The organism is Streptomyces sp. NPDC058741, from assembly GCF_042746715.1.
GTDB lineage: Bacteria > Actinomycetota > Actinomycetes > Streptomycetales > Streptomycetaceae > Streptomyces.
In genome coordinates this window covers 56,065-111,861 of the sequence record NZ_JBHYQH010000017.1, presented here as the reverse complement: position 1 = coordinate 111,861, position 55,797 = coordinate 56,065, and the positions used below count along the sequence as shown (strand labels likewise).

The following is a 55,797-nucleotide window of genomic DNA, read 5'->3' as shown; positions in this document are numbered from 1 at the left end:
TCGCACACCCCACACCGAGGCCCTCGCCCGGGTGGGCGTCCGGCAGCTGCGAAGGGGAGGCGGGGCGACGGGAGCTCGGGAGCCCTCCACGGCACCGGCTGCACGATCCCCGGCCAGGCACGGGCGTACCGCAACCAGGGGCCCGGTCCGGGGCCCGGCCTTCCGGACGCCGCACGCGGGACGCCGGACGCCGGACGTGGCCGACGGGTGCGAGCGGCCGGGCGAGGCCGTGGTGGTCAACCCGCCCGGCGCGGGCTGAGTTCCCCGTCCTGAATCAGCGTGCGGATGGCGTCGGGTGCCGGAGCCGACCGGGTTCACCTGGGCCCTGCCGGGGCGTCCACCGGGGCCGCCGTCGCAGTGGCCCGGGCCCGCCCGGTGCGGGTCAGTCCCCTCGGGACTCTTCCTGCGCGCGGGTGTTCGGGGTGACGGCCTCCCCGGCCTCGCCCCGGTGGCGCCGCTCGGCGGCGTCGGGGACGCGGGTCTCGGCGTCCTCGACCTCGCGGAAGACCTCCTCGAGCGCCGTCTCGGGCCGCTTGCCGTTGTCGGTCTCCTCGTCCCGGGCGTGCTTCCTGTCGTGGGACACGGGGGCTCCTTTCTGTGTGCTCTTCCGTGGGCTTGCCGCATGCTCTTCGCAGGGCCGTGATGCGGATGCCGCGCCGGTCAGCTGCCGGCGGTCGCAATGCGCAGCGGTACGGGTCCGGGAGTGCCCGCGTCCCCGCTGCGGCGGGTCATCTCCGCCCACCAGGACGGGCCGTCCTCGATGTGGCGCAGCAGTACGCCCTCGCGGATCGCCCAGGGGCAGACGGTCAGCGACTTGATGCCGGTCAGCTTCATCGCGGTGTGCCCGACCACCGCGCCGGCCAGGCTCTGGGCGGCCCGTGGCGCGGAGATGCCGGGCAGGCGCGCGCGCTCCGCGGCGGGCAGGGCGGCCAGTCGCGTGATCGCCTCGCGCAGGTCCGCGCGTCGCATCTCGCGGTCCACGAACGGGCCGCGGCGTCCGGGCGCCGCGCCGCACAGGCGGCCCAGTTGCTGGAAGGTGCGGGAGGTGGCGACCGCGGTGCGCGGTCCCTCCCAGCGGATCCGGCCCGCGACGTCCCGCAGCTGGTGGCGGACCTTGCGCCGCAGCGCCCGCAGCTGCTCGGGTGACGGAGGGTCCGCGTCCTCGAAGAACTCGTGGGTGAGCCGCCGCGCACCCAGCGGCAGGGAGGCCACGAAATCGGGCAGCCGGCCGCGTCCGAAGGCGACGTCGAGCGTGCCCCCGCCGATGTCGAGCAGGGCGAGCGGCCCCGACCGCCAGCCCATCCAGCGGCGCGCCCCGAGGAAGGTCAGCTCGGCCTCCACCTCGCCCGGCAGGGTGCACAGGTCCACGCCCGTACGGGTGCGGACGGCGTGCAGTACCTCCTGGTGGTTCGGCGCGTTGCGCACCACCGCGGTCGCGAACGCCGGCGGTCCGGCCGCACCCCACCGGGCCGCGGTCCTGCCGGCCTCCGCGACCGCGTGCACCAGTTGCTCGACGGCTAGCTCGGGAACGGCTCCCCCCGGTGGGACCTGCTCGGACAGCCTGAGGCGCCACTTGGCGGTGTGCACGGGGAGCGGTACCCCGTCCGCAGCGTCCGCGACCACGAGCCTGACCGTGTTCGATCCCACGTCCACCACGCTGATTCGCATGCTGCGGTGGGTACCCAGTTCGGCCCGGGAGCAACGGTCCGGTGCGCCGTCTACGGCGAAGACGCGCCATCGGCCGGCACCGCGGCCGTCGCACCGCAGTGGACGTCCCGCGTAAGGAAGCCCGCTGTACGGGCTTGTATGTCTTGACCGGAATATAACCGCTGGGGCATATTGGACGCATGTCCGACCCCGCCCTCTGGACCGCGCTCGCCGACCCCCACCGGCGGGCCATCCTCGCGCTGCTCCTGGAGCGGCCCCGGTCCGTCGGCGAGATCGTCGAGGCGTGCGGGCTGAGCCAGCCGAGCACCTCCAAGCATCTGAAAGTGCTGCGCGAGGCAGGCCTGGTCCGGGTACGGCAGGACGCGCAGCGCCGCGTCCACGCCCTCGACCCCGCCCCGATCGCCGCCCTCGACGCCTGGCTCGCCCCCTACCGCGAGCTCTGGAACGAGAGCCTCGACGCGCTGGGCCGCCGCCTCGACGAGACGTCGGACCTCCCCGAGACACCCCCCGCACCGAAGGGCTGATCCCCATGGCCGCCGAACCCACCGGCACCTACCTGACCCTGGACGACGGCCGCCCCGCCGTCCGCTTCAGCCGCCTCTACGACCACCCCGTCGAGCGCGTCTGGCGGTTCGTCACCGACGCCGGCGAACTGCGGCACTGGTTCCCGTCCCACGCCGAGATCGAGCTGCGCCCCGGCGGCACGGTCACGTTCAGCGGCGACCCGCACCTGGAGGACTCCACGGGGCGCGTCCTCGCCGTCCACCCGCCGCGGCACCTGTCGTTCGAGTGGGGCGGGGACGAGGTGCACTTCGACCTGGAGGAGACCGAGGGCCGGCGTACCCGCTTCACCCTCACCAACGTCCTGGCCACCGAGAACACCGCCGCCCGCAACAGCGCGGGCTGGGAGGTGTGCCTGGTCGCGCTGGACGCCCGGGCGCGCGGCGAGCGGTCCGCCGGCCCGCACGCCGGGGCCGACGCACCCTGGCCGGACCTCTACGACGCCTACGTCGCCGCCGGGGTCCCCTCCGGCGCCCCGGTGCCCGGGCGGGACTGAGCGGTCAGGCCATCTGGCGCCGCACCAGTTCGTGCAGCCGCCCGCCGGTGTCTGCGAGCAGCTGCGCGGGCGGCCCCTGCTGGATGACCTTGCCGTCCTCCATCACCACGACCCGGTCGGCGTCCATCACGGTCGACAGCCGGTGCGCGATGACGACGCGGGTGGCGTTGAGGGCCTTGGTGCTCTCGATGACCGTGCGCTGCGTCTCGTTGTCGAGGGCGCTGGTGGCCTCGTCGAAGAAGAGGACGCGCGGCCGGCGGATCAGCGCCTGCGCGATCATCAGCCGCTGGCGCTGGCCCCCGGAGACGGCCCCGCTGCCCGAGACGATGGTGTGCAGGCCCATCGGCATCCGCTTGATGTCCTCGGCGAGCCCGGCCATCTCCGCGGCCGCCATCGCCTCCTCCGGCGTGTACGGCTCGGTGCCGCAGATGACGTCCAGGATCGAGCCGGTGAACGGCTGCGCGTGCTGCAGCACCACCCCGCACTGGCGGCGCACCGCCGACTGGTCGAGTGCCGCCAGGTCCTGGCCGTCGTACAGCACGCTGCCCGACACCGGCCGGTCGAAGCCGATCAGCAGGCGCAGCAGCGTCGACTTGCCGCAGCCGCTCGGGCCGACGATGGCGACGAACTCGCCCGGCCGCACCTCGAACGACACGTCGTCCAGGACCAGCGGACCGTCGTCCGCGTAGCGGAAGGACACCCGCCGCGCCTCGATCGCCCCGGTCAGCGGACCCAGCCGGGTGCTCGCCGCACGCACCTCGGGCGTCGCGTCCAGCACCGGCCTGATCTCCTCGAACAGCGGCAGCGCCGCCACGGCCGAGACGAACGCGCCCGTCAGCTGGGTGACGGAGGTCAGCAGCATCGTCACCGAGGTGTTGAAGGTGAGGAACGCCGCCGCCGACATCGTGCCCCGGGCCGGACCGGCCAGCAGCATGAACATCAGCAGCGTGCACAGCGGCAGGTACACCGCGCCCAGTACCGAGGTGATGTTCTTGATGCGCCCCACCTTCTGCTGGAGCTCCCGGCTGCGCGCGAACTCCGAGGCCCACGCGGCGTAGGCGTAGTTCTCGGCGGCCGCCACCCGCAGCTTCGGCAGGCCGCGCAGCGTCTGGAAGGCCTGGTTGTTCAGCTTGTTGGAGAGCACCACCAGCCGCCGCTGCCAGCGCACCTGCCACAGCCCGAGCCCCAGGAACACCCCCGCGATGACGACGAGCATGGCGATCGCGGCCATCGCCATCGGCACGCTGAACCACAGCAGCAGACCCAGGTTCATCGCCCCGACCGTCACCGACTGGGCGACCGTCGGGCCGACCCCCGCCAGCAGCCGGCGGATCGCGCTGATGCCCATGGCCGCGCTGGCCAGCTCGCCGGTGGAGCGCTCGGTGAAGAACTTCGTCGGCAGCCGCAGCAGCCGGTCCCACACGGCGGGCTGCAACGTGGCCTCGATCCGGCCCTCCAGCCGCAGGATCGTCAGGTTCTGCAGCAGCATGAAGGCCGCCGCCACCCCACTGCTGAGCATCACCGCCAGACACACCTGCACGATCAGGTCCGTCTGCGCCTTCGGCACGAACTCGCCGAGCACCTTGCCGGTGGCGATCGGCACCAGCGCGCCGATCGCCACCGTGACCAGACCGCTGAGCAGCAGGCCCGTGAGGTCGCCGCGCATGCCCCGCACGCAGAACCGCAGCAGCCTCAGCGGGCTCAGCCCCCGCTCGGGCAGCGGACGGTAGAACATCACCGCGCGCGGTTCGAACTCGTCGGCGTTGGCCTTCTCGACCGGCGTCTCCCGCCCGGTGGAGGGGTGGACCGCGACATAGCCGCCGCGCCGCCACAGCAGCGCCACCGGCGCACCCGACAGGGCCCGGTGACCGACCAGCGGCCCCACGTCGTCCCGCCACCAGCGGCCGTCCAGCCGTACGGCCCGGGTGCGGACGCGCGAGGCCAGGGCGATCTGCTCGACCGGGTCGAGGCGGTCGCCGCCGGTGCCCTTCTGGGTGGGCTCGGTGAGGCTGATGCCGGCCACCTGCCCCACCAGCCTGCACGCCTCGTACGTGGCGTCGGCGTCGGCCGCGGTGGCGCGCTTGGAGGACCGCGTGCCGATCGAGGCGAGCAGGGTCCGGTCGGCCTGGGCGCGCACCGCCTCGCCGGCCTTGATGCCCTCGGCCGTGCGCGTCTCGTGGGTGCGCTCCAGCTGCTCGATCCAGCGGTCGAGCGTGGTCAGCAGCCGGTACTGCTGGTCGACCACGGACTGCCACAGTGCCGGGTCCATCAGCAGGTCGGCCGCGGCCTCGGCGCCGTACAGCGAGCCGTACTGCACGCTGCCCGGCGGCACCTGCATCCAGAACACGTCGTCGTCCGTGGGCGCCGCGGCCCGCTCGGTGGCCATCGGCGCCTGGAAGAGGATGGACAGGCTGCGGCCCACGCCCAGGGCGAGCGCGTACTCCAGGGGGCTCGTCGCCGGGGGCACGTACTGGGGATTGCCGTACTGGTCGTAGGACCAGGTGGCCGAGTCGGCGGGCTGGTACAGCTCGCGCACGCCGATGCGGTGCACCACGCAGTCGCGCAGTGGGCGGGCCACCAGGGTGTGCTGCGCTCCCGCCACCGGGCCGAGCACCAGCGAGCCCGCCTCCAGGCGGCCCAGGTGGTGCCAGTGGCCCTGCCGGCCGGCGTCGACCGCGAACAGGTCGACCGCCCCCGACGCCACCAGCCACAGCACCTGCGGACCCTCCAGGTCCAGGCGGTTGAACCCGGCGCAGTCGATGCGCGAGCCCAGCTGCCCGAAGGCGCCGAGCACCAGGTCGCCGTGTCCTTCGTGAACGGCCGTCATCTCACCGCTCCCTGACCAGTGCAGCGTAGGCGCCGCCGCGCGCCACCAGGTCCTCGTGCCGTCCCCGCTCGACGACCGTGCCGTGCTGCAGGACGACGATCTCGTCGCTGTCGCGCACGGTGCTGAGCCGGTGCGCGATCACCACGCAGGCGCAGCCGCGCCGGCGCAGGTTGTCCATCACGACCAGCTCGGTCTCCGCGTCCAGCGCGCTGGTCACCTCGTCGAGCACCAGGATGCTCGGCCGGCGCACCAGTGCCCGCGCGATCTCCAGGCGCTGGCGCTGCCCGCCGGAGAAGTTGCGGCCGTCCTGCTCGACCCGGCTGTGGATGCCGCCCGGACGGCGCGTGATCACGTCGTACAGGGCCGCGTCGCGCAGCGCGTCCTCCACGGCGTCGTCCGGGACGGACGGGTCCCACAGCGCCACGTTGTCGCGGACCGTGCCCTCGAAGAGGAACACGTCCTGGTCGACGAAGGAGACGGAGGCTGCCAGCGCCCCGCGCGGGATGTCCTCGATGCGCTGCCCGTCGACGCGGATCACGCCCTCCCAGGGCGCGTACAGGCCGGAGATCAGCCGCGACACCGTCGACTTGCCGCTGCCCGAGCCGCCGACCAGCGCGACCTGCTGCCCCGGGCCGACCGTCAGGTCGAAGCCGGAGAGCAGGGGCTTGTCGAGCGGGCTGTAGCCGAACGTGATGTTCTCCAGCTCCACGTGGCCCTGCAGGCGGCGCGTGGACTCGCCGGCGCCGGGGCGGCCGTAGAGCGGGTCCGCCTTGAAGTTCTCCACGTCCTTCAGCCGGGCCACGTCGGCCGCGAAGTCCTGGATGCGGCCCGCGACGCCGTTCAGCCGGGTCAACGGGGCCGTGAAACGGGTGACCAGGGCCTGGAAGGCCACCAGCAGACCCACCGAGATGTGCCCCTCGACCGCGCGCATACCGCCGATCCACAGGATCAGCGCGCTGTTGAGGGTGGCGAGTGTCGGCGCGACCACACCCAGCCAGGCGCTCGGCACACCGAGCCGCTGCTGCTCCTCCAGGGTGGTGGCGTGCTGCCCGGCCCACTTGCGGAAGTAGCCGTCCTCGCCGCCGGTCGCCTTCATCGTCTCGATGAGCTGCAGGCCGGTGTAGGCGGTGTTGGTGAGCCGGGCCGTGTCGGCGCGCAGCTTCGCCGTGCGGGTGGCCCGCAGCCGGACGACGACCCGCATGGCGACGACGTTCAGCAGGGCCACGCCGATGCCGACGAACGTCAGTTGCGGGTCGTAGGTGTACAGCAGCACCGCGTACAGCACGACCACGACCGCGTCCACGCCCGCCGCCGCGAGGTCGCGGGAGAGGGTCTCGGCGACGGCGTCGTTGGACTGCAGCCGCTGCACCAGGTCGGCCGGGTTGCGCTGGGAGAAGAACGTGACGGGCAACCGCAGCAGATGCCGCAGGAAGCGGGCGCTGGACAGAGTGGAGGAGATGATCCGCCCGTGCAGCAGGTTGGCCTGCTGCAGCCAGGTCAGGAGCACGGTCAGCAGCACGCACGCCGCCATCGACGCGAACAGCACGCCCAGCAGCGAGGTCCGGTTGCCGATCAGGAACTCGTCGATGTAGGTGCGGCTGAGCGCGGGCACCGCCGCGCCGACCGCCACCAGCAGCAGACTCGCCAGGACGGCGGCCGGCATGGTGCCCGCGGTGCCGCGCAGCCGGGCGGGCATCGCGCCCAGCACACCGGGCTTGCGGCCGCCCCGGGTGAAGTCCTCGCCGGGCTCCATCACCAGCACGACACCGGTGAAGCTGCCGTCGAAGTCCTCCATGGAGACGAAACGGCGTCCCTTGCCGGGGTCGTTGATGTAGACGCCGCGGCGGCCGAAGCGGCGGCCCATGCCGTCGTAGACGACGTAGTGGTTGAACTCCCAGAACAGGATGGCCGGCGACGTCACCTCCGCGAGGGCCGCCAGGTCCATCTGCATGCCCTTGGCGGTCAGGCCGTAACTGCGGGCCGCTTTCAGGAGGTTGCTGGCACGTGAGCCGTCGCGGGAGACACCGCAGGCGATGCGCAGCTCCTCCAGCGGGACGTGCCTGCCGTAGTGGCCGAGCACCATCGCCAGCGAGGCGGCGCCGCACTCGACGGCCTCCATCTGCAGCACGGTGGGTGTACGGACGGTCTTCGCCCTCGCCGTGGGCACCTTGCGCTTCGGCGGCGCGGCGCGGCGCCTGCCCCGGGTCCCCGGTGCGGTGGCGCTCATGGCAGCAGCCAGTCGACGGGACGCTGGTCGGCCAGCCGGATCGACCCGGAGGCCAGGGTCATGGAAGACAGTTCGAACGGCGGTCCGTCGGCCGACGACCACCGGTAACCGCTCCTCGTGGCGGACGACTTGTCCAGCCGGACCGTCACGGCCACCGGCCTGCCCTTCCGCGTGAACTGCTCGCCCAGCTGGCTGTCCCCGAGGAACGCGCCGATCTGCTGGGGCGACTGGGCCGAGCGGTCCACCGACTTCACATGGCCGCGCAGCACGCCGTACTCCTGGGTCGGCACGGACTGCACGGTCAGGTCGACGGGTGCGCCGTCCGGGATCGAGGCGGCGTTCTCCGCGGGGACGTACACCGTCGCGTACAGCGGATCCCGGGCGCGGGCGACCTTCTCCACGGCGGCGACGTTCGCGCCGGTCCGGATGATCTGCCCGACGGTCGCGGCGAGCGCGGAGACCCGGCCCGCGTCGAGGGTGCGCACGACGGTCTCGCCCTCGGGGGTACGGACCTTGAGCACGGGGGAGTTCGCGGGCAGCCGCCGGCCCTGCTCGGCGAGGACCGCCGTGACCTGGCCCGCGACGGGGCTCTGCAGGACGTAACTGCCCTGCCCGTGCGTGAGGACGGCCGGTGCGCTGACGGTGGAGGCCACCGAGCCGGTCACCGCCCACACCGAGGCGGCCGCCATCGCGACCACCGTCACGGAGAGCACGAGCCAGCCCTGCGGGCGGGCGAAACGCACCGGGAGGTCGAGCTCCTCCGGTGACTGGAGCTTGGCGAGGGCCTGTTGGCGGAACTGCAAGGAACTTCCCTCACCCGTAGAAGAGGTTCGTGACGCCGTGGCGGAGGGTGTCGCCGTGGCGGAGGGGGTCATGGCACCCGAAGATCCCGGAACCGCCGGCTGCGGCTCCGGGAGTCAACGGCGACAGGGCCGGATCAGAGACCGGCGACCAGGTGAGTGACCGGGGCCGTGTTCAGGCCGGTGACACCCTCGACGGTGCCGACGGCGGTGTTCGCCAGGCCGGAAACCGGAGCGATGCCGTCCACCGTGTCGGTGACGGTGTTCACGGCGTTCACGGCCAGACCACCGGAGACGGCGTCGAGCTCGGCGTCGGCGATCTCGGCGGTCTCGACCCGGGGGGTGGAGTTCATGATGGAACTTCCCTTCGCATGGATATCTCACAAGGGGGGAGCGGCCCCCTCTGGGGACAGATGACGGCCGCGCCACGAGTGCCGGGCATGCGTCTCCACATGCCCTGGGGCGGCCCCCGCGGTGCGATGGATCAAAGCACGCCGCGGACGGGCGATTCCAATCAACCACCCGTCTCACCAGGCAACTTGCGCCGCAGCGGTACCGATCCGTGCAGGCCTGTGCACGGCTTGGCGGCGAGTTCTTCACATGCGCCACGGCATCGGCGCATGCGGGCCCTTGCCAGTCCCGGCATCGAATCCGGCATCCCGCATCAAAGACGTGACCGGCGCGACCGGGGCGCGGGCAACTCTTCTTCCGGTGACCGCCTTGGGTATCCGATGTGCAGATTCACTGAAGCCGGGATTCGACTCGCCGTTCGCAACAGATCGTTTTCGCTCGCATACGGAGCGTTCGCTTTCAGTCGCCGATGAGGGCCCCCGGGTGCTGAAGGGCCGTCATCCGGCCATGGGCCCCTACGTCCCCGTCCCGCTGCGTCCTCGCGTCCCGTGCTGTGACCAGGGCCGCCGCGGGCCGCGCTCTCGGTATGCGGGCAGGGGGAGTTGGCCGGTTGCGCCGCGCGACGGGATCACGTGCAAACGGAATTGAACGCCCCACGCCACCCGTGCGTACCAACAGCCATCCAGGCGCCCCCCAGAAGCTGCCGAACGGCGGCACACACTCCGTCTCCAGGAGGAGAGAAGTTTGAGTCACAAGCGAATTCCGAAGCGCAAGGCCGCGATAGCGGCGGGCGGTGTGGTGGCGCTCGGCGCGGCCGCGATCCTGCTCCCCAACGCCAACGCGTCGCAGGACGGTTCGTCCGACGACACGGCGGCAGCGCCGAAGACCCTCAAGGCGGGCGACGCGTCGGATCTCGCCTCGCAGCTCTCCGGGCTCCTCGGTGAGTCGTTCGGCGGCTCCTACTACGACAGCGGCAACAAGCAGCTCGTCGTCAACGTCGTACCCGGCGACAACAACAAGGTGATCGTGCAGGCGAAGGCGGCCGGCGCGAAAGTGCGCGAGGTCGACAACAGCTGGTCCGAGCTCCAGGACGGGGCCTCCACGCTGAAGTCCGAGGCGACCATCGCCGGCACCTCGTGGTCGATCGACCCGCGCACCAACAAGCTCCTGGTGACCGCCGACAGCACGGTGACCGGCGCCAAGTGGGACACACTGGAATCCACCGTCAGGAGCCTCGGCTCCGGCATGGCCACCCTCAGGAAGTCCTCCGGCACCTTCAAGCCGTTCGTCTCCGGCGGCGACGCCATCTTCGCGGGCGGCTCGCGCTGCTCCCTCGGCTTCAACGTCACGGCGGCCGACGGCGCCCCGGCGTTCCTGACGGCCGGCCACTGCACCCTCGGCGGCAACGAGTGGTCGGACACCCAGGGGGGACAGCCGATCGCCACCGTCGACCGGTCGACCTTCCCCGGCAACGGCGACTTCGCACTCGTGAAGTACGACGACCCCGCGACCCAGGCGCCCAGCGAGGTCAACACCGGCGGCCAGACGGTCCAGATCACCCAGGCCGGCGAGGCGACCGTCGGTCAGCAGGTCTTCCGCATGGGCAGCACCACCGGCCTTGACGACGGCCAGGTGCTGGGCCTCGACGCCACGGTGAACTACCCGGAGGGCACGGTCACCGGTCTCATCCAGACCGACGTCTGCGCCGAGCCCGGCGACAGCGGCGGCTCGCTGTTCACCCAGGACGGTCTTGCGATCGGCCTGACCTCCGGCGGCAGCGGCGACTGCACCGCCGGCGGCGAGACGTTCTTCCAGCCGGTCACCACCGCCCTGGAAGCCGTCGGAGCCACGCTCGGTGACGGCGGTGCCGTGGGCGGCGGCGCCGGTGCGGGCGAGGAGGCCCCCGGCAACGGCCAAGGCGCCGGAAACGGCCAAGGCGCCGGAAACGGTCAGGGCGTGGGTAACGGTCAAGGCGCCGGAAACAGTCAGGGCGTGGGCAACGGCCAGGGTGCCGGTGCCGGTGGGGAGGCCGGCGCGGGTGCCGGTCAGGAGCAGGCCGGAGGCGAGGAAGCGGGCGCCGGTGCCGGTCAGGACGCGGGTCAGGGCGCGCAGGACCACTCGGAGCTGACCGAGTCGCGCTGACCCCCCACACGTCGGCGGTCGGCCCGACGACGCCGGCCCGCTCCCGCCCCCTTCCTGCCGGGAGCGGGCCGGCCTTGCGCAGGGGAGGACCGGTCGCCTCTCCGCCCGTCCGGCGCATTCCCGCCCTCCGGACGGCCGGGACCCGCCCTATCCGAGTGCCCTGATCAGCAGCAGGGCGATGTCGTCGAGTCGTTCCTCGCCGTCGACGCGGTACGGCCGACGGCGGACGAGACCGTCGGCGAGTTCCTCCAGCGGCCGGTCACCGGCCTCGCCCAGGCGCAGGCACAGCTGGGCGAGGGACTCCTCGAAGTCCGTGCCGGGGGACTCGACCAGACCGTCGGTGTAGAGGACGAGCAGCGAACCGGGCGGGAGGCCGACCTCCGTCGTCGGGTACACCGCCGAGGTGTCGATGCCCAGCAGCGGCCCGCCGGCCAGGTCGAGGACCCGCACCCGCCCGTCGGGGCGCCTCAGCAGCGGCGGCGGATGACCGGCCCGGGACATCACGGCCCGCCCGTGCACCGGATCGAGCCGCAGGTACAGGCAGCTGGCGAACAGCTCGGCTCCCAGGTCGAGCAGCAGCCGGTTGGTGCTGCGCATGACCTCCTCCGGCGCCTGCCCCACGGTCGTGTACGCCCGGACCGCGGTGCGGACCTGCCCCATCAGCCCGGCCGCGGTGACGTTGTGGCCCTGCACGTCCCCGATCACGGCAGCCGCCGTCCCCTGCGTGGTGCCCACCAGGTCGTAGAAGTCGCCGCCGATGTCCATGCCCTGAGTGGCCGGCACATAGCGGCCGGTCGCCTCGATGCCCGGCAGCGAGGGCAGCGAGTGCGGCAGCAGCGCCTCCTGCAGGCCGTGCGCGAGCCGGTGCTTGGCGTCGTAGAGCAGCGCACGTTCCAGCGCCTGGGCGATCAAACCGGCCAGGCTGGTCATGATCGCCCGCTCCTCCGTCGGGAAGGGGTGCGGTTCGGCGTAGGCGAGCACACAGGTCCCCACCGGCCGTCCCTGGGCGATCAGCGGCAGATACGCCCAGGCCGCGAATCCGTCGGCGGAGTCCGTGCGCGGCGGGTAGAGCCGCTCCAGCTGCTCCCGTGACTCGAAGAACGCGGGCACGCCCGTGCGCAGTACCTGCGTGCCGGGGGTCGGCTCGGTCAGCGGCAGCCCCTCGAACCGCTCCATCACGCAGGTGTCCCGGTACCCGCGGTGCCCGAGCACCCGCAGCCGGTTGGCGCGCGAACCCAGCACCACCAGTGCCTCGCTTCCCAAGGCCGGGGCGATCTCGTCCGCCACCAGCTGCACCACGTCCTGGACCCCGACCGCCTCGGTGAGCGCTCCGGCCAGGTTCAGCACCTGGGAGATCGTGACCAGCCGGGACGGCGCCCCGGGGGGCGGCGGTGCGGCCCGGTTCATCTCCGACACGGCGCGGGAGCGGGTGATGCGCACGCTCAGACCCGTCGTGCTCGGGTACAGCCGGAAGGACAGCCACGCGCCGGGCGGGCGCAGCGCCACGAACGAGGTGGAGTGCTGGCTCAGCAGCGCGGCCCGGTAACGGTCCTCGTACACGGGGTCGTTCAGCCAGGGCACCGACGCCCACAGCTGGGTGCCGAGGAGGCGGCTGACCGGGACGTTCAGCAGCTCGGCCGCCGCCGCGTTGACGAAGCCGATCCGTCCGTGCAGATCCAGCGACACCAGCCCGTAGGGCAGGCGGCTCACCATGCGGGCCGCCTCGACCGCGCCGAGCGTGGCCGCCATGCCGCCGGCCAGGGGCGCGGCCACCAGGTCGGTCTCGGGGTGCTGCGGGATGCTCAGCTCGGCGGCCCGGTGCAGCCGGACGGCCAGCCGGCCGCAGGCGGCCGTCAGATGCTCGCGCTCGTGGCCGGACAGTTCGGGGGGATGCGAGCCGGGCCAGGTCACGAAGACGGCGCCGTAGACCGTGGACTCGGTGGCGATCGGCACCGCGGCCAGGGCGAACGGGTAGGGCAGCACCACGGCGATGCGGGGATAGCGGCGGGCCATCTCCTCCTCCCCGCCGACCCACACAAGCCGCCGCTCGCGCGCCGCCTCGGCGACCGGGATCGGCGCGCTCAGCGCGACCCGCTCCCAGGGCGCCGCGAACGTCCGGGGCAGCCCGGCCATCACCGCCATCTCCAGTACGGGCCGGTCGGGGGCCAGCAGGTACACCGCGCCCGAATGGCCGTGCACCTCGTCCATCAGCGAGGCCAGTGCCAGGGACAGCACCGGACGGCCGACCGGAGTCCTGGCGGCCACCGGCGTCTGCGCGGACGACTGCCCGTCGGACACGCCGACCACCTCCTCGCACGGCCGCGCGACCGGGTCCAGAACAAATCTCCCCCTTGACGGCCGGACGCGCACCAGGAGCGGACGGGAAAATTCCGCTATTACCGTCGGTCACACCGGCCCGGCACGCAGAGGATGCGCCGACGTACCCCGGCGACCCACTCCCATGCCTCCACAGTGGGAGCGCGGCCAGGTGCCCGGGCGCCACCTGTGCGCCCCCGCGCACCCCGATGGCCGGTTCTCCGTGCCCACGCAGGGTCACGATCACGAACAATGGGCACGCGCTCAGCAGGACGACTGGGGCGTACTTCGAGCCGTGGGGGTGGCAGTGATCCGGGTCCTTCTGGTGCACGACGAGTTACTGGTGCGGTCGGTACTGGCGCAGTGGCTGCGCACGGAGCCCGATCTGGCGGTGCACGACGCGTCGTGGCACGGCGCGCCCGGTCTGGTCCGTTCGGTCCGGCCGGACGTGTGCGCGGCGGACCTGGAGAGCGCCGACTCCTACGGCGTCCCGCCGCTGGGCGAGCTGTGCCGGACGGGTTCTGCCCTGCGCACCCGCCTGCTCGTGCTCGCCACCGCCAACCGGCCCGGACTGCTGAAACGGGCCGTGGAGGCGGGAGCCCTCGGATACGTGGACAAGGAGGGCTCGCCGCAGAACCTGCTGCGCGGCATACGCCGGGTCGCCGAAGGGGAACGTTTCGTCAACGACTCCCTCGGTTTCGGATTCCTCAAGGCGGCCGAGATGCCGCTGACCCGCAGGGAACTGAGCGTGTTATCCCTCGCCGCCGAGGGCGCCTCCATCGCGGAGATCGCCGGCAGCCTGCACCTGTCCCACGGGACGGTGCGCAACTACATGGCGGCCATCACCCGCAAGACCGGGGCCCGCAACCGCGTCGACGCGATCCGCATCTCGCAGGGCCAGGGCTGGCTCTGACCACCGCCCGGACGGGCCGGCCGCCCAGCCGCCCACCAGATCCCGGTAGAGCGCGGAGGACCGCACGAGCACCTCGTGGCTGCCGCGGACCGTGCCCCGGCCGTCCATCACCAGCACCTGTCCGGCCCGGCGGGCCGAGCTGATGCGGTGGGCGACGACCACCAGCGTCCCGCCCGGCCGCCCGGCGAACGCCCGTTCCGCCCGCTCCTCCGTCCCCGGGTCCAGATGGCAGGTGGCCTCGTCGAGCAGCGCGAGCGGGGCGTGCGACAGATACGCCCGGGTCAGCGCGATCAGCTGCCGCTCACCGGCCGACAGGGACGCCGGGTCGACCCGGGCGCCCAGCCCGCCGAGCCGAGCGGCCAGCGGGGCGAGCCCGACCGCCTCGGCGGCGGCGCGCATCTCCTCCTCGGGCACCGGGTCCGGACGCAGATAGGCGAGGTTCTCGGCCAGGCTGCCGCCGAAGACGTACGCCTCCTGCGGGATGAGCACCCGCCCGGCGGCGGCCTCCGGCCCCGGCACGGGGTGGCCCCCCACCGTGATCGTGCCCCGGTCCGGTGCGAGGAGCCCGGCGACGAGGGCGGTGAGCGTGGACTTGCCGGCGCCGCTCGGACCGACGACGGCCAGGTGCGAGCCGGGTGGCAGGGCGAGGTCGAGGTCCTCCAGGACGGGCGTGCCGGCGGCGCCGTAGGCGAAGGTCACGCAGGAGAGGGTGAGGGCCATAGGCGCCTCCCCGGGTGCGGGCGGGGGGCCCGGTCGCCGCGCGGGGGTGCCGGTGTCCCGCGGAGGGGCCAGCCTGCGCAGCACCACCGTCAGGCGCGAGCCGCTCGTGCCCAGCCCGTGGACCAGGTTGCGCAGGGCGGGCAGCAGGGACTGCGTGACATAGGCGAGGGCCCCGACGAGCGCGCCCGTCGTGACGCCGTGGGACAGCAGCCACGGGGCGGTGGCCAGCAGCAGCACGAGGGGCACCTGCCCGCCGACCGCCAGCGACGCCACGCGCAGGACGCCCCAGCGGGCCAGGGCGCGGGCCGCGCGCAGTTCCTCCTCGACCCGCTCGCCGGTGCCGGCGGCGATCTGCTCCTCAGCGCCCGTCGCCGTGATGTCCCGCAGGCCCGGGCAGACCGCGCCCAGGTGACCGGCCAGGGCCTCGTCGGCGACCAGGAACGCCTCCTGCCGCCGGGCGAGGGGCCGCAGCGTCGCCGCGAACAGCGCCACACCCGCGGCCAGGGGCGGTCCGACGACGAGGAGCAGGGGCGGGGCGAGCGCGAACAGCCCGGCCAGGGCGCCGGCCGCGGTGAACAGGAAGGAGCGGGAGACCATGACCAGTCCGGCGAAGGTGTCCCGGGCGATCTCCACCTGCTGGGTGAGGCGCGACAGGGACCCGGCGTCGCCGGTCCGCACGCCCCGGGCGACCACCCGCTCCACGAGCCGGTCCCTGAGCGGTTCGACCAGCGCGGCGACGGCGGCGTAGACCCCCGCGGTGCCGTACGCGCCGAGCAGCACGCCGAGTCCGGTCACCGCCAGCCAGACCAGACCGACGTCCGGGCGTCCGCGCAGGAACCCCGCGTCCAGGGCGCGGGCGGGGCCGTATCCGACGAGGAACGTCTGCCCGGTCTCCAGTACGGACCAGGCGGCGAGCCGCAGCACGACCCGCCGCCGGGCCAGCAGGAAGCGGACGCCCCGGGCGGGCAGGGCCGCCCGGAGTCCGGTGCCGGTGCTGTCCGGGGTGTTGTCGGGGGCTGCTTGCTTGTCTGTGCTGGTGCTGTTCGGGGTGTTGTCGGGGGCTGCTTGCTTGACTGTGCTGGTGCTGTTCGGGGTGTTGTCGGGGGCTGCTCGCTTGACTGAGCCCGTGCCGTCCGGTGCGCCGCTGGGGGCTGCCCCCTTCACCGGGCCCGTACCGTCCGTCATGCCTCCGCCCTCGCTTCGGCTCCCGTTCCCGCCACGGCCCGGTCCTCCGCCTCCGACTTGGGATGCGCCTGCGCCACGGCAGGGTCCTCCGCCTCCGCGAACACCGCCCGGTACTCCGGGATCCGCCACAGTTCCTCGTGGCGCCCCACCGCCCGCACCCGTCCCGCGTCGAGCCAGGCCACCGTGTCGGCGCGGGCGGCCGTCGCGCTGCGGTGGGCGACCAGCAGACGGGTGCTGCCGGGGCCCTCGCCGAGCAGGGCGTCGGTGATGCGGCGTTCGGTCACCGTGTCGAGGCCGGAGAGGGCGTCGTCGAGGATCAGCAGCCGGCCCCGGTGCGCGAACGCCCGGGCCAGGCCCAGCCGCTGGGACTCGCCGCCGGAGTGCGGGGCGTCGGCGACGTGGGTGTCGTATCCGTCCGGCAGACGGCGGACGAAGTCGTCGGCGAGGGCCGTGCGGGCCGCCTCGCGGATGCGGCCGGGGGAGGGGGAGGGCAGGCCGAGGCCGATGGCCCGGGCGACCGTGCCGCCGAGGAGGGCCGGGCGGGCGAAGGCGTAGCCGACGGCGCGGCGCAGGCCGTCGTGGGACAGGGCGCGCAGCGGCACCCCGTCGAGGAGGACCTCGCCCGCGTCCGGATCGGCCAGCCGGCCCGCGAGCGCCGCCAGCAGGGACTTGCCCGTGCCGGAGCGCCCGACCAAGGCCAGGACCGTGCCGCCGGGGACGACGAGGTCGACTCCGTCGAGCACCGTCCGGCGGCCGCGCCGGGCCGTCACGCCGCGCAGCTCCAGCCGTCCCGGCCCGTCGGGCAGCCCACGGGTGCCGAACGCCGTGGCGGGCTCGGTCGCGACCTCGCCCAGGCGCCGGGCCGCCGCCCGGGCCTGGGCCAGGCCCGCGAGCCGGCCCACCAGGACGCCGACGCCCGTGGCGAGCACCGCGTACCGAGAGGCGGCGAGGACGTCCCCCACCGACAGCCGGTCCCGGGTGAGCAGCACACCGGCCACGGCGACGACCCCGAGGTGCAGCAGCGGGGCCACGGCGACCGCGCGGGCGGCGGCCCGTCCCTGCACCCGCCACATGCGGTGCCCCGCGCGGGACAGGTCGGGCAGCGGGCGCAGGACGCGGAGTGTCTCCCGGTCCTCCGTTCCCGCCGCCCGGACGGTGCGGAAGCCTTCGACGGCCTCCGCCAGCGCGGCCGCGATACGGCCCTGCGCCTGCTGGTAGCGCGTCGCGCAGCGCGCGGTGTCCCGGGCGACGGCCCGCAGGAGCAAGGTCAGGACGGGGGCTCCGGCGAGGAAGACGGCCGCGAGCCACCAGTGGATCAGGCCGAGGGCCACCACACCCCCCGCGGGCCCGGCGAGTGCGGCCACCAGGGCCGCGCGGGCAGCGGGCGCGGTCCCCGCCTCGGCGGCGTTGCCGACCAGGCGGGCGACGAGGTCGCCGGCGCCGAAGCGGTCGGCGGCGCGCGGCCCGGTCCCCAGGACGTGCCGGGCCAGCCGCCGGCGCAGCCACGCCGCGCTGCGGGCGTCGACGGTGCCGGTCAGTACGGATTGGGCCGCGTCGAGCAGCGCGAGCAGTACGACGAGGCCGGCGCAGTACAGCACCCAGCGGGTCGCCGGTGCCGGTGCGAGAAGCAGGTCCAGAGCCCGGCCCAGTGCAGCGGGCAGCAGCAGCCCCGCACCGGTCGCGGCGGTGCCCGCCACAGCCAGGGCCGTACAGCGGCCCCCGCTGTGCCGGGTGGCCGTACGCAGCAGCACGCGGGCGTGCCCGGCCGCCGGGTCGTCGTCGGCGCGCCTGGTCATACGGGCCTTTCGTGGGGCGGAAGGACCCCGGGCGGCCCCTCCGTAAGGAGTGGGCCGCCCGGAGCCGTACGTGGACCTCAGGTCAGAGACAGAGCGTGATGCTCGCGGCGCTGAGGCAGGAGAGCAGGCTCAGCGTGCTGTTCCCGCCGCCGTGCGTCCGCTCCTCGGTCTCGATGGTCTGCAGGTCGAGAAGTGCCATGGTGAGTCCTTCCGTGGGTTGTCCGTCCGTGGTCGTCCGTGGGGACGGGGTGGTGTCACGACTCCGCGGGATCGCGGAACCGCGTCAGGTGGGCCGCCTCGCGGGCGGCGGGAGGAACGGCAGGTGGGCCCCGGTGGCCGGGTCGAGGGCCGCGCCGAGCGCCAGCAGGCACCCTGCCGTTCCGGTGGCGAGGTCCATGGACAGCCGCATCATCTGGTGGCCGGGGAAGGCCAGCCGGCCCTCGTAGGCCATCGCGTACCAGCCGAGTCCGGTGATCTGTGCGGCCAGCCGGTCCGCGGTCGCGCCCGGCGCGGTGGTGCGGCCGAGGTGCAGGACCATTCCGGCGCGGCCCTGGAAGAGCCCGGGCTGCGCGTAGAAGCGCGAGGTCGCGGCGGCCAGGACGCCGGACCGGGCCGGTTCGAACTCCCCGGCGAGGCCGGGCGCGTGGGCCACGAGGTCGTCGAGGACCATGCCCAGTCCGGCGCTGCCGTCGCCGAGGTAGGGCAGCGTCCGCCAGCCCTCGTCGACCTCCAGCTCCCCGCTGTCGCGTGTCACGCAGGACTCCAGGTCCCGGCGCAGGGCCGAGGCCGCCGCCTCCCGCCAGGGGGCGCGGCCCGTCCACTCGTACTGCCGCAGCAGGAACAGCGCCGGTCCGGTCGCGCCGCGCAGCAGTCCGGCGCGCCGCCGGGGCGTGTCCGGGAGCGGTTCACCGAGCCGTTCGACCAGGATCCGCCCGGCCTCCGCTGCCCGCTCGCGCAGCTCCGCCTCGCCCGTGGTGCGGGCCAGGTGCCCGAGGACGAGGCCCAGTCCGGCCAGTCCGCCGTGCAGGTCGGAGGAGAGGTTCTGCCAGCGCTCCGCGAGGATCCTCTCGACCAGGTCGAGCGCCCGCTGCCGGTGCCCGAGCCGGTCCAGGACCAGGGCGACGCCCGCGAGCCCGTCGTAGAGGCCGAGCGGTGTGCCGACCGGGGGCGGTGCGGTCCGCTCCAGCAGCCAGCGCTCACCCTTGTCGTAGCGTTCGGCGCCGATCGCGTCCAGCGCGTACAGCACCCCGGCGGCGCCGTGGGCCAGGCCCAGCCCCCCGCCGTCCGAGAACTGGGCGACGTCGCCCGGGAAGAGCCGGTCGTCGCGCTCGGGCGTCGCCGAGGCGAGGATCGCCTCCACCATCGAGTCGCGGCTGCGCGGCCAGTCGCCCGGGTCCACCGGGGCCGTGGCGACGGCCGGCGCACGGCCCGGCACCTCCCGCGTGATCTCCGCGACCGCCTCGTCGAGGAACTCCCGCGGCACGTCCGGGAACTGCTCCCCGATCACCTCGGCCAGATGCGCCGCCTTGCCGCGGTCCACCACGAAGAGCGTGGTCACCGGCAGGAACAGCGCCAGCCGCAGACACGCCAGGGCGTAGCGGTCGACGTCGGCGCCCCGGCGGTCCGGCGGCGCGAAGAAGCCGGGGTGGGCGACGACCTGGCGGCCGTTCTCCTCCGCCGGGGCCGCGGCCTCGAAGTCCAGCAGGAAGACCGACTCCCCGTCCGGCGCGACCATGATGTTGAAGACGTGCAGGTCGTTGAAGACGATGCCCCGCGCGTGCACCGCCGCCACGGCCTCCTCCACCCTGCGGTGGATGCGCAGCGCCCAGGCCGTGTAGGAGGCGACGGCCGCCGGATCGGGGTCCTGCGCGAGCAGCGGGTGCCGCTCGGCGAAGAACGAGTTGAGCGGACGGCCCGGGAGGAAGTCCATCACCAGGAAGCGGTGGCCGCCGAGTTCGAACCAGTCGCGCACCTCGGGCACCACGCCCGTGCCCGCCACCCGCTCCAGGGCCGACTTCTCCCGTTCCAGCCGGGCGACGGCGTCCGCCCCGTCGGCGGCCAGTCCCGCGTGCGGACGGCCCTCCTTCAGCACGACCTTGCGCCCGTCCCGGGTGTCGGTGCCCGCGTACACCCCGCCGCCGTTGGAGAAGTGCAGCGCCTTCTCGATGCGGTACGGCAGCTCACCGACCGTCGTGGTGTTCCGTGCGTCCAGGTGCGGCTGGAGGAACGCCGGCAGCGTCACCCAATCGGGCACCTGGAAGGACGGCGACCGCCGGTCCGGCACCAGCCGCCCCTCGCCGTCGCGCACCGCGGGCACCAGCGAGCCCCGCCCGTCGACGACGAAGGACCGCGCGAAGGCGCCGTAGCGCACGTACAGCGGACCCTCGCCCCAGCGCAGATCGGTGAGGACGTACGGCCCCTCGAAGCCCTCCAGCAGCGCGCCCAGCTCGCGCAGCACCTGGTGCAGTTGCTCCTCGCCGGCCGGGTAGACGGTGACGAACTTGCCGCTGCCGTCGCGCGGCGCGTACTTGGTGTTGCGCAGGTGCAGCAGGTGCGGCCCCGGCACGAACTTGAAGGGGATGCGCCGTTCGACGCAGTAGTCCCACACGATCCCCGCGACCTTCTCCGCGTTCGCGCGGGTCGCCGAGGCGTGGATCTTCCAGCCCTGGGCGAGGCCGCGCACCGGCTCGCCGTCCGGGCCGAGCGGCGTCATCGTCAGCCAGTCGCCGATCCGGGCCGACGCCCAGCCCTCGGGCACCGGCCGGCCGGCCGTCTCGTAGAGGTGCGGGGCCGTCCCCGGCCCGCCGCCCGCCAGCCGGTCCGGCGTCTCGTAGAAGTGCCGGTCGGCGAGCGCGTACACCTCGTACCGCTTGTCCATGCGTCCCCCTCCGTGACGGGAACCGAGCCTTCCAGCCGTGCCGGGGCCCGGGACAGTCACGGCTGTCACGGGAACACCGTGCGGAACGCACGCGTCAAGTCCTGTTCGGTTTCCTTCGAGCGCCGGCGTCGATGCCGTTGCGCTGAACGCCATGGGGGCTGCGCAGCTCTCCCATAAGCGCTGTAATGGCCGACGTGGTCAGTCCGGGCGCCCGAGAACGCGAGACGCGGACGCCGCGTGCCGAAGCCGCCCTCAAAGCGCTCGCGGCCGAACAGGGGTCGCCCGAACGGGTGCGCCGCGTCCTCGAACAGGCACTCGTCTTCGCCGACGCGGCCTTCGCCGCCGTCTACGCCCCGAGCGAGGACGGCGAGCTGCTGTGCCTGATCGAGTCGGCCGGCGTGCCCAGGACCCTGTACGGGGTGCGCGACGGCTATCCGCTCTCGGGGCCCTCCCCGGTCGCCGAGGCCCACCGCGACGGCCGGCCGGTCGCGCTGAGCCCGGCCGAGTTCGCCGAGGACGCCCAGTCCCGCCGCGTGCCGTCCCCGGCCTTCCATCTGGTCGCCCTGCCCGTGCGCGGCGACGGCGGCGGCTGCCTGCTCGCCGTGAGCGAGCGACCCGGCGGGTTCGGCGCCGACGACCGGGCCTGCCTGGACCTCGTGGCCGAGGCCGTCGCCTTCACCGCCCCCGCCGAGCCCGCCGAGGGCGGTGAGCTGTCACCGGGCGCCTTCAGCCTCGCCATGGACAGCGGCCGCGTCCGCGCCGCCGACGACCTGCTGGAGCTGTTCGGCCTCGACCAGGCCGCGTTCGACGGCCGGGTCGAGACGCTGCTCAGCCTGACCGTCCCGGAGGACCTGCCCTCACTGATGTCCGTGGTGGAGGCCGACCACATGTCCATCGGCGAGCGGGAGCTGGAGTTCCGGGTGCTCCGGCCCGACCGGCCGCCGAGATGGCTCCGGCTCAGCGGGCGGCTGCTGCCGGGCGGCGACGGCCGGTCCGCGCGGCTCGTGGGCACCGTCGTCGACGCCTCCACCCTGCGCTCCGACGTCACCGACGTCGCCCGCGTCCAGCGCCTGGCCGCGGCCCTGGCCACGGCCGTCACCGTGCGAGACGTCGGCAAGGCGGTGGTCGCCGCCCTGCGCCGGCCGCTGCGGGCCGACCGGATCGCGCTCGCCGAGCTGGAGGGTGACCGGCTCGTCGTCACCGTCCTGGACCCGCCCGAACCCGACGCGTGGCCCGAGTTGTGGCGGTCGGAGTGGCGCGGCGAGTGGCCCGACGCGCCCGTGCGCGCCATGCCGACCCTCGCCGCCGCGCTCCGCGAGGGCCGTACGCGCATCTGGTCCGAGGGCAGCGCCCTGGAACCCGCCCTCGCCGACGTCGGCCCGGGCGGCCTCGCCGTCCTGCCGCTGCCCGCCGGGAACCGCATGGCCGGGGCCTGTCTGATCGGCTGGGACACCCCGCGCGACTTCGGCTCCGACGAACGCGCCCTGCTCACCGCCTGCGCCGGTCTCGTCGGACAGGCCCTGGTGCGGGCCCGGGCCTTCGACGCGGAACACGAACTCGTCGGCATGCTCCAGCGCCAGCTGCTGCCGCGCCGCCTGCCCCGGCTGCCCGGCGCGGTGGCCGTCGCCCGCTACCTGCCCAGTACGGCCGGGCTCGAACTCGGCGGCGACTGGTACGACGTCATCCCGCTGCCCGACCACCACGTGGCGCTCGTCATCGGCGACGTCCACGGCCACAGCGCCGGTGCCGCCACCCTCATGGGCCAGATGCGCACCGCCCTGCGCGCCTACGCCGTCGAGGGGCACCCGCCGGACGTGGTGGTCGCGCACGCCAACCGGCTGCTGGTCGACATGGAGAGCGACCTGATCGCCACCTGCGCTTACGTCGACGTCGACCTGGAGGAGGGGTACGCCTGGTGCGTGCGGGCCGGGCATCCGCCGCCCGTGCTGCGCTACCCGGACGGGCGGACGGAGATCGCGGAGGCCGAGGGCGGCCCGCCCCTCGGGGTCCTCACCCAGGCCGCGTTCCCCATGAGTCCGCTGCGGCTGCCGCCCGGCACCGTCCTCGCCCTGGCCACGGACGGCCTCGTCGAGACGCCCGACGCCGACATCGACGTGGGGCTGGCGCGCCTGGCGGGCGAACTGGCCGGCGCCGACCCCGGCGACCTCGGCCTCGTCGCCGACGCCCTGCTGGGCAACGCGCCGCGCAGCGACGACGTCGCCCTGCTGCTCATGCGCTACGACGGCATGGAGCTGCGGCCGCTGCGGGAGAGCTGGACGGTGTGGCGGGTCCCGCAGGCCGTGGGGCACGCCCGCCGCTTCGCCCGGCGCATCCTGCGCTCCTGGGGCGTCACCGACGAGTACGACGCCGCCCTCGTCGTCGTCTCCGAACTCGTCACCAACGCCCTCGTGCACACCGACGGCCGGGTCCGCATGGACCTCACCCTGATCAACCACCGTCTGCGCATCGCCGTCGCCGACGCCTCCCCCCGTACCCCGGTCCGCCCCACCGGCATCAGCTGGGAGGCCACCGGCGGCCGGGGCGTCCTCCTGGTCGAGGCCCTGTCGGCGACCTGGGGGACCCTGCCCGTCAGCGGGGGCAAGCAGGTGTGGGCGGAGCTGGTGCTGGGGCGCTGAGCACCCCGGGGCTCAGCCGATCCGCTTCAGCATCTCCTCCGCGAGCGGCGCCGAGGAGGCCGGGTTCTGGCCGGTGACCAGGTTGCGGTCGGTGACCACGTTCGGGGCCCACGGCTCACCGGCCCGCACCGTCACGCCGGCCTCGGTGAGACGGTCCTGGAGCAGCCACTTCGCGCGCTCGGCGAGGCCCCCCTGGACCTCCTCGTCGTTGGTGAAGGCCGCGACCTCGTAGCCGGCGAAGACGTTGCGGCCGTCCGGCCCGACGGCGGACAGCAGCGCGGCCGGCCCGTGGCAGACGACGCCGAGCGGACGGCCCGACTCCAGGGCCCGGGCGAGCAGCCGGCCGGAGTCGGCGTTCACGGCGAGGTCCTCCATCGGGCCGTGGCCGCCGGGGTAGAGGACGGCGGCGTAGTCGTCGAGCCGGACGTCCTCCAGGCGGACGGGGTTCCGCAGTTCGGTGAACGACTCCAGCGCCTTGGCGATCCGGTCCGCGTTCTCCTGACCCCCGTTCGCCTCGGGGGCCAGCGAGGCCCGGTCGACGGTGGGCACCACACCGCCGGGCGTGGCCACGACGACCGCGTGGCCTGCGGCGCGGAAGGCCTCGTACGGGGCGACGGCCTCCTCGGCCCAGAAGCCGGTGGGGTGCTCGGTGCCGTCGGCCAGGGTCCAGGTGTCGGCGCCGGTGACGACGAAGAGGATCTTCGACATGGTGGTGCATCTCCGTGGGGTAGGTGCCGCGGTCGGACAGTGCGGCGATGACTCGGACAAGAACGACCATAGGACCCTTGACTGCGGTTCTTCCAATGGCAGGTCCTATGGCAGTCATAGAATTCTTCATGGCGGCGCCCGGTAGGGTCGGTGCACGTGAGGCCCATCGACCCGCTCGGCGCGCCCGGCACACCGGCGCCGCCCGATCTCAACCTCCTGCGCACGTTCCTGGCGGTCTACCGCTCCGGCTCCTTCACGGCGGCGGCGAAGCTGCTGGGACTGTCCCAGCCGACCGTCACCATCCAGATCCGCGCGCTGGAGCGGCAGACCTGTAGGGAGCTGTTCGAACGACTGCCCCGCGGTGTCGCTCCCACACCGGTGGCCGACGAACTCGCGGCCCGGGTCGCGGCCCCCCTCGACGCGCTGGCCGAGGCCACCGGACACGGCCCGCCGGAGGAGTCGCGGGCCGAGCCGGTCCACCTGGCCGGACCCGCGGAACTGCTGTCCACCCGGGCCCTGCCCGCCCTGGCCCCCCTCGTCGTCGAGGGCGTACGGCTGCGGGTCGCCACGGGCCTGACCGATCCGCTGCTCGAGGAACTGCGCGCCGGCCGCCACGACCTGGTGATCGCCACCACCCGGCCGCGCGGCCGCACCCTGTCCGCGGTGCCGCTGGCGGACGAGGAGTTCGTCCTGGTCGCCGCCCCCGCCTGGGCCGGCCGGCTCGCCGGGCGCCCGGCCGCCGAGGGGCCCGCCGCGCTGCACGGCGTCCCGCTCATCACGTACGCCGAGGACCTGCCCATCGTGCGCCGCTACTGGCGGCACGTCTTCGGCCGGCGCCTGACCTGCCGCCCCGCCGTCTCCGCGCCGGACCTGAGGGCCGTCCTGGCCCTGGTCACCGCCGGTGCGGGCTTCAGCGTGCTGCCGCGCTACCTGTGCGCCCGGGAACTGGAGTCCGGCGCCCTGGTACTCCTCGACGCCCCCGAGGACACCCCGATCAACACCGGCTACCTCGTGCAGCGACCCGGCACCTCGGACAACCCGCACGTCGCCCTCGTCCGCGACCGCCTGCTGGAGGCCGCACGTACCTGGTGACCGCACGGCTGCACCGGGTGCCCGGGGCCGCGTGGGCCAGGGCCGCCCCGTGGGCATCGTCCGACAGGGCGGCCCGGCCCGGAGCGCGACCCGGAGCCGGCGCCGGGCCGCATCAGCGCCGCGCTTCCCTCCGCGTGGCGGCACCCCGCCGGAACGGTCCGCGTGCGAGCCGTGCGCGGGACCGTCGTCCCTCGGCCGAAGAGGCGGTCGGGGCAGGGGAGTTCAGCGGTGTGGGACGAGCGCTCCGTGCGCAGGTTTGTTCGGTTTGTCTCGGGGGACTCGAACAACCAGCGGATGCGGAAGGAAGATGATGAGCAGTGACGTCCATGGACACACCTGAGAAGCCCGTCGTACGCCGCCCCGAGACCGGCTGGTCGACGGCACGCCGCCTGCGGGGCGAGGCCCCGCTGCGGACCTGCCTCCCCGCCGTCGAGGACCGGCCCACCCCCGGAACCGCTCGCTCCGGCTCCGAGTCGAACATCGTCCGGGGTGAGGACTGACCGCTCGGCCCCGCACGGCCCGGTGACGCTTCGGGCAACTGAACACATCGGCCGCCCGAAGAAGTGATGTTCACGTCCGCCGGACGGCGGCTAAGGTGAGCCGGATGAAGGCTCTCGTGCTGTCCGGCGGCGCAGGAACACGACTGAGGCCGATCACCCACACCTCGGCCAAGCAACTCGTCCCCGTGGCCAACAAGGCCGTGCTCTTCTACGGGCTGGAGTCCGTCGCCGAGGCCGGCATCACCGACGTGGGCATCATCGTCGGGGACACCGCAGCGGAGATCGAGGAAGCGGTGGGGGACGGGTCCGGGTTCGGCCTGAAGGTCACCTACATCCCCCAGGAGCGGCCCCTGGGCCTGGCCCACGCGGTGCTGATCGCCCGGGACTTCCTGGGCGACGACGACTTCGTGATGTACCTCGGTGACAACTTCATCGTCGGCGGCATCACCGGCCTCGTCGAGGCGTTCCGCCGCAACCGGCCCGACGCCCAGATCCTGCTCACCCGCGTGGCCGACCCGCGCGCCTTCGGCGTCGCCGAACTCGGCCCGTCCGGCCAGGTGATCGGCCTGGAGGAGAAGCCCGAGCACCCCAAGAGCGATCTCGCGCTCGTCGGCGTCTACCTGTTCACGCCCCTGATCCACGAAGCGGTCCGCGCCATCGAACCCTCCTGGCGCGGCGAACTCGAGATCACCCACGCCATCCAGCACCTGATAGACACCCGCGCCGGCGTGCGCTCCACGATCATCGAGGGCTACTGGAAGGACACCGGCAACGTCGGCGACATGCTCGAGGTGAACCGCATGGTCCTCGAAGGCATGGAGCGCCGCATCGACGGCGACGTGGACGACGCCTCGGAGACCGTCGGACGGGTCGTCGTGGAGGAGGGCGCCCGGATCGTCGGCTCCCGTGTCGTCGGACCCGCCGTCATCGGCTCGGGAACCGTCGTCCGCGACTCCTACGTCGGCCCGTTCACCTCCATCGCCGAGAACTGCCGCATCACCGACAGCGAACTCCAGTTCTCCATCGTGCTCCGGGACTCCTCGATCCAGGGCGTCGGCCGGATCGAGTCCTCGCTCATCGGCCGGCACGTCGAGGTGACGCCGGCTCCGAGCGTCCCCAGCGCCCACCGCCTCGTCCTCGGAGACCACAGCAAGGTGCAGATCACTTCATGAAGCTCCTCGTCACCGGTGCCGCCGGGTTCATCGGATCCCGCTACGTCCGTGCGCTGCTCGCCTCGGACCCGCCCGGCGCGCCGCGCATCACCGTGCTGGACGGACTCACCTACGCCGGCACCCTCGACAACCTCGAACTGACCCACCCCCGGCTGGAGTTCGTCCAGGGCGACATCTGCGACGCCGAGCTCGTCGACCAACTCGTCGCCGACGCCGACCAGATCGTGCACTTCGCCGCCGAGTCCCACGTCGACCGCTCCATCGCCGGCGCCGCCGACTTCGTGCGCACCAACGTCCTGGGCACCCAGACCCTGCTGGACGCCGCCCTGCGCCACGGCACCGGCCCCTTCGTGCACGTCTCCACCGACGAGGTCTACGGCTCCATCGAGTCGGGCTCCTGGCCGGAGACCCACCCGCTCCAGCCGAACTCCCCGTACTCGGCGTCCAAGGCCTCCTCCGACCTGCTCGCCCTGGCCTACCACCGCACCCACGGCCTGGACGTGCGCGTCACGCGCTGCTCCAACAACTACGGCCCGCACCAGTTCCCCGAGAAGGTCGTCCCGCTGTTCGTCACCAACCTCCTCGACGGGCACAAGGTGCCGCTGTACGGCGAGGGCCGCAACGTCCGCGACTGGCTGCACGTCGACGACCACTGCCAGGGCGTCGACCTCGTACGCACCGAGGGCCGGCCCGGCGAGGTCTACAACATCGGCGGCGGCACCGAACTCACCAACAAGGAGCTCACGGGACTGCTGCTCCAGGCCTGCGGCGCGGACTGGGACCGGGTGGAGTACGTCGAGGACCGCAAAGGCCACGACCTGCGCTACTCCGTCGACTGGTCCAAGGCCCGCGACGAACTCGGCTACCGGCCCCGCCACGACATCACCGCCGGCCTCGCCGAGACGGTCGCCTGGTACCGCGACCACCGCGCCTGGTGGGAACCCCTGAAGCGGCGCGTCGCCCGGGAACGCGCATGAGGTGGCTGGTCACCGGCGCGGGCGGCATGCTCGGCCATGACCTGGTCGACGAACTCACCCGGCGCGGCGAGACCGTGGCGGGCCTCGACCGCGCCGCCCTGGACATCACCCGCCCCGACGCCGTCGACACGGCGGTACGGAAGCACACCCCCGACCTCGTGGTGAACTGCGCCGCCTACACGGCCGTGGACGACGCCGAGACCGACGAGGCCCGCGTCCTGGAGATCAACGGCCACGGGCCGCGCCTGCTGGCCCGCGCCTGCGCCGCCCACGGCGCCCGCCTCGTCCACGTCTCGACGGACTACGTCTTCTCGGGGGAGGTCCGCACCACGCCCTACCCCGAGGACCATCCCACCGGCCCGCGCACCGCCTACGGCCGCACCAAACGGGCCGGGGAGCAGGCCGTACTGGAGGAACTGCCCGGAGCGAGCGCGATCGTGCGCACGGCGTGGCTCTACGGTGAGCACGGCGCCAGCTTCGTGCGCACCATGATCGGTCTCGAAACCCGCCGCGACACCCTCGACGTCGTCGACGACCAGCGCGGGCAGCCCACCTGGAGCGCGGACGTCGCCGAGCGGATCGCCGACCTCGGACCGCGGATCGGCCCCGGCGCGCACGGCGTCTTCCACGCCACGAACGCCGGTGAGGCCAGCTGGTACGAGCTGGCCCGCGAGGTGTTCTCCCTCATCGGCGCCGACCCGGACCGGGTGCGCCCCACCAGCAGCGCGGCCTTCCCGCGGCCCGCGCCCCGCCCGGCGTACAGCGCCCTCGCCCACGGCCGCTGGCGGGACGTCGGCCTGCCGCTGCCGCGCGACTGGCGCTCCGCCCTGCACGAAGCACTGCCCCGCATCCGCAGGGAAGGTCTTCTTCGTGAAACGCCATGAGTTCCTCCGGGAACTGCACAAGGTCAGCGCCAATCGCAACTACCTGGAGATCGGCGTCAACGACGGCCGCAGCCTGCGCCTGTCGCGCGTCCCCAGCATCGCGATCGACCCCGCCTTCAAGGTGGTCTCGGAGCTGAAGTGCGACGTCCACCTGGTGAAGGCCACCAGCGACGACTTCTTCGCCCGCGCCAACCCCCTGCAGCACCTCAAGGGAGGCCGCCACCCGCTGCGCAACCTGCGCCGCGGCCGCAGCCCCCTCGGCTACTGGCGCCGCGCGACGCTCGACCTCTCCTTCATCGACGGCATGCACCTCTTCGAGTTCGCCCTGCGCGACTTCATGAACGTCGAGAAGCACTCCGACTGGTCCAGCGTCATCGTCTTCGACGACATGCTGCCGCGCAGCGTCGACGAGGCCGCCCGGGACCGGCACACCAACGCCTGGACCGGCGACGTGTACAAGATCACCGAGATGCTGGCGCGCTACCGCCCGGACCTGGTCGCCGTCCAGGTCGACACCGCGCCCACCGGCCAGCTCGTCGTCTTCGGCGCCGACCCGGGCAACCGGGTCCTGCACGACAAGTACGACGAGATCATGGCCGAGTACAAGGTGCCCGACCCGCAGAAGGTCCCCGAGGCGATCCTCGAACGGGCCGGTGCGGTCCGCCCCGAGGCGCTGCTCGAAGCCGGCTTCTGGCGCCCCCTCGTCCAGGCCCGCAACCGCGGCCTGCCCCGCTCCATCGGCTGGGAGCCCCTGCGCCGGTCCCTGGAGCAGGTCGGCGTCAGCCGCTGAACGACGACGCCGGCCCCCCCGTCGGCCGGCCGGCGTCCTCGTACCGGCCCGGCTTCCGAGGCCGGTCAGCCGGTCCGCAGCCGCTCGTAATGGGCCAGGCAGTCCTCGTACGACGGCAGCAGCCCCTGCCGTTCCGCCTCGGCGAGGGTCGGGGCCTGCTCGTCCTTGGGGGAGAGCACCGGCGCGATGGCCCCGGGCCACTCGATGCCCAGCGCCGGGTCGAGCGGGTGGACGCCGTGCTCGCGGTCGGGGGCGTAGCCCTCCGAACACAGGTACACCACCGTGGCGTCGTCGGTCAGTGCCATGAAGGCGTGACCGAGGCCCTCCGCTATGAACACCGCGTGCCGTGCCTCGTCGTCGAGCCGTACCGTCTCCGACCTCCCGTAGGTGGGGGAGCCCGCCCGGATGTCCACCACCACGTCCAGGACGGCACCGCGGACACAGGTGATGTACTTGGCCTGGCTGGGCGGCACGTCGGCGAAGTGGACGCCGCGCAGCACGCCCCGGCGGGACACCGAGCAGTTGGCCTGGGCCATGGACAGGTCACGGCCCGTGGCCGTGCGGAACTCCTCGCTCCGGAACCACTCGTGGAAACTGCCCCGGTCGTCCGGGAAGACCTTGGGCTCCAGAATCCAGGAGCCCTCTATCGCCAGTGGTCGCATGCCCTCACCCCCCTCCGGTCCTGACGCGGGTTGCCACCGTCCGGCGCGCCGCGCCGAGCACGCGCCGGGCTTCTCGTGCCAGCCGCAGCGTCACACCCGGCCGCGGCACCGGCACCACGAGCACACTGCCGCCCGCATGACGCAGGGCGAACGGCAGGCCCGTGAAGCGCGGCCGTTCCCCGCGCGGGGTCGGGCACAGCGCCACCCGCCAGACGCCGCCGTCGAGCTCCCCGGTGGGCAGGTCCGCCTCCAGCACCGCGCCCGTGCCCCGGGAGGCGGGCGAGAGCGTGGCGGCCGCGTCGAAGGTCCGGTGTCGGGGTACGGCACCCAGGCGCCGGGGGGTGGTGAGTTCCCGGTAGGCCGCTTCCTCGGCGTCGCGCAGGAAGTCGACCTGCCGCCAGTCGAAGTACCGGCTGGCGGAGACGCACCGCAGCAGCACCTCCGTGCCGCCGGGCACGTGCACCGGAAGCGGGACCCGCAGACGGTCCCCGAGGACGGCGGCGTCCGTCGGCCGTACCGCTCCCAGTCCCAGACGCCTGCCCCGCACGCCGCGCTCCAGGGAGAGGTTGCCGTGCGGGGTCGTCCAGTAGGGCAGGACCGCGCGGTCCCGGACGATCCCCACGCCCGGCGCGGGGCGGTCCTCACGCGGGACCGGGCCCAGCCGGCACTCCTTGGTCCAGCCGCCCACCTTCACCCGGACGACCGCGTCCCAGACGCCGTCGGCCGGCAGGTCGGCCGGGTCGACCTCGGCGGCCGCCCGCAGTACCAGCCTGACCTGCCCGTCCCCGGCCGGCACCGTCTCGCGGGTGAGCGCGACCGGCTGGAAGTACTGCGCGGCGGTGGAGCGCTCCCGCAGCAGCAGATCCGCCGCGGCCTGCGGGAAGAGGGCTGCCGTCTCCGAGGCGACCCACGCCGCCGCCTCGGCGACGTCCTTCGGGACGTCGCGCAGCGGTGCGGCCTCCGCCTCGGCGGGGAACCGCAACGGCTCGCCGCCGGTCAGGTACCCGGCCGTGAAGGAGACACCGAGCCGGTCCCCGCGCCACTCGATGTCCCCGGGGGTCGCCCGGGGGGTGATGCCCGCCTCCCACTCGGCGAAGGACACCACGTCGTCGTACCGGTCGGCCGCCGTCAGCGCGGCGACGACCTGCTGCGTCGGCTGCAGTCCGGCCGCCACACCGGGGCCGAACCGCTCGACGACGACCGCGTGGATCTCGGCGAACAGCTCCCGGCGGTGGTCGTCCGGCAGGGCGAGGAAGCGCCGGGCGCGCAGCCGCTCGACCATCTCCACGCGCAGCCAGCGCCGGAAGAGCCGGTCGCGCACCGGGCCGGGCTCGGTGTACCGCTCGACGACGTCGAGGGCCTCGCGGAGGTTCTTGAAGTAGCCGACGGGGTCGAAGCGTTCGAAACCGGCGTTGGAGCCGTCGTCCCGGCGGATGTGGTAGTAGCACACGTAGTCACTGAGCACGGAGACGTTCCCCGCGCGCAGATACGCCTCCGCGAGGAAGACGTGGTCCTCCAGGCGCCGCCTGCCCTCGGGGAAGCGCAGGCCGATGCGGTCCAGGAAGGCCCGGCGGACCATCTTGTGCGGGGTGAGGCTGTCGATGAGCGGGGCGTTCGCGACGGTGGCGCGCGGGTGGTTGCGGCGGAACAGCTCCACCGGCACCCCGCGGCCCTTGCCGGCCATCTTGCCCACGACGACGTCGGCGCCGTTGGCCACGCCGTAGTCGTACATCCGCTCCAGGGCCTCGTCGCCCAGGTAGTCGTCGTTGTCGACGAACATCACGAACTCGCCCCGGGAGACCTCGATGCCGACGTTGCGGGGCCTGCCCGACCAGCCGGAGTTCTCCTGGTGGACGACCCGCATCCGGGGGTCCTCGGCGGCGAGCCGGTCGAGCCGGGCCGGGGTCCCGTCGGTCGAACCGTCGTCGACGAAGATCACTTCGTACTCGTCGGGAGGCAGCGACTGCCGTTGCAGCGAGGAGACGCAGTCCTCGATGTAGGTCCCCGGGTTGTAGACGGGTACAATGACGCTCACCTTGACCGGCATCGGGTTTCCGGGCCCCTTCGGGTGGCTTGCCGTAGACGTTCTGTCGTCCTGCGTGCCGCCCGATGTTAACCCGGTCGGCGCGCGCGCCCCACCTTTCGAGACCGGGCCGTGATCATCTCCGCGTACGGCGCAACTGGACTGGTCTGCCTGCCTGTTCGCGGTCAGGCCCGGGGCCGGGCGGCCGGTGCGCGTGCGTCGTCGAGCACGCGGGGCGAGCGCGCCGCGGGCCCGCCCGTGCACCTGCCCGGGACCGCGGCCGGGGTCGAGGAGAGGCCGAGCCGCAGCCTCTAGGGTGAGAAGGTGCGTCTGCTCCTGATGTCCGACACCCATCTGCCGAAGCGCGCCAGGGAGCTGCCCGCGCAGCTGCTGGCCGAACTCCCGCGCGCCGACGTCGTGTTCCACGCCGGCGACTGGGTCGACACCGCCACGCTCGACCTGCTGCGGGCCCGCAGCCGCCGGCTCGTCGCCGTGTACGGCAACAACGACGGGCCCGACCTGCGCGCCCGGCTGCCGGAGGTGGCGTACGCCGAGCTGGGCGGACTGCGGTTCGGCGTGATCCACGAGACCGGCGCGAAGCAGGGCCGGGAGCAGCGGTGCGCCGCCCGCTTCCCCGGCCTCGACGTGCTGGTCTTCGGGCACAGCCACATCCCCTGGGACACCACGGCCCCCACGGGCCTGCGCCTGCTCAACCCGGGCTCCCCGACGGACCGCCGACGCCAGCCCCGCTGCACGTACATGACCGCCGAGGTCGCCGACGGCCGGCTCACCGACGTCGCACTGCACCGGCTGCCGTCGCGCCCACCGCGCTGAACGGGCGCGCCGGGCGATCCCGAGGCCTGCGCCCGCCTCGACCCGGCGGCGCGCCGCCTCGACGCGTCCCCGTTCCTGCGCTTCGTGACGGCCGACGGCGCGAGAGGGTGACGCCGTCGAGTGGCCGGCGCCGCCGGGAGGCCGAGGCCGGTGGACCGAGCGCGTCCCGTCCGCCGTGGCGCGGGCGCCCGGTCACGCGGACCCGGGCGGTCGTAGGGGCCGAGCGAGCACCGATGAGCCCGGCGCGGCGCCGCAGCCGACTCGGTACCGCGGCGGTTCAGCGAGGGCGGGGCGGATGCACCGCCCCTGGGTGGCGGAGAGCGGCGCACCGGTGCCGCCCCGGCGCAGTGGCACGATCCCGGCCGCCACCGACACCGCCGCCTCCTCGGGCGTAGGCGCCCCGAGGTCGAGGCCGACCGGTGAGCGCAGCCGGGACGGCTCGTGCGCGCCGGGGCCGGCCTCCGCGAGGCGCGCGCCCCGGGCGGCGTGGCTGCGGCGGCTGCCCATCGCGCCGACGTACGCGGCCGGGCGGCGCGGCGCCTCCGAGCCGGCGGACCGGTCGGCGGGGAAGGTCACCCAGCGGACGGACCGGTCCAGCCGGGCTGGACGTGGCCGAGACGGACGGGGACGGTGTTCGCGGTGGAGGCCGACACCGCGACCCGTGTGCCGTCGGGGGAGACGGCCATGTGGTCAGCTCGAACGCCAGGAGATCGTTCTGCGTCTGCGTCTGCGTCTGCGTCTGCGTCTGCGTCTGCGTCTGCGGCGCGGTCGTGGACCGTCTTCGTCTCCGCCCCCAAGGCACTGCTGACCCCCATCCGACAAACCAAGCCGATGCATTGCCGCTGGGCAGCCCGCTAGCACTGCAAGCCGCCGCAGGCCCCCGATCGCGCGGTCCGGTCGGCCATGTCCCGCCACGCGGACGGAGCACGGTTGCCCGGACAGTGGGCCTCTACTCCTCCGGCAGCGTCATGAGCGGTCGTTCCACGAGGTTTGTGCAGGTCGAGTGACAGGAGCGGTCGCGAGTAACCACAGCCACACTATTGGGGCTCGCGGAAATCTTCTTGTCACATGACAAGTTGCGCGGACGTGGTGATCAGGGATCGAGCGGCGACACCAGTGAGGGAGGGGGACTGCGGCGGCGGCCGTCCGCCGCCGGAGAGCAGCGCGCGCGCAGCGCCGAGCACGGCCCGGTCCGCCCCTGACCGAGCCGCGCCCGGCCGCTCCTACTCGTCCCAGGCCTGGACCATGGTCTGCTCGGCGATCTTGCCGTCGCGCAGCGTGAGCATCGACTCGGACAGGACGCGCACCCCGTCCGCGTACCGGCAGCTCTCGCTGTAGGCGGCCTGGTCGCCCTGGACGACGCAGTTCTCCAGCTTGTGCGACATGTCGCGGCTGTAGACGTCCTCCAGCATCCGGCCGATCTCCGCCCGGCCGTGCAGGACCTTGGGGTGGCTGGGCTGGGTCATGCGGTCCACGACGCGCAGCTCCGCGTCGTCCGTGTAGAGGGAGAGAAGGATCTCCGGGGTCTGCCCTTCCACTCCCTGGCGCAGGGTCTCCCGGTCGAAGCCGGGCTCTGCCGCGGTTCCCATGACGACCTCCTCGAAAGGGCCTCTCCTGTCGAGACTCCTCCGCCCCGGCGGCGTCGGCAAGCGCTGGGCCTGACGGGTGAGGGCACCCGTCCGCCCGTGTCCGCCGGGGTCCGCCCGCGTTGCGACAAGCATGATCTCAACACGACGTATCGTCACCGCCGTTGGTCTCGCCGCGGGTGTCACCGGCCTGGCCGCCCCGATGGCGCAGGCGGCCGACGCGGAGGCCAGGAGCCCGCTCAGCCCCATCGCCGCGCTCGACTCGCTGACCGTGAGCGACATCCCCGCCCCGCACAAGGACGAGATCCCGCGGCCCTCCTCCCAGCTGGCCGGGCTCAACCGCCTCAACGACCTCAAGCAGCTGAACCAGGTCGCCGGACTGGTCTCCCCGGTCTTCGGCTTCGTTCCCCACGTGCGCTGACGGCCGCGCGCGGTGAGGGCCGTCCCGGCCGGGGCGGCCCTCACGCAGGGCCGGGACGCTCAGTCCGCCGCAGCCAGGAACTGCGTCGCGGCCAGTTCGGCGTAGAGCGGGTCGGCGGTCACCAGCTCGCGGTGGGTGCCGACGGCCCGGACCCGGCCCGCGTCCATCACCACGATCCGGTCGGCCATCGTCACCGTGGACAGCCGGTGCGCCACCACGAGCACCGTGGTGGTACGGGCCACGTCGGCGACCGTGTCGCGCAGCGCGGCCTCGTTCACGGCGTCCAGCTGCGACGTCGCCTCGTCGAGCAGCAGCAGCCTCGGGCGCCGCAGCAGCGCCCGGGCGATGGCGACGCGCTGCCGCTCACCGCCGGACAGCTTGGTGCCCCGGTGCCCGACGAGCGTGTCGAGACCGTTCGGCAGCCGGTCCACCAGCCCGTCGAGCCGGGTCGTCTTCAGCACCCGCGCGAGGGCGTCCTCGTCCGCCTCCGGGTTGCCCAGCAGCAGGTTGTCCCGCAGCGAACCCGACAGGACCGGCGCGTCCTGCTCCACGTAGCCGATGGCGGCCCGCAGGCCGGGCAGGTCCCAGTCGGCCAGGTCCCGCCCGTCGAGCGTGATGACCCCGGAGCACGGATCGTAGAACCGCTCGATCAGGGAGAAGACGGTGGTCTTGCCCGCGCCGGAGGGGCCCACGAACGCCGTCATGCCCTGCGGGGGCACGGTGAAGGTCACGCCGTGGTGGACGTACGGCAGGTCGTCGGCGTAGCGGAAGCGGACGTCCTCGAAGGCCAGCTCCGCGGGCCGGGCGCCGGTGGAGGGCAGCGGCGCGGGGGCGGCGGCCGGTTCGGCGGGCAGCCGCAGCGCCTCCTGGATGCGGGTGAGGGCTGCGGCGCCCGTCTGGTACTGCGTGATGGCTCCGACCACCTGCTGGATCGGCGACATCAGGTAGAACACGTACAGCAGGAACGCCACCAGCGTGCCCACGTCCACCGCGCCGGTCGCGACCCGGGCGCCGCCCACCGCGAGCACCGTGATGAACGCGATCTGCATGGCCAGCCCCGCCGTGTTGCCGGCGGCGGCCGACCACCTGGCGGCCCGCACGCTCTGCCGCCACGACTCCCGCGCCGCCTCGTGCAGCGTGATCTCCTCCCGGTGCTCGGCACCGGACGCCTTCACCGTGCGCAGCGCGCCGAGGATCCGCTCCAGCGAGGCGCCCATGACGCCCACCGCGTCCTGCGCCCGCCGGCTCGCCTGGTTGATGCGCGGCACGATCACACCGAGGACCACGCCCGCGCCCAGGATCACCGCCAGCGTGACGCCCAGCAGCACGGCGTCCACCAGGCCCATCATCACCACCGTCGCCACCAGCGTGAGCCCGCCCGTGCCGAGGCCGACCAGCGAGTCGGTGGTGACCGCGCGCAGCAGGGTCGTGTCGGCGGTGATGCGGGCCATCAGGTCACCGGGTTCGCTGCGGTCCACGGCGGGGATCCGCAACCGCAGCAGATACGACGTCAGCGACCGTCGCGCACCCAGCACGACCGACTCGGCGGTGCGCTGCAGCACGTACGAACCCAGCGCGCCCACCGCCGCGTTGGTCACGACCAGGGCGGACATCGCCAGCAGCGCACCGGTGATCGCCCGGTCGTGCGACAGATCGTCGATGAGGCCCCGCGCCACCAGCGGCAGCAGCAGTCCGGTCGCCCCGGTGACCAGCGCCAGCACGGCGCCGGCGGCCAGGGTCCAGCGGTGCGGCCGTACGTACGCGAGGAGCAGCCGCCAGGGGGGTGTGGCGGTCTCGGTCTGTGCGATGCTCACGTCGCTCCTTCGGGCGTCGGGCGGACGGTCCAGGCTACGTCGGCGCTGACCCGCCCGGCCTGCCGTTTTTCCGCCACGGCGGGGGAGGATGGCGACCCTTTACCGGTCGGTCACACGTAGGGTCGGTCAGGACGGGTCCCCCGGCCGACGAAGGAGTCAGCACCATGGCGCAGGAAGTACGCGGCGTGATCGCACCAGGCAAGGACGAGCCGGTGCGGATCGAGACCATCGTCGTGCCCGACCCAGGACCGGGCGAGGCCGTCGTGCGCGTCCAGGCCTGCGGAGTGTGCCACACCGACCTGCACTACAAGCAGGGCGCCATCAACGACGACTTCCCGTTCCTGCTCGGCCACGAGGCGGCCGGTGTGGTCGAGGCGGTCGGCGACGGCGACACCGACGTCGGGCCCGGCGACTTCGTGATCCTCAACTGGCGCGCGGTGTGCGGCACGTGCCGGGCCTGTCTGCGCGGACGCCCCTGGTACTGCTTCGACACCCACAACGCTCGGCAGAAGATGACCCTGAAGGACGGCACCGAACTGTCCACGGCCCTGGGCATCGGAGCGTTCGCCGACAAGACGCTGGTCGCGGCCGGGCAGTGCACCAAGGTCGACCCGGCGGTCGCCCCGCAGGTGGCCGGGCTGCTGGGCTGCGGTGTGATGGCCGGCATCGGCGCCGCGATCAACACAGGCAACGTGGGCCGCGGCGACTCGGTCGCCGTCATCGGCTGCGGCGGCGTCGGCGACGCGGCCGTCGCCGGGTCCCGCCTGGCCGGGGCGGCGACGATCATCGCCGTCGACATCGACGACCGCAAGCTCGAGACGGCCCGCTCCATGGGCGCCACCCACACCGTCAACTCGCGCACGTCCGACCCCGTCGAGGCGATCCGCGAACTGACCGGCGGGTTCGGCGCCGACGTCGTCATCGAGGCCGTCGGCCGCCCGGAGACCTACCAGCAGGCCTTCTACGCCCGCGACCTCGCCGGCACGGTCGTCCTCGTCGGCGTCCCGACCCCCGAGATGAAGCTCGAACTGCCCCTGCTCGACGTGTTCGGCCGCGGCGGGGCGCTGAAGTCCAGCTGGTACGGCGACTGCCTGCCCTCCCGCGACTTCCCGATGCTCATCGACCTGCACCTGCAAGGCCGCCTGGACCTGGGCGCGTTCGTCACCGAGACCATCCGGCTGGACGAGGTGGAGCAGGCGTTCGAGCGGATGCACCAGGGCGACGTCCTGCGCTCGGTGGTGGTGCTGTGATGACGACGCGTATCGAACACCTCGTCACCTCCGGGCAGTTCCGCCTCGACGGCGGCACCTGGGACGTCGACAACAACGTCTGGATCGTCGGCGACGACCACGAGGCGGTCGTCATCGACGCCGCCCACGACGCCGACGCCATCGCCGAGGCCGTCGGCGACCGTCGGCTGACCGCGATCGTGTGCACCCACGCCCACAACGACCACATCGACGCCGCCCCCGCGCTCGCCGACCGCACCGGCGCCACCATCTGGCTCCACCACGACGACCTGCCGCTGTGGAAGCAGACCCACCCGGACCGCGAGCCCGACGCCTGGCTGGCCGACGGCCAGGTCATCGAGGCCGGCGGCGCCGACCTGCGGGTCATCCACACCCCCGGGCACGCGCCGGGCGCGGTCTGCCTGTACGACCCGGGCCTGGGCACCGTCTTCACCGGCGACACGCTCTTCCAGGGCGGCCCCGGCGCCACCGGCCGCTCCTTCTCGCACTTCCCGACGATCATCGACTCGATCCGCGACCGGCTGCTCACCCTGCCGCCCGGGACCGAGGTCCGCACCGGCCACGGCGACTCCACGACCATCGGCGCGGAAGCCCCGCACCTCGCTGAATGGATCGCCCGGGGACACTGATCCGTGTCGCCCGTGAAAGGCGACAGAGGATGTCCGGCTTTCCCGCCACCCTGAGAGCGGCACACAGTCGAGGGCACGGGAGGCCGGACATGTCAGCTCCACTGGAGGGCAGGGTCGCGCTGGTCGCGGGAGCGACCCGGGGCGCGGGGCGGGGGATCGCCGTCGAGCTCGGCGCGGCCGGCGCCACCGTCTACGTCACCGGCCGCACCACCCGCGCACGCCGCTCCGAGTACGACCGGCCCGAGACCGTCGAGGACACCGCCGACCTTGTCACCGAGGCGGGCGGCCGGGGCATCGCCGTCCCCACCGACCACCTCGACCCGGCCCAGGTGCGGGCCCTGGTGGACCGCATCGCGGACGAACGGGGCCGCCTCGACGTGCTCGTCAACGACATCTGGGGCGGCGAGAAGCTCTTCGAGTGGGACACCCCGGTGTGGGAGCACGACCTCGACAACGGCCTGCGCCTGGTCCGCCTCGGGGTGGAGACGCACGCCGTCACCAGCCACCACGCCCTGCCGCTGTTGCTGCGCCGTCCCGGCGGCCTGGTCGTCGAGGTCACCGACGGCACCGCCGACTACAACGCCGGCACCTACCGCGTGAACTTCTTCTACGACCTCGCCAAGGCCTCCGTGCTGCGCATGGCCTTCGCCCTGGGCCACGAACTCGGCCCGCGCGGCGCCACCGCCGTCGCCCTCACCCCCGGCTGGATGCGCTCGGAGATCATGCTGGAGGGCTTCGGGGTGCGCGAGGACAACTGGCGCGACGCCCTGGAACGGGTCCCGCACTTCGCGATCTCGGAGACCCCGCGCTACGTGGGCCGTGCCGTCGCCGCACTGGCCGGCGACCCGGACGTGGCGCGTTTCAACGGCCGGTCCCTCTCCAGCGGCGGCCTCGCCCGGGAGTACGGCTTCACCGACCTCGACGGCAGCCGCCCGGACGCCTGGCGCTACCTGGTCGAGGTCCAGGACGCGGGCAAGCCGGCCGACACGACCGGGTACCGCTGACCGGCACGGCCGGCGCCCGGGTGGGAAATGTCACCGAATCGTCCCAATGCCGAGTCTCCGCACAACCCAACCCCCGGTCCGCTCGTCTAGGTGGCAGGGATCGCAACCATGTGACCACTTCCGCGAAAAGGCAGGACCCACCATGGGGGACGTACGCAGACGGGGCGCCGTCGCACTCGGGATCACCGGACTGGTGGCACCGCTCACGCTCGCGCTCGGTGCCGCGCCGGCGCAGGCCGCGGGCTGCACCACGCAGACCGGCCCGTACCAGAAGAAGGTGGAGAAGTTCCTCGGCCGGCCGGTCGACGGCAAGCAGTCCGCCGCCGACTGCAAGGCCATCAGCGCCTTCCAGACCAAGCACGGCATCTCCCCGAACATCGGCTACGCCGGTCCCGTCACCTGGGGGGTGATGGACCTGATGCAGAGGCAGAAGGCCGTCGGCACCAACCCCAACAAGGACGGCAAGTGCCCGGTGAACAAGGGCCGTATCGCCTGCGTGAACCTCACGCTCCAGCTGAGCTGGATCCAGGACGGCAAGAAGCTCGTCTACGGGCCCGTCCCGGTCCGCACCGGCCGGAACGGCTACGAGACCCGCACCGGCCTGAAGAAGGTCTACTGGCGCAACATCGACCACGTGTCGTCCATCTACCACGTGCCGATGCCGTACGCCCAGTTCTTCGACGGCGGCCAGGCCTTCCACTCGGTCGGCGTCAGCATGTGGAACCCGCCGGGCTCCCACGGCTGCGTCAACATGACCAGGACGGACGCCAGGAAGTACTGGTCGCTGCTGAAGAAGGGCGACGACGTCTTCGTGTACGGCCGCAAGCCGGGCACCTGATCCCGCCGGAGCCCCGGTGCCGGACCGGCCCGGGGCTCCTCACCGGTCTTCGGCGCCTGTGAACAGGGTCACGTTTACCGGCAGTTGGACGTGATCAGCGACACTGTCCGTGATGTCCGCTCAACTCACTATTGCTAACATCGTCTTCACTCAAGGCGACGTATGCTTCACAGCATGTCCACCAGTGTTGAAACCTCTTCCGAGCGATCGGCTGACGAGGTCAACGAGGAGATCCGGGCGCTGTGGCGCCGATCGGGCGGGACACTGAGCGTCGAACAGCGCGAGGAGTACCAGCGCCTCGTCATGGAGTGGGCCACCGCTGCCCCGCAGTCGGCGCCGGCGGCCTGAGCGCTCTCTTCCCGGCCCTGACGCATCGCCCCCTCGTCGAAGGGCATCCCTGATCCAACGGGTGCCCTTCTCGCGCTTTCCTCGGCCGTCGTCCACGGCATCGTGGATTCCACCGGCTGCCTGCTGCCCCCGTCGCGCTGTCGGTGCTGTGCGGGGCGGTCGTCCTCGGCCTCGTCCTGCTGACGAGCCGGTCGGTGGCCGTCAGGTGCTGGGACTGCTCGGGGCGGGGCGGGGCGGGGCGGCGCGACGCTGCTGCTCACCCTCGGCTGAGCCGAGGTCCCGACTGCCCGCCGCCCCGGGCTCATCCCCAGGTGGCCGAGTAGTACTGCCGGTACGCCTTGCGGTCCTGCTCCGCCCGGATCCAGCGGGTCGCCACCAGCGCGATGAGGCTGCCCGCGACGACCAGCAGGCCCGGGCCGACGTTGCGCGGGTCGGCGAGGCGGTTCACCAGCGACGAGACATCCTCTCCCGTCACCGGCACCGGGGAACCGGGCGAGGCCGCTGCCGCGCCCTGTGACGGCGCGGGCGCGGCGCCGGTGCCACCGGTCTGCTTGGACACGATCAGCTTGACCTTCAGCTCGGTCAGCGCCTTCGTCACCGGCTGGAAGAACGTCGTCCCGCCCGCCGTGCAGTCCCCGCTGCCGCCCGACGTCACGCCGAGCGCGATGCCGTCGGCGAACATCGGGCCGCCGCTGTCGCCCGGTTCGGCGCACACGTCGGTCTCGATGAGGCCGGTGACCGTGCCCTCGGGGTAGTTGACCGTCGCGTTGAGCGCGGTCACCTCGCCCTGGCGCAGACCGCTGGTGCTGCCGCTGCGGAAGATCTTCTGCCCGACCTCCGGATCGGCCACGCCCGTGATCCGCACGCCCCTGCTACTCCCGATCGACACCACGTCGGCGCCCTTGCCCGCACGGCCGCCGTCGTACTTCACCAGGGAGTAGTCGTCACCGGGGAAGCTCCCCCGGAGCGAGGTGCCGACCTGCTCCCGGCCCCGGTCGTCGGCGAACCAGACGGAGCCGTCGGGTCCGCAGTGCCCGGCCGTGAGGATGAAGTCGCTCTCGCCGTCGGTCACGTTGAAGCCCGCCGAACAGCGCCCGGCGGTCGACAGGATCGGCTGCGCGCCGTTGAGCCGCGTCGTGAACGTGCCCTCGGTGCGCTCCATGCGCACGAAGCCGCCGACGCTCTCGGCTACCTCGGTCAGCCGCGCCCAGTCGGAGGCGGAGACGGTCTCGTCACCCCGGACCACCACCGCGTTGTTCTCGTAGTCCAGCGCCCAGGACGTCCCGGAGACTCTGGGCACCGAACGCAGCGTCGCCGTCGCGGACTTGAGATCGCTCATGCTGTGGCGGACCATCTTGGCCCGGGCGCCGGCGCGTTCGACCTCCGCGGCCGCCTTCTCGTCGGTGACCGCGACGACCGGCCGCCCGGCCGAGTCGATCCAGCTGCCCGCCGTGCGCGCGGAGCCCAGCCGCGACACCAGGTCCGTCCCCTCGCCCTCCGCCGGCGGCGCGGTGAACGGCACGCCGGTGGAGGGGTCCGGGGGCTCGCTCGCCACGGCGGTGGTGACCATCGCTCCTCCGAGGAGGAGTCCGCCGACGGCCGCCAGTCGTGCTACTCGCCGGACGACCCGTCGTCGTGCGTGCCTCATGCATGGCTCCCGAACCCGAACATCACGCTTCGAACACCGCGGGGCCCTCGTCGATTCGAGTGCCCTGCTACCCATACGGGACGCAGCGGCGCGGTGTTCACCCCAGGAGTGATCTCTTCGGCCGTCAGCCGGCGACCCGGTCGGCGGCCGGGCCCGGCTGCGCGTGAGCGGATCGACCGGAGCCGGATCCGGCGGAGGAAGCGGACGGCACGGAAGACCCCTCGTGATGCCGGGAACGAGGCCTGCCACCGGGCGCACGAGGGTGCGCCGGCGGTTCAGGCCGGAGAAGGCTCGCTGTGCCGCATCGTCAGGGGCGGCACGCGATGACGGGCCGAGGCGGCCCACGACGTCAACGCGCGCCCGGGTGACCGACCATGTCCCAGCTCCTCGTGACGACTCGCCGCGACCCTAACCGTCGGCCGGCCGCCCCCGAAAGGCAATTTCCCTCGCAGCGGCCTGACCAGCGGCGCCGGGGTCCGGAAACGTACACTGCACGCCATGGACGACACGGCGCTGGACAAGCTGGGCACGGGCAAGTACCTGCTGGTCACCAGCTACCGCAAGAACGGCACTCCGGTGGCCACCCCCGTCTGGGTGGTGCGCGACGGGGACGCGCTCGGCGTCTGGACCGCGGCCGACTCCTGGAAGGTCAAGCGGATCCGCAACCGGGCGGACGTCCTGGTCGGTCCGTGCGACGTGCGCGGCAACCCCACCGGGGACCAGGTGCCCGCCACGGCGGAGATCTGCGACCCGGAGACCACCGCACGCTACCGGCGGCTGATCGCCCGCAAGTACGGAGTGATGGGTCGGCTCACCCTGCTGGGCAGCCGGCTGCGCCGGGGCCTCGACGGCACGGTGGGCATCCGGATCACTTTCGCCGGCTGAGGTCCGGCGAGCGCACGTCTTCGAGGGGCCGTCACCGTCGAGGACGACCTGTCCGTCCTGGTGTGCCGCGCGCGGTGCGACGATGACCCGTCGTATGACCGCCTGCGCCCCGGGGAGGGCTATCGGGGGCTGCACCGCAGTGGGCCTCCTGGGCGACGTCGAGCGGCACGTCGACCGGGGGCCTCCGGAGCGGGAGCAGGGTGAGGCGGGCGCCGCCCGGGTGCCCGGCCGCCCCGGGCTCCTTCGGAGCGGGGCGCCGTCTGAGGTCCCGTCAGCTCCAGGACCGGTACGGCTCGTCCAGGAGCTGGAAGACCGGTTCGCCCCGTACCGGGTCCTTGGCCGTGGACAGCCGTACCCGGTCACCGCTGTGGATGCCGATGGGCGGGCCCATCACCCGGCCGCGCACGATGAACCCCTCGGTCATCTCGACCAGCGACACGTTGCGCGCCGCGGGCGTGTTGCGGTGCACCACCGTGGAGTGGCGCACGGTGCCGGTGCCCTCGCTGCGCTCGGTGCGCAGGTCCGCGCCCCGGCAGACCGGGCAGATCAGCCGGTGGTACATGGCGGTGCCGCACCAGGTGCAGCGCTGGAAGAGGATGGCGTTCCTGTCCGCGGCCTTCGGGTCGAGGAGACCCGTCGCGGAGCCGGCTGCCTGCTGAGCGACGCTTCCTGAGGGGTGGTACACGCTGGTCAACTCCCTGCACTCGGCCGGAAATCCGTGGGCGCGGGCCCCGCGCACACGGGTGCGCGGTTCGCCGTGCCACCGTGCACGCAGCACAGCGTATGGCACTCAGTGTCACTCGTAAAGGCACTCCGTACCCTCAAGGTGAGCGGGCTCAGGCGCGCCCCAGCGTCGACTCGATCTCCTGCACCACCCGCCACAGAGGGGCTCCGCGCCGCGAGACGACGACCACCACGTCGTCGGCCCGCTCACCGGCCGGGGGCGCCGGCGCGTCGCCGAACGCGGACTGCACGTACGCCAGCGCGTGGTCCATCGCCGCGTCCGCCGCGCCCTTCCCCTCCGAACGCAACCAGGAGCGCAGCGCGTTGTTGTGCGCCGCGACCACGGACGCCGCGATCACATCGGCCTGGAGCGTCCCGTCCCGGCGGGCGGCGAGACGTCGGCGCAGGTACTCGGCCAGGGCCCGCTCGTAGCGCCAGACCACCGACAGCTCGTAGGCGCGCAGGCCGGGGACCTCCTTGGTGAGGCGGTAGCGCTGCACGGAGAACGTCGGGTTCTCGGCGTACATGCGCAGCACGAGACGTGCCGCGTCGCAGACCCGCCGCACCGGCTCGTCGTCGTCAGCGCTCTCGCCCAGGAAGGCCGTCATGTCGGCCAGGCAGCGTTCGTGGTCCGGGAAGACCACGTCCTCCTTGGAGGGGAAGTAGCGGAAGAACGAGCGCCGTCCGACACCGGCGAGCGCCACGATGTCGTCGACGGTGGTCTGCTCGTACCCCCGCTCCAGGAACAGCTGGAACGCCGCCGCCACCAGGGCGTCCCGCATGGGCGGCTTCCCGTTGCCCGTGCCGGCTTTCTCGGAGGTCATGGTCTGGAACGTAGCACCCGGAGCACCTCGCGTGGCACTCGGTGCACTCCTGGGGAGGTACTGAGTTACCCGGGTGATCGGCCGGGGCTCCTTTGAGTCCGCGGCGCGCCGCCCGCGTATCCAGCGGCAGGACGATCCACGACGTCGGGCCCCCGGGCCCGGACGGAAGGAGAGCAGCGTGTCGACACCGTCCGAGCCCGCGCGGCCGCACGACGGTCCGCTCCTCGAACCCATCCGCGTCCTGCGCCCGCGCCGCACCGACGCGCTCGCGGAGCTGATGCGGGAGTACCACGGGGCGACGGGCCGCGCGGCCGGCACAGCCTCCGGGGGGCTACGAGTCCGTCACCCTGCCGGGGACCCCGGCCGGCCCCGAGGACCACATGCAGGAAATCCCGTCCGTCGCTCCCCGGCAGGAGGGACACCGGACCGGGCTCCCGGGAGCCGGACTGCGCCCCGCCGCCGTCGCCGTGGCCGTCGTGGCGGCGGCGGTGATCGGCTTCGGCGGAGCGCTCCTGCTCCGGGACGGCGGCACCACCGATGACGACGCGGCACCCGCCCCCCGGCCCACCCCGTCCGTCACCGCCCCCGAGACCGGCCCGACCCCGCCCGCGGACCCCGACGGCGCCGGCACCCTGCGCGAGGGAGCCACCGGCCCCGAGGTGACCGAACTCCAGGAGCGCCTGCTGCGCATCCCCGACGTCGACCGGGACGGCCCCACCGACGGCCGCTACGACCCCACCCTGACCGCGGCGGTCGCCCGCTTCCAGCTCTGGTACGGCATCCGCGGCGACGAGACCGTCGTCTACGGCGACGACACCCGCGCCGCACCGGAGTCCCGCACGGCACCGGTCGCCGCCTGACCCGCCTCACCCGCGGGACGGCCGGCGCCGCGCGTCGCCCGGCCCCGGAAGTGATGCGAACATGGCCGTCATGGACGCGTTCGTCGACCGGCTGGACCCCGACATGTGCCTCGTCACGGCCGTCGCGAGAGGAGAACGGGCGGGCTGTCTGGTCGGCTTCGCCTCGCAGTGTTCGATGCGGCCCGTCCGGTTCGTGGTGTGGCTGTCGGAGCTCAACGACACCTTCCGCGTGGCACGGAGCGCCGAGTTCCTCGCCGTGCACCTGCTGACCCGCGACCAGCACGACCTCGCCGCGCTGTTCGGCGGCCACACCGGCGACGAGGAGGACAAGTTCCGCGACGTCGCGCTGCGCGAGGCGTACGGCGGGGCGGTCGTCCTGGAGGACGCGGCGGCCTGGTTCGTCGGCAGGATCGTGACGCGTTGCGGCGGCGGCGACCACATCGGCTTCGTCCTGGACCCGGTCGAGCGCGGCGGGCGCACCTGCGACGCCCGTCCCCTGATGCGCCTCTCCGACACCCTGGACATCGCGCCCGGTCACCCGGTCGACTGATCTCGTGTCCCGCCGGTCGAACGCCCGGCAACGGCTCGGAAAAGCGGGAGAGCTGCGGGCCCCCGCGGTCCCACCCTGGCCGGGGCGGCACCCGCGCCGCCCGCTCCACCGCGAACGGAGGCCACGTCCATGAACGGCTCCCGCATCCCCGGCCTGGTCCTGCCCTCGCTCTTCCTGCTGGCCGTGCTGGTGGGGCTGTGGTGGTACTGGCGGCACCGCGGCGGCTCCTGAACCGCGGCGCGGTACGGCCGCGGGCGGCGCCCCTACCGCTCCCGCACCGCCGGAACCCGGACGTCCACCACGCACACGTCGTCGCGCCGTTCCTCCGGCAGCATCCGGCGCCAGCAGCGGCCCCAGGGACGCCGGTGCGCCCGGGTGCGGCGCCGCCACCGCCTCGGCGAGGCGCTCCATACCCCGGTCGACGCTGTCCGGTGGGTGCTCGACCAGGCCGTCCGTGTACAGGATCAGCCGGTCGCCCGGTTCGAGACGGCACTCCGCCTCCTCGTACACCGGCGTCGCGCACGCGCCGATCAGCATGCCGCGCGGACGCCGCAGGAACCGCGCCTCACCGCGGCGCAGCAGCCGGGGCGGAGTGTGCCCGGCCTGCGCCCAGACCAGGCGGCGGTCGCCGGGGCTGTAGCGGGCCAGCATCATGGTGGCGGTCGCGTACGCGTCGTGCGAGTGCAGCAGCAGCCGGTTCAGCCGGGCGAGCGCACCCGTCAGGGAGGAGCCGGTGAGGACCATGCCCTTCGCGGTGAACCGCAGTTGTGCCATGGTGGCGACGGCGTCGACCCCGTGCCCGGGCGTCCGCCGCCATGTCCGGCGCGAGGTGCTCCAGCAGGCACCGCGCGAGATCCTGCGGCGTCGTCACCCTGACCAGGGCCCGGGCGAGGCGGCTCAGGGCGGCGGCGACGTCGTCCGCCCCGGTGGCCTCCTCCGGGGCACCACCCCCGGAGCCGGGCTCCTCGGCGCCGGCGCAGCCGGCCGCCTCGCCCCGGACGGGCCCGGCGGGGGCCAGGCCGCCGAGCGTGATCCAGCACTCCTCCAGCAGCGTGTGACGGGCCGCCTTGGCCTGCTCGCGCAACCGCTCGTCCGCGGCGTCGGCGGGACACCCGGTGAGGGCCATGACGGCGCCCTTGGCGCGCTCCACGACGGCCGACGTCGTCGCCTGGTCGCGCGGCCGGTCCAGCTCGGCGCGCTGCCGGGCGACCACCCTGGCCAGTTCGACCAGGTCCGGCGCGGCTTTGGGCTGCTCCGGTGTCACGGGCTCGCTCGTCACGCGTCGAGCATGGCACACCTGCACCGATGCGCAGAGCGCTGCGCAGGAGAGGAGCGCTCACCGGTCACTTCCGCCTCGTGCGTCGCGTCCAGCCCGCCCCTCATGCCGTCAGTTTCCGTCCCGCGGGTACAGCCACTGCCGCAGCAGCCGGCTGAGCCGGGGCATCACGAGGTACGTCAGCACCGGCAGCAGCACCAGCGGGAACACGGCGGCCCGCAGCGGCAGCGGCCAGCCGGCCGTGAACGGCGTCACCAGCCACTGGATGAGCAGGACGAAGGGGTAGGCGCCGAGGAAGGTCACCAGGACCATCTTCCAGCGGGGCGGTGCCTGCACGGTGGTGCCCGGCAGGTGGAACCAGGTCTCCATGCCGGTCGTCGACTGGCGTTCGCTGCTGACCTCGGTGGCGATGTCCTCGATCCGCCGGTGCCAGTGCGCCCGCTCCTCGGACTCCAGCCATGCGGCGAGCCGGTGCCGGTCGGACCGGCGCAGCACCGCGTGGTAGCGGTGGCCGTCCTCGGGGGCGAGCCAGCAGACGCCCTCGTCGCCCGGGAAGCGCCGGGCGCAGCGGGTGACACCGCGCGTCCACTCCTCCAACTGCGACTCCCGGCCGGGCCGCACCTGCCAGGTCAGGACCGTGGTGACGGGCTCCGGACGGCGGGCTCGCGTGGTGCTCATCGCCTTACCCGTGCCACGTACGCGGCGGGTCATGCCTCCCGGAGCGTCACGCGGGGCGGCCGGCCTCGATCAGGGCCCGGGTGACGACCCGCACGCTGCGCGCGATGTGCTGCAGCTGCATGACCTCGGCCGCGTACAGCTTGATGGTGTGCTCGATGACACCCTCGTGCAGGCCGAGACCGGGCAGGTCGGCGCGGGCGGTCTGCAGGGCCGTGCGCGCGACCCGGATCTCCTGCTGGATCTGGATCTCGGCGTGCCGGGCGAGGAGCACGGGGTGGCGGACGAACACGGGGTAGCCGGCGTAGCGCGCGGGCACCAGTTCGCGCAGCCACTTGGCCGCCGAGCGCTCCCAGTCGTAGCTCCCGGGGGTCTTCACCTGGCAGGGCCAGTCCGGGCTGATGCGCGTGGACGTCAGAGGCATGATCATCGCTCTCGGGTGTGCGGCGCCGTGGGGGTGGACGACGGGTCACGGCGGCCCCGGCCTAGGGGATGACCGGGGCCGCCACGGACACCCGGGACGCCGGAGCGGGTAGGACCCGGCCTCCTCGGGTGCGGAACGGATCCGGAAGGGCCGGGTCGCGATCCGTGAGCAGTATTTATATATGCCTTCTGGTTTGCAAGACGTATGAAAACATTCATGCGCGCTTTCTTGTGATTGCTCCAGGTATGCGGCGAGGTGGGTGCCGCTCAGTCCCTCAGGAAGAAATGGTGCTGGTCGGCGACCTGCTCGTACTCCTCGAGACGGGCCTGCGTCCGCTCCGGGTCGGCGTCCGTCATCGCCTGCAGCAGCGCCGAGCAGATCACGCCCGGGGCGGCATAGGAGTCGAAGACCAGGCGCGAACCGGTGCCGGTGGCGAAGGCGACGTCCGCCTCGTCGGCGAGCGGCCCGAGGGCCAGGTCGGTGATCAGGGCGACCTTGAGCCCGGCGCCCCGCGCGACCCGCACGGCCGTCAGGGTCTCCTGGGCGTGCCGCGGCATCGAGAAGGCCAGCACCCACGTACCGCCCGCCTCACGCGACTGCAGGAGTGCGTCGTAGGCGACGCTGCCGCCCCGCGTCACGAGCCGCACGTCCGGGTGGATCCGGCGCGCGGCGTAGGCGAAGTACTCCGCGAGCGACACGGAGATGCGCAGGCCCAGGACCGTCAGGGGCGTGGAGGAGGACAGCTTGCGGCCGACGTCGATGACGGCGTTCGGGTCGGCGAGGTCCCGCCGCAGGTTCTCCAGGTTCTCGATCTCGGCGTCGACCGCCGCCTGCAGTTCGTTGCCCCGGTTCTCCTCGGCCGGGCCGCCGGCGAGGGTGCCGAGCGCGATCGACTGCAGCTTCTCCCGCAGGGCCGGGTAGCCGCTGAAGCCTACCGCCGAGGCGAACCGCGTCACCGACGGCTGGCTCACCCCGACCCGGTCGGCGAGATCCGTGATCGACAAAAACGCCGCCTCGGTGATGTTCTCGATCAGGTACTGGGCGATGCGCCGCTGCCCCGGGGACAGCCGGGGCCGGTCGAAGAGGGTGCGCATCTGGGATGACGGGGAGACCTCCGTCTCCGGGGCGGCTTTCCCCGTGCTGATCGCGGATGCCTGTGCGCGTGCCTGCTGCGGCGATGGCACCGGTGCGCCTCCTTCGTCTCCCACGGAGGTTCAACATAGCTCACGCACCGCAGTGACCAGGGATTCTTCGCGGGTGCACATGAGCGGTGGGGCTCGGGGACACCCGAGGGCCCGCTGGGAACCCGCCGCCGCGGAAGAAGATCCCGAGAGGAGCGACCGCGATGACCGTCCCCGAGGAGAACCGTCCCAAGACGCAGACCACGGACGAGGTCCTGGAGCAGCGCGAGGAGAAGGACACCCGGCCGCCGGGCGCGACCGGCCGCACGATGCGCGAGGCCCTGGAAGAGGCCGAGGTGCGCCCCGACGACTACGACGAGCGGTAGCCCGCCCCCGCAACCGCGAGCGAACCGACGACGTTTTCGCAGGTGAGGCCGCATGGGCGCACCGAGTGCGCTGGAAAAGACCCTGGAGAACCGACGAGAGGCGCTCTGGGCGCGCATCCGCGACCGGGAACCGGTCGATGTCCTCGACGCCCTGCGATGGGCGACGGGCGCTGGTGCCTGACGACCGAGCCGATGACCTACCGGGCCGGTGACGACGAGATCCGGGTCGAGGCCGCGGTGCGGGCGGGTGAGCCGCTGGCCGGGCCGGGCCGGAGCGGGGCGACCTCCTGCGGTACGACCCGGTCCAGGACCACACCGTGGTGGGCGGCACCGACGCCACCAGCGGGAACCGCGTCTACATCGGTGGACAGGGCCCGCACACCCTGACCCTCGCGCCGCGTGCCCGCCGGCACGCGCAGGAGCCCGCGCAGCGATGACCGGCGATCGGGGCGGGCGAGTCGCACGCGGAACCGGCACCGTCCGGCCGGAGGCGGCTCACCTGGCACCAGCCGTGCCCACCGCCTCCGGCGCCCGGGCGGCGAGTTCCTCCAGGGGCTCGCCGCTGAGGCGGCACACCCGCCACTCGTCCAGGAACTCCACGCCGAGCGACGAGTAGAAGCCGATCGCCGGCTCGTTCCAGTCCAGCACCCACCACTCGAACCGGTCGTAGCCCTCGCGCCGGCACAGCGCGGCGAGGGACGCCAGCAGCGCCCTGCCGTGGCCCCCGCCCCGTGCCGCGGGCCGTACGTACAGGTCCTCCAGGTGCATGCCGCGCGTGCCCGTCCAGGTCGAGAAGCGCGGGAACCACAGGGCGTAGCCCACGGTCTCGCCCGTGCCGTCGTCCTCGGCGATCAGGGCGAACGCGGCCGGGTGCGCGCCGAACAGGGCCTCGCGCAGCTGCTCCTCGGTGGCGCGGGCCTGTTCCCCGGCCTTCTCGTAGGCGGCGAGTTCGCGGATCATCGTCCGGATGGCGGGGACGTCGTGCACGGTGGCGGGCCTGATCATGCGGTCGATCCTGCCCCATCGGCCGGGGGAGGGGAAACGGCCCCCGGCAGCGCCGACTGCGGTACCACCACATCGGCCCGGTCCCGGGTCGGGGCGATCAGCTCCGCGTTGCGCCGGTCCGAGCGCTCCACCCACGCCACGGCCTCGTCGTGCGTCTTGCCGAACTCCTCGTGCCGGGTGATCAGCCGGCGCAGGCGTTCCTCCTCGGGCAGCTCGCAGAACCACACCTCGTCCAGGAGCGGGCGGACGCGGGGCCAGGCGCCGCTGTCGAGGAGCAGGTAGTTGCCCTCGGTGACGATCAGCCGGGCCGTCGCGGGGACCGGGATCGCCCCGGCCAGCGGCTGCTCCAGGACGCGCTCGAAACCGGGGGCGTAGACGGTGTCGCCGTGGGGGCCGTCGCGCAGGCGGCCCAGGAGCGCCGCGTACCCGGCCGCGTCGAACGTCTCGGGCGCGCCCTTGCGCTCCCGCAGCCCGAGCCGCTCCAGCTCGGCGTCCGAGAGATGGAAGCCGTCCATGGGGACGTGCGCCACCCAGGGCTCGTCCGTCCCGTTCAGTTCCCGCACCAGGTGCTCGGCGAGCGTCGACTTGCCCGCCCCCGGGCTGCCGGCGATGCCGAGGAGCGCGCGCCGGCCTCCCCGGGGCAGGGACCGGGCGCGCCGGAGGAGGTCGTCGAAGGTGAGCGGCACACCGGAGAGTGTGTCACCTCGCCCTCCCGTGCCGGAGGGCAGCGGAACCCGACCGATGTGGCGTGCGCCACTCGGTGGACGGCCACGTGCCGGGGAACGGGTCCTGTATGACGCAGCTCGGTCTACCCGACGACATCCACGCCTGCCTCTTCGACCTCGACGGCGTCGTCACCAGGACGGCCGTCGTGCACGCGGCCGCCTGGAAGGAGATGTTCGACGCCTTCCTGCGCGCACGCGACAAAGAGGACTTCCGGCCGTTCGTGGCGGCCGACTACGACGAGTACGTCGACGGCCGGCCACGCGCCGACGGCGTACGCACCTTCCTCGCCTCCCGCGGCATCGACCTGCCCGACGGGGACCCGGACGACCCGCCCGGCGCCGAGACGGTCCACGGGCTCGGCAACCGCAAGAACGCGCTGCTCATGGAGAAGATCCGCACCGACGGCGTCGAGCCGTACGAGGGCACCCTGCGCTATCTGGAGGCCGTCCGCGCGGCCGGACTGCGCACCGCGATCGTCTCCTCCAGCGCCAACTGCCGGGACGTGCTGCGCTCGATCGACGCCGAGCACCTCTTCGACGTGCGCATCGACGGCGTCGTCGCCGCCGAGCGCAAGCTGCCCGGCAAACCGCGACCCGACACGTTCCTCGCCGCCGCCGAGGACCTCGGTGTCCGGCCGTCCGAGGCGGCCGTCTTCGAGGACGCCCTGGCCGGCATGGACGCCGGGCGCGCCGGCCGCTTCGGGTACGTCGTCGGCGTCGACCGCGTCGGGCAGACCGACGCCCTGTACCGGCACGGCGCCGACGTCGTCGTGACGGACCTCGCCGACCTGGGGGACGCGGAGTGATCGTGCAGCGGGCCTACACCGTCGAACCCTGGACCGTGCGCGAGTCGGAGCTCAACCTGGACCTCCTGGCCCAGAGCGAGTCCGTGTTCGCCCTGTCCAACGGCCATGTCGGCTGGCGCGGCAACCTCGACGAGGGCGAACCGCACGGCCTGCCCGGCTCCTACCTCAACGGCGTCCACGAACTGCACCCCCTGCCGTACGCCGAGGCCGGCTACGGCTACCCCGAGTCCGGCCAGACGGTCATCGACGTCACCAACGGCAAGGTGCTGCGCCTCCTCGTCGACGACGAACCGTTGGACCTGCGCTACGGGCGGCTCGTCACCCACGAGCGGACCCTCGACCTGCGGCGGGGGGTGCTGGAGCGGGTCTGCGAGTGGACCTCACCGGCCGGCTCGACCGTCCGGGTGCGCTCCACGCGACTGGTCTCCCTCACCCAGAGGGCGATAGCCGCCGTGGCGTACGAGGTGGAGCCCGTCGACGGCCGGACGCGTGTCGTCGTCCAGTCCGAACTGGTCGCCAACGAGAGCCTGCCCGAGCCGGACGGCGACCCGCGCGCCGCCAAGGCGCTGAAGTCGCCGCTGGAACCGGAGGAGGACCTCGCCCTGGGCAGCAGGCTGCGCCTGGTGCACCGCACCCGCCGCAGCGGCCTGCGGGTCGCCGTCGCCGCCGACCACGTCGTCACCGGCCCCGAACGCACCACCACCAGCAGCGAGAGCAACGTCGACATGGCCCGGCTGACCGTCACCTCCGTGCTGGAGCCGGGGGAGCGGCTGCGGGTCGAGAAGCTGGTCGCGCACGGCTGGTCCGGCGTCCGCTCCCGGCCCGCGATGAGCGACCAGGTCGAGGCGGCCCTGGCGGCGGCCGCGCACAGCGGCTGGCAGGGGCTCCTGGAGGACCAGCGGGCCCACCTCGACGACTTCTGGGCGCGCGCCGACGTGGAGATCGACGGCGACGAGGAGATCCAGCAGGCCGTCCGCTTCGCCCTCTTCCACGTCCTGCAGGCCGGCGCCCGCGCCGAGCGGCGCGCCATCCCCGCCAAGGGACTCACCGGCTCCGGCTACGACGGGCACGCCTTCTGGGACACCGAGGCGTTCGTGCTGCCGCTGCTGACCCACACCGCGCCGGACGCCGCCGCCGAGGCCCTGCGCTGGCGCCTCGACACCCTGCCCGCCGCCCGCGAACGCGCCGCCCAACTCGGCCTGCGCGGCGCCGCGTTCCCCTGGCGCACCATCGAGGGCTCGGAGGGCTCCGCGTACTGGCCGGCAGGCACGGCCGCCTTCCACGTGGGCGCCGACATCGCCGACGCCGTGGTGCGGTACGTGGCGGTCACCGGCGACGCCGTCTTCGAACGCGAGGTCGGCGTCGAACTGCTGGTGGAGACCGCCCGGTTGTGGCGCTCCCTCGGCCACCACGACGACCGGGGCGTCTTCCATGTCGACGGTGTCACCGGGCCGGACGAGTACAGCGCGATCGCCGACGACAACACCTACACCAACCTCATGGCCCGGGCGAACCTGCTGGCCGCCGCCGACGCCTGCAAACGCCACCCCGACGAGGCCGCGCGGCTCGCCGCAGGCGAGGAGGAGACGGCCGCCTGGCGGGCCGCAGCCGAGGCCATGCACGTCCCCTGCAACGACGAACTGCGCGTGCACGAACAGCACGCCGGGTTCACCCGCTACCAGCGCTGGGACTTCGCTGGCACCGCCCCGGAGCAGTACCCGCTGATGCTGCACTTCCCCTACTTCGACCTGTACCGCAAACAGGTCGTCAAACAGGCGGACCTCGTCCTGGCGATGTACACGTGCGGCAGTTTCTTCGAGGAGTACTTCGACGAGGAGCAGATCGCCCGCAACTTCGCCTACTACGAGCCGCTGACCGTCCGCGACTCCTCGCTGTCCGCCTGCGTCCAGGCCGTCATGGCCGCCCGGACCGGCCACCTCGACCTGGCCGCCGCCTACACGGCCGAGGCCGCGCTGATGGACCTGGGCGACCTGGAGCACAACACCCGCGACGGACTGCACATCGCCTCGCTGGCCGGCACCTGGACGGCGCTGGTCGCCGGGTTCGGCGGCATGCGCTGCACCGACGGTGCCCTGCGGTTCTCGCCGCGGCTGCCCGAGAGGTACAGCCGCCTGGCCTTCACGGTCGGGTTCCTCGGCCGCCGCCTGCGCGTGGAGCTGACGGCCGGCCGGGCCACGTACACGCTGAGGTCCGGACCGCCGCTGACGATCCGTCACCACGGCGCCGAGCTGACGGTGAGCGAGGAGGCCCCCGTCACCCGGCCCCTCCCCGAGCCGCCCCACCGCCCGGCCCCGGGCCAGCCGCCGCACCGCGCCCCGCACACGCGCTGACGGGTCTTCTCCGGTCAGGCACTCGGCCGTATCCCATCCTGCACCCCCACCGAGCACGGGTTAGTTTGTCCATGTTTGTCACTCTGTGGATCTGTGACCCCGTGTCTCGGTGGTTCGACGGATAAGGGACGGAACATGGCCGACGGCTCGAACGCCATCCTGGTCAGGAGGCGGCGGCGTGCACAGACGGCGGCGGCACGCACCAGCGCGTGGCGCGGCGACCGGGCGCTCGCCGCCCTGGCCGCCGTGTTCACCCTGGCGCAACTCGCCCTGGTGCGGCCCGTGCTGGGCCTCGGCTGGGACGAGACCGTCTACGTCAGCCAGGTCACGTCCCACACCCCGGCGGCCTTCTTCAGCGCACCGCGTTCCCGGGGCGTGTCCCTGCTGGTGGCGCCGGTGGCGTCCTGGTCGTCGTCCGTGGTGCTGCTGCGGGTCTACCTCGCCCTGCTGTCCGGCCTCGCCCTCTTCCTGGCCCTGCGCGCCTGGCGGG

49 protein-coding genes and 4 pseudogenes (1 of these 53 only partly in view) are annotated in these 55,797 nt (G+C 73.5%); 27 read left to right on the top strand and 26 right to left on the bottom strand.

The window, feature by feature from the left end; all coding sequences use genetic code 11:
* Nucleotides 1-382 precede the first annotated feature (382 nt).
* Together ACFW6P_RS16545 and ACFW6P_RS16540 are read right to left on the bottom strand one after the other, a co-directional pair.
* Entirely contained in the window at nucleotides 383-583 is a 201-nt protein-coding gene (locus ACFW6P_RS16545; RefSeq protein WP_386355402.1) for a hypothetical protein, read from the bottom strand.
* A gap of 77 nt (nucleotides 584-660) precedes the next feature.
* Nucleotides 661-1,668, bottom strand: a complete 1,008-nt coding sequence (locus ACFW6P_RS16540) for a Ppx/GppA family phosphatase (protein ID WP_386355399.1) — start codon at nucleotides 1,666-1,668, stop codon at nucleotides 661-663.
* Between the two features lie 179 nt (nucleotides 1,669-1,847).
* On the opposite strand from ACFW6P_RS16540, the gene ACFW6P_RS16535 reads away from it, so the two are divergent.
* Both ACFW6P_RS16535 and ACFW6P_RS16530 read left to right on the top strand, forming a co-directional pair.
* Nucleotides 1,848-2,192 carry an ArsR/SmtB family transcription factor gene (locus ACFW6P_RS16535; RefSeq protein WP_386355396.1) on the top strand — a complete coding sequence of 115 codons (345 nt, stop codon included), beginning with the start codon at nucleotides 1,848-1,850 and terminating at the stop codon, nucleotides 2,190-2,192.
* A 5-nt stretch (nucleotides 2,193-2,197) separates the two neighbouring features.
* Nucleotides 2,198-2,725, top strand: coding sequence for an SRPBCC family protein (locus ACFW6P_RS16530; protein WP_386355393.1), 528 nt, complete (start codon nucleotides 2,198-2,200; stop codon nucleotides 2,723-2,725).
* A gap of 4 nt (nucleotides 2,726-2,729) precedes the next feature.
* Here ACFW6P_RS16530 and ACFW6P_RS16525 read toward each other — a convergent pair whose 3' ends face one another.
* From ACFW6P_RS16525 to ACFW6P_RS16510, 4 genes are all read right to left on the bottom strand, one after another.
* On the bottom strand, nucleotides 2,730-5,552 hold the full coding sequence (locus tag ACFW6P_RS16525; RefSeq protein ID WP_386423995.1) for an NHLP bacteriocin export ABC transporter permease/ATPase subunit: 2,823 nt from the start codon (nucleotides 5,550-5,552) through the stop codon (nucleotides 2,730-2,732).
* Between the two features lies 1 nt (nucleotide 5,553).
* Entirely contained in the window at nucleotides 5,554-7,779 is a 2,226-nt protein-coding gene (locus ACFW6P_RS16520) for an NHLP family bacteriocin export ABC transporter peptidase/permease/ATPase subunit (protein ID WP_386355387.1), read from the bottom strand.
* Nucleotides 7,776-8,582, bottom strand: a complete 807-nt coding sequence (locus ACFW6P_RS16515) for an HlyD family efflux transporter periplasmic adaptor subunit (RefSeq protein ID WP_386355384.1) — start codon at nucleotides 8,580-8,582, stop codon at nucleotides 7,776-7,778. The genes ACFW6P_RS16520 and ACFW6P_RS16515 overlap by 4 nt, the downstream gene beginning before the upstream one ends.
* A gap of 134 nt (nucleotides 8,583-8,716) precedes the next feature.
* A complete protein-coding gene (locus ACFW6P_RS16510; RefSeq protein WP_386355382.1) occupies nucleotides 8,717-8,932 on the bottom strand; it encodes a type A2 lantipeptide in 216 nt (71 codons plus the stop codon).
* Between the two features lie 742 nt (nucleotides 8,933-9,674).
* On the opposite strand from ACFW6P_RS16510, the gene ACFW6P_RS16505 reads away from it, so the two are divergent.
* On the top strand, nucleotides 9,675-11,072 hold the full coding sequence (locus ACFW6P_RS16505; RefSeq protein WP_386355379.1) for a S1 family peptidase: 1,398 nt from the start codon (nucleotides 9,675-9,677) through the stop codon (nucleotides 11,070-11,072).
* A gap of 147 nt (nucleotides 11,073-11,219) precedes the next feature.
* On the opposite strand, the gene ACFW6P_RS16500 is transcribed toward ACFW6P_RS16505, so the two are convergent.
* Nucleotides 11,220-13,370: a SpoIIE family protein phosphatase gene (locus ACFW6P_RS16500; protein WP_386355376.1), complete on the bottom strand. Its 2,151-nt coding sequence runs from the start codon at nucleotides 13,368-13,370 to the stop codon at nucleotides 11,220-11,222.
* A 163-nt stretch (nucleotides 13,371-13,533) separates the two neighbouring features.
* On the opposite strand from ACFW6P_RS16500, the pseudogene ACFW6P_RS16495 reads away from it, so the two are divergent.
* Nucleotides 13,534-14,217, top strand: a pseudogene (locus tag ACFW6P_RS16495) (LuxR C-terminal-related transcriptional regulator); the annotation flags it as partial.
* On the opposite strand, the gene ACFW6P_RS16490 reads toward ACFW6P_RS16495, so the two are convergent.
* The 4 genes from ACFW6P_RS16490 to lanKC form a co-directional block, all read right to left on the bottom strand.
* Nucleotides 14,140-16,206, bottom strand: a complete 2,067-nt coding sequence (locus tag ACFW6P_RS16490; RefSeq protein WP_386355373.1) for an ATP-binding cassette domain-containing protein — start codon at nucleotides 16,204-16,206, stop codon at nucleotides 14,140-14,142. The pseudogene ACFW6P_RS16495 and the gene ACFW6P_RS16490 overlap by 78 nt on opposite strands.
* Nucleotides 16,203-18,002, bottom strand: coding sequence for an ABC transporter ATP-binding protein (locus ACFW6P_RS16485; RefSeq protein ID WP_386355370.1), 1,800 nt, complete (start codon nucleotides 18,000-18,002; stop codon nucleotides 16,203-16,205). The genes ACFW6P_RS16490 and ACFW6P_RS16485 overlap by 4 nt, the downstream gene beginning before the upstream one ends.
* 82 nt (nucleotides 18,003-18,084) lie before the next feature.
* A complete protein-coding gene (locus ACFW6P_RS16480; RefSeq protein ID WP_386355367.1) occupies nucleotides 18,085-18,201 on the bottom strand; it encodes a SapB/AmfS family lanthipeptide in 117 nt (38 codons plus the stop codon).
* 84 nt (nucleotides 18,202-18,285) lie between these two features.
* Entirely contained in the window at nucleotides 18,286-20,880 is a 2,595-nt protein-coding gene (gene lanKC, locus ACFW6P_RS16475; protein WP_386355364.1) for a class III lanthionine synthetase LanKC, read from the bottom strand.
* A 185-nt stretch (nucleotides 20,881-21,065) separates the two neighbouring features.
* Here lanKC and ACFW6P_RS16470 point away from each other — a divergent pair, with 185 nt between their 5' ends.
* On the top strand, nucleotides 21,066-23,516 hold the full coding sequence (locus tag ACFW6P_RS16470; RefSeq protein ID WP_386423993.1) for a SpoIIE family protein phosphatase: 2,451 nt from the start codon (nucleotides 21,066-21,068) through the stop codon (nucleotides 23,514-23,516).
* A gap of 12 nt (nucleotides 23,517-23,528) precedes the next feature.
* Here ACFW6P_RS16470 and ACFW6P_RS16465 read toward each other — a convergent pair whose 3' ends face one another.
* Entirely contained in the window at nucleotides 23,529-24,224 is a 696-nt protein-coding gene (locus ACFW6P_RS16465; protein WP_386355361.1) for a type 1 glutamine amidotransferase domain-containing protein, read from the bottom strand.
* Nucleotides 24,225-24,380: 156 nt separating this feature from the next.
* Between ACFW6P_RS16465 and ACFW6P_RS16460 the strand changes: the two genes are divergently transcribed.
* The 6 genes from ACFW6P_RS16460 to ACFW6P_RS16435 all read left to right on the top strand — a co-directional run bounded on the left by ACFW6P_RS16460 (nucleotide 24,381) and on the right by ACFW6P_RS16435 (nucleotide 29,639).
* Nucleotides 24,381-25,316, top strand: coding sequence for a LysR family transcriptional regulator (locus tag ACFW6P_RS16460; protein ID WP_386355359.1), 936 nt, complete (start codon nucleotides 24,381-24,383; stop codon nucleotides 25,314-25,316).
* A 326-nt stretch (nucleotides 25,317-25,642) separates the two neighbouring features.
* On the top strand, nucleotides 25,643-25,816 hold the full coding sequence (locus tag ACFW6P_RS16455; protein ID WP_386355356.1) for a hypothetical protein: 174 nt from the start codon (nucleotides 25,643-25,645) through the stop codon (nucleotides 25,814-25,816).
* A 104-nt stretch (nucleotides 25,817-25,920) separates the two neighbouring features.
* Nucleotides 25,921-26,988, top strand: a complete 1,068-nt coding sequence (locus ACFW6P_RS16450) for a glucose-1-phosphate thymidylyltransferase (RefSeq protein ID WP_386355353.1) — start codon at nucleotides 25,921-25,923, stop codon at nucleotides 26,986-26,988.
* Nucleotides 26,985-27,965, top strand: a complete 981-nt coding sequence (gene rfbB, locus ACFW6P_RS16445; RefSeq protein ID WP_386355350.1) for a dTDP-glucose 4,6-dehydratase — start codon at nucleotides 26,985-26,987, stop codon at nucleotides 27,963-27,965. The genes ACFW6P_RS16450 and rfbB overlap by 4 nt, the downstream gene beginning before the upstream one ends.
* Nucleotides 27,962-28,849, top strand: a complete 888-nt coding sequence (gene rfbD, locus ACFW6P_RS16440; RefSeq protein ID WP_386355347.1) for a dTDP-4-dehydrorhamnose reductase — start codon at nucleotides 27,962-27,964, stop codon at nucleotides 28,847-28,849. The genes rfbB and rfbD overlap by 4 nt, the downstream gene beginning before the upstream one ends.
* Entirely contained in the window at nucleotides 28,836-29,639 is an 804-nt protein-coding gene (locus ACFW6P_RS16435; protein ID WP_386423991.1) for a class I SAM-dependent methyltransferase, read from the top strand. The genes rfbD and ACFW6P_RS16435 overlap by 14 nt, the downstream gene beginning before the upstream one ends.
* Before the next feature lie 65 nt (nucleotides 29,640-29,704).
* On the opposite strand, the gene rfbC is transcribed toward ACFW6P_RS16435, so the two are convergent.
* Nucleotides 29,705-30,301, bottom strand: a complete 597-nt coding sequence (gene rfbC / locus ACFW6P_RS16430; RefSeq protein WP_386355341.1) for a dTDP-4-dehydrorhamnose 3,5-epimerase — start codon at nucleotides 30,299-30,301, stop codon at nucleotides 29,705-29,707.
* Nucleotides 30,302-30,305: 4 nt separating this feature from the next.
* Nucleotides 30,306-32,348 (bottom strand): glycosyltransferase family 2 protein, encoded by a 2,043-nt coding sequence (locus ACFW6P_RS16425; protein WP_386355339.1) that lies wholly within the window; start codon nucleotides 32,346-32,348, stop codon nucleotides 30,306-30,308.
* A gap of 300 nt (nucleotides 32,349-32,648) precedes the next feature.
* On the opposite strand from ACFW6P_RS16425, the gene ACFW6P_RS16420 reads away from it, so the two are divergent.
* Nucleotides 32,649-33,158: a metallophosphoesterase family protein gene (locus tag ACFW6P_RS16420; protein WP_386355336.1), complete on the top strand. Its 510-nt coding sequence runs from the start codon at nucleotides 32,649-32,651 to the stop codon at nucleotides 33,156-33,158.
* A 192-nt stretch (nucleotides 33,159-33,350) separates the two neighbouring features.
* On the opposite strand, the pseudogene ACFW6P_RS16415 reads toward ACFW6P_RS16420, so the two are convergent.
* Together ACFW6P_RS16415 and ACFW6P_RS16410 are read right to left on the bottom strand one after the other, a co-directional pair.
* Nucleotides 33,351-33,701: pseudogene (locus tag ACFW6P_RS16415) on the bottom strand (XdhC family protein); the annotation flags it as partial.
* 680 nt (nucleotides 33,702-34,381) lie between these two features.
* Nucleotides 34,382-34,747 (bottom strand): nuclear transport factor 2 family protein, encoded by a 366-nt coding sequence (locus tag ACFW6P_RS16410; protein ID WP_386355334.1) that lies wholly within the window; start codon nucleotides 34,745-34,747, stop codon nucleotides 34,382-34,384.
* A gap of 130 nt (nucleotides 34,748-34,877) precedes the next feature.
* On the opposite strand from ACFW6P_RS16410, the gene ACFW6P_RS16405 reads away from it, so the two are divergent.
* Nucleotides 34,878-35,165, top strand: a complete 288-nt coding sequence (locus tag ACFW6P_RS16405) for a hypothetical protein (RefSeq protein ID WP_386355331.1) — start codon at nucleotides 34,878-34,880, stop codon at nucleotides 35,163-35,165.
* Nucleotides 35,166-35,224: 59 nt separating this feature from the next.
* Here ACFW6P_RS16405 and ACFW6P_RS16400 read toward each other — a convergent pair whose 3' ends face one another.
* Nucleotides 35,225-36,979: an ABC transporter ATP-binding protein gene (locus ACFW6P_RS16400; RefSeq protein WP_386355328.1), complete on the bottom strand. Its 1,755-nt coding sequence runs from the start codon at nucleotides 36,977-36,979 to the stop codon at nucleotides 35,225-35,227.
* A 164-nt stretch (nucleotides 36,980-37,143) separates the two neighbouring features.
* On the opposite strand from ACFW6P_RS16400, the gene ACFW6P_RS16395 reads away from it, so the two are divergent.
* The 5 genes from ACFW6P_RS16395 to ACFW6P_RS16375 all read left to right on the top strand — a co-directional run bounded on the left by ACFW6P_RS16395 (nucleotide 37,144) and on the right by ACFW6P_RS16375 (nucleotide 41,048).
* Complete coding sequence (locus tag ACFW6P_RS16395; protein ID WP_386423989.1) at nucleotides 37,144-38,229, top strand: S-(hydroxymethyl)mycothiol dehydrogenase; 1,086 nt, start codon at nucleotides 37,144-37,146, stop codon at nucleotides 38,227-38,229.
* Entirely contained in the window at nucleotides 38,229-38,858 is a 630-nt protein-coding gene (locus tag ACFW6P_RS16390) for an MBL fold metallo-hydrolase (protein WP_386355323.1), read from the top strand. The genes ACFW6P_RS16395 and ACFW6P_RS16390 overlap by 1 nt, the downstream gene beginning before the upstream one ends.
* 89 nt (nucleotides 38,859-38,947) lie before the next feature.
* Nucleotides 38,948-39,862: an SDR family oxidoreductase gene (locus ACFW6P_RS16385; RefSeq protein ID WP_386355320.1), complete on the top strand. Its 915-nt coding sequence runs from the start codon at nucleotides 38,948-38,950 to the stop codon at nucleotides 39,860-39,862.
* Nucleotides 39,863-40,004: 142 nt separating this feature from the next.
* Nucleotides 40,005-40,700, top strand: coding sequence for a L,D-transpeptidase family protein (locus ACFW6P_RS16380; RefSeq protein WP_386355317.1), 696 nt, complete (start codon nucleotides 40,005-40,007; stop codon nucleotides 40,698-40,700).
* 162 nt (nucleotides 40,701-40,862) lie between these two features.
* Nucleotides 40,863-41,048, top strand: a complete 186-nt coding sequence (locus ACFW6P_RS16375) for a hypothetical protein (protein WP_386355314.1) — start codon at nucleotides 40,863-40,865, stop codon at nucleotides 41,046-41,048.
* Between the two features lie 301 nt (nucleotides 41,049-41,349).
* Here the strand turns inward: ACFW6P_RS16375 and ACFW6P_RS16370 are convergent, their stop codons facing one another.
* Nucleotides 41,350-42,696: a S1 family peptidase gene (locus ACFW6P_RS16370; protein WP_386423987.1), complete on the bottom strand. Its 1,347-nt coding sequence runs from the start codon at nucleotides 42,694-42,696 to the stop codon at nucleotides 41,350-41,352.
* A 498-nt stretch (nucleotides 42,697-43,194) separates the two neighbouring features.
* On the opposite strand from ACFW6P_RS16370, the gene ACFW6P_RS16365 reads away from it, so the two are divergent.
* Nucleotides 43,195-43,581, top strand: a complete 387-nt coding sequence (locus tag ACFW6P_RS16365) for a PPOX class F420-dependent oxidoreductase (RefSeq protein WP_386355309.1) — start codon at nucleotides 43,195-43,197, stop codon at nucleotides 43,579-43,581.
* Between the two features lie 271 nt (nucleotides 43,582-43,852).
* Here ACFW6P_RS16365 and ACFW6P_RS16360 read toward each other — a convergent pair whose 3' ends face one another.
* Nucleotides 43,853-44,266 carry a Zn-ribbon domain-containing OB-fold protein gene (locus ACFW6P_RS16360; protein ID WP_386355307.1) on the bottom strand — a complete coding sequence of 138 codons (414 nt, stop codon included), beginning with the start codon at nucleotides 44,264-44,266 and terminating at the stop codon, nucleotides 43,853-43,855.
* Between the two features lie 151 nt (nucleotides 44,267-44,417).
* Entirely contained in the window at nucleotides 44,418-45,128 is a 711-nt protein-coding gene (locus ACFW6P_RS16355; protein ID WP_386355305.1) for a TetR family transcriptional regulator, read from the bottom strand.
* 380 nt (nucleotides 45,129-45,508) lie between these two features.
* Here ACFW6P_RS16355 and ACFW6P_RS16350 point away from each other — a divergent pair, with 380 nt between their 5' ends.
* Entirely contained in the window at nucleotides 45,509-45,988 is a 480-nt protein-coding gene (locus tag ACFW6P_RS16350; RefSeq protein ID WP_386355302.1) for a peptidoglycan-binding protein, read from the top strand.
* Between the two features lie 61 nt (nucleotides 45,989-46,049).
* Complete coding sequence (locus tag ACFW6P_RS16345; RefSeq protein ID WP_386355299.1) at nucleotides 46,050-46,538, top strand: flavin reductase family protein; 489 nt, start codon at nucleotides 46,050-46,052, stop codon at nucleotides 46,536-46,538.
* Between the two features lie 263 nt (nucleotides 46,539-46,801).
* On the opposite strand, the pseudogene ACFW6P_RS16340 reads toward ACFW6P_RS16345, so the two are convergent.
* The 4 genes and pseudogenes from ACFW6P_RS16340 to ACFW6P_RS16325 all read right to left on the bottom strand — a co-directional run.
* Nucleotides 46,802-47,339 (bottom strand): annotated as a pseudogene (locus ACFW6P_RS16340) (PP2C family protein-serine/threonine phosphatase); the annotation flags it as partial.
* 586 nt (nucleotides 47,340-47,925) lie between these two features.
* Nucleotides 47,926-48,492 carry an antibiotic biosynthesis monooxygenase gene (locus ACFW6P_RS16335; RefSeq protein WP_386355296.1) on the bottom strand — a complete coding sequence of 189 codons (567 nt, stop codon included), beginning with the start codon at nucleotides 48,490-48,492 and terminating at the stop codon, nucleotides 47,926-47,928.
* Between the two features lie 46 nt (nucleotides 48,493-48,538).
* A complete protein-coding gene (locus tag ACFW6P_RS16330) occupies nucleotides 48,539-48,919 on the bottom strand; it encodes a hypothetical protein (protein WP_386355293.1) in 381 nt (126 codons plus the stop codon).
* Between the two features lie 260 nt (nucleotides 48,920-49,179).
* Nucleotides 49,180-50,097 (bottom strand): MurR/RpiR family transcriptional regulator, encoded by a 918-nt coding sequence (locus tag ACFW6P_RS16325; protein WP_386355291.1) that lies wholly within the window; start codon nucleotides 50,095-50,097, stop codon nucleotides 49,180-49,182.
* A gap of 161 nt (nucleotides 50,098-50,258) precedes the next feature.
* On the opposite strand from ACFW6P_RS16325, the gene ACFW6P_RS16320 reads away from it, so the two are divergent.
* The 3 genes and pseudogenes from ACFW6P_RS16320 to ACFW6P_RS16310 all read left to right on the top strand — a co-directional run.
* Nucleotides 50,259-50,420, top strand: coding sequence for a hypothetical protein (locus ACFW6P_RS16320; RefSeq protein ID WP_386355288.1), 162 nt, complete (start codon nucleotides 50,259-50,261; stop codon nucleotides 50,418-50,420).
* Between the two features lie 52 nt (nucleotides 50,421-50,472).
* A complete protein-coding gene (locus ACFW6P_RS16315; protein WP_386355286.1) occupies nucleotides 50,473-50,601 on the top strand; it encodes a hypothetical protein in 129 nt (42 codons plus the stop codon).
* A pseudogene (locus tag ACFW6P_RS16310) lies at nucleotides 50,577-50,857 on the top strand (hypothetical protein); the annotation flags it as partial. The gene ACFW6P_RS16315 and the pseudogene ACFW6P_RS16310, both read left to right, overlap by 25 nt.
* A 58-nt stretch (nucleotides 50,858-50,915) precedes the next feature.
* Here ACFW6P_RS16310 and ACFW6P_RS16305 read toward each other — a convergent pair.
* Complete coding sequence (locus ACFW6P_RS16305; RefSeq protein WP_386355284.1) at nucleotides 50,916-51,425, bottom strand: GNAT family N-acetyltransferase; 510 nt, start codon at nucleotides 51,423-51,425, stop codon at nucleotides 50,916-50,918.
* Nucleotides 51,422-52,111: a nucleoside/nucleotide kinase family protein gene (locus ACFW6P_RS16300; protein WP_386355281.1), complete on the bottom strand. Its 690-nt coding sequence runs from the start codon at nucleotides 52,109-52,111 to the stop codon at nucleotides 51,422-51,424. Before ACFW6P_RS16300 ends, ACFW6P_RS16305 begins: the two co-directional genes overlap by 4 nt.
* 107 nt (nucleotides 52,112-52,218) lie before the next feature.
* Here ACFW6P_RS16300 and ACFW6P_RS16295 point away from each other — a divergent pair, with 107 nt between their 5' ends.
* The 3 genes from ACFW6P_RS16295 to ACFW6P_RS16285 all read left to right on the top strand — a co-directional run.
* Nucleotides 52,219-52,956 carry an HAD family hydrolase gene (locus ACFW6P_RS16295; RefSeq protein WP_386355278.1) on the top strand — a complete coding sequence of 246 codons (738 nt, stop codon included), beginning with the start codon at nucleotides 52,219-52,221 and terminating at the stop codon, nucleotides 52,954-52,956.
* Nucleotides 52,953-55,307 (top strand): glycoside hydrolase family 65 protein, encoded by a 2,355-nt coding sequence (locus ACFW6P_RS16290; RefSeq protein WP_386355275.1) that lies wholly within the window; start codon nucleotides 52,953-52,955, stop codon nucleotides 55,305-55,307. The genes ACFW6P_RS16295 and ACFW6P_RS16290 overlap by 4 nt, the downstream gene beginning before the upstream one ends.
* Before the next feature lie 135 nt (nucleotides 55,308-55,442).
* Nucleotides 55,443-55,797: the 5' portion of a hypothetical protein gene (locus tag ACFW6P_RS16285; protein WP_386355273.1), read on the top strand. Its footprint extends 1,121 nt past the window's final position; 355 of the gene's 1,476 nt are visible here — the first part of the coding sequence; its start codon is at nucleotides 55,443-55,445; its stop codon lies off the right edge, out of view.

Coding starts and splice junctions, on each gene's coding strand:
- ACFW6P_RS16540 (WP_386355399.1), bottom strand. CDS start 1,668: ATGCGAATCAGCGTGGTGGACGTGGGATCGAACACGGTCAGGCTCGTG.
- ACFW6P_RS16385 (WP_386355320.1), top strand. CDS start 38,948: ATGTCAGCTCCACTGGAGGGCAGGGTCGCGCTGGTCGCGGGAGCGACC.
- rfbB (WP_386355350.1), top strand. CDS start 26,985: ATGAAGCTCCTCGTCACCGGTGCCGCCGGGTTCATCGGATCCCGCTAC.
- ACFW6P_RS16330 (WP_386355293.1), bottom strand. CDS start 48,919: ATGATCATGCCTCTGACGTCCACGCGCATCAGCCCGGACTGGCCCTGC.
- ACFW6P_RS16410 (WP_386355334.1), bottom strand. CDS start 34,747: ATGGGAACCGCGGCAGAGCCCGGCTTCGACCGGGAGACCCTGCGCCAG.
- ACFW6P_RS16380 (WP_386355317.1), top strand. CDS start 40,005: ATGGGGGACGTACGCAGACGGGGCGCCGTCGCACTCGGGATCACCGGA.
- ACFW6P_RS16465 (WP_386355361.1), bottom strand. CDS start 24,224: ATGTCGAAGATCCTCTTCGTCGTCACCGGCGCCGACACCTGGACCCTG.
- ACFW6P_RS16425 (WP_386355339.1), bottom strand. CDS start 32,348: ATGCCGGTCAAGGTGAGCGTCATTGTACCCGTCTACAACCCGGGGACC.
- ACFW6P_RS16375 (WP_386355314.1), top strand. CDS start 40,863: ATGCTTCACAGCATGTCCACCAGTGTTGAAACCTCTTCCGAGCGATCG.
- ACFW6P_RS16530 (WP_386355393.1), top strand. CDS start 2,198: ATGGCCGCCGAACCCACCGGCACCTACCTGACCCTGGACGACGGCCGC.
- ACFW6P_RS16295 (WP_386355278.1), top strand. CDS start 52,219: ATGACGCAGCTCGGTCTACCCGACGACATCCACGCCTGCCTCTTCGAC.
- ACFW6P_RS16510 (WP_386355382.1), bottom strand. CDS start 8,932: ATGAACTCCACCCCCCGGGTCGAGACCGCCGAGATCGCCGACGCCGAG.
- ACFW6P_RS16365 (WP_386355309.1), top strand. CDS start 43,195: ATGGACGACACGGCGCTGGACAAGCTGGGCACGGGCAAGTACCTGCTG.
- lanKC (WP_386355364.1), bottom strand. CDS start 20,880: ATGGACAAGCGGTACGAGGTGTACGCGCTCGCCGACCGGCACTTCTAC.
- ACFW6P_RS16355 (WP_386355305.1), bottom strand. CDS start 45,128: ATGACCTCCGAGAAAGCCGGCACGGGCAACGGGAAGCCGCCCATGCGG.
- ACFW6P_RS16390 (WP_386355323.1), top strand. CDS start 38,229: ATGACGACGCGTATCGAACACCTCGTCACCTCCGGGCAGTTCCGCCTC.
- ACFW6P_RS16470 (WP_386423993.1), top strand. CDS start 21,066: ATGGCCGACGTGGTCAGTCCGGGCGCCCGAGAACGCGAGACGCGGACG.
- ACFW6P_RS16450 (WP_386355353.1), top strand. CDS start 25,921: ATGAAGGCTCTCGTGCTGTCCGGCGGCGCAGGAACACGACTGAGGCCG.
- ACFW6P_RS16370 (WP_386423987.1), bottom strand. CDS start 42,696: ATGAGGCACGCACGACGACGGGTCGTCCGGCGAGTAGCACGACTGGCG.
- ACFW6P_RS16455 (WP_386355356.1), top strand. CDS start 25,643: ATGGACACACCTGAGAAGCCCGTCGTACGCCGCCCCGAGACCGGCTGG.
- ACFW6P_RS16480 (WP_386355367.1), bottom strand. CDS start 18,201: ATGGCACTTCTCGACCTGCAGACCATCGAGACCGAGGAGCGGACGCAC.
- ACFW6P_RS16305 (WP_386355284.1), bottom strand. CDS start 51,425: ATGATCAGGCCCGCCACCGTGCACGACGTCCCCGCCATCCGGACGATG.
- ACFW6P_RS16320 (WP_386355288.1), top strand. CDS start 50,259: ATGACCGTCCCCGAGGAGAACCGTCCCAAGACGCAGACCACGGACGAG.
- ACFW6P_RS16520 (WP_386355387.1), bottom strand. CDS start 7,779: ATGAGCGCCACCGCACCGGGGACCCGGGGCAGGCGCCGCGCCGCGCCG.
- ACFW6P_RS16490 (WP_386355373.1), bottom strand. CDS start 16,206: ATGACGGACGGTACGGGCCCGGTGAAGGGGGCAGCCCCCAGCGGCGCA.
- ACFW6P_RS16485 (WP_386355370.1), bottom strand. CDS start 18,002: ATGACCAGGCGCGCCGACGACGACCCGGCGGCCGGGCACGCCCGCGTG.
- rfbC (WP_386355341.1), bottom strand. CDS start 30,301: ATGCGACCACTGGCGATAGAGGGCTCCTGGATTCTGGAGCCCAAGGTC.
- ACFW6P_RS16315 (WP_386355286.1), top strand. CDS start 50,473: ATGGGCGCACCGAGTGCGCTGGAAAAGACCCTGGAGAACCGACGAGAG.
- ACFW6P_RS16335 (WP_386355296.1), bottom strand. CDS start 48,492: ATGAGCACCACGCGAGCCCGCCGTCCGGAGCCCGTCACCACGGTCCTG.
- ACFW6P_RS16525 (WP_386423995.1), bottom strand. CDS start 5,552: ATGACGGCCGTTCACGAAGGACACGGCGACCTGGTGCTCGGCGCCTTC.
- ACFW6P_RS16345 (WP_386355299.1), top strand. CDS start 46,050: ATGGCCGTCATGGACGCGTTCGTCGACCGGCTGGACCCCGACATGTGC.
- ACFW6P_RS16395 (WP_386423989.1), top strand. CDS start 37,144: ATGGCGCAGGAAGTACGCGGCGTGATCGCACCAGGCAAGGACGAGCCG.
- ACFW6P_RS16405 (WP_386355331.1), top strand. CDS start 34,878: ATGATCTCAACACGACGTATCGTCACCGCCGTTGGTCTCGCCGCGGGT.
- ACFW6P_RS16535 (WP_386355396.1), top strand. CDS start 1,848: ATGTCCGACCCCGCCCTCTGGACCGCGCTCGCCGACCCCCACCGGCGG.
- ACFW6P_RS16350 (WP_386355302.1), top strand. CDS start 45,509: ATGCAGGAAATCCCGTCCGTCGCTCCCCGGCAGGAGGGACACCGGACC.
- rfbD (WP_386355347.1), top strand. CDS start 27,962: ATGAGGTGGCTGGTCACCGGCGCGGGCGGCATGCTCGGCCATGACCTG.